The organism is Acinetobacter zhairuonensis (assembly GCF_022601715.1).
In the GTDB taxonomy this organism is placed as follows: Bacteria; Pseudomonadota; Gammaproteobacteria; order Pseudomonadales; family Moraxellaceae; genus Acinetobacter.
In genome coordinates this window covers 1-57671 of the sequence record NZ_JAKVIM010000022.1, presented here as the reverse complement: position 1 = coordinate 57671, position 57671 = coordinate 1, and the positions used below count along the sequence as shown (strand labels likewise).

Annotated in this window: 53 protein-coding genes and 2 tRNA genes (1 of these 55 running past the window's edge); 34 read left to right on the top strand and 21 right to left on the bottom strand. The window is 42.3% G+C overall.

Features of this window, described 5'->3' with window-relative positions; translation table 11 throughout:
- The 9 genes from nusG to MKI85_RS15020 form a co-directional block, all read left to right on the top strand.
- Positions 1 to 406 carry the 3' portion of a transcription termination/antitermination protein NusG gene (gene nusG / locus MKI85_RS15060; protein WP_116758815.1) on the top strand. Its footprint begins 128 nt before the window's first position, so the window shows 406 of its 534 coding nt (coding positions 129–534); its start codon lies off the left edge, out of view; its stop codon occupies positions 404 to 406.
- A gap of 115 nt (positions 407 to 521) precedes the next feature.
- On the top strand, positions 522 to 950 hold the full coding sequence (gene rplK / locus MKI85_RS15055) for a 50S ribosomal protein L11 (protein WP_001074682.1): 429 nt from the start codon (positions 522 to 524) through the stop codon (positions 948 to 950).
- A gap of 3 nt (positions 951 to 953) precedes the next feature.
- On the top strand, positions 954 to 1649 hold the full coding sequence (rplA, locus tag MKI85_RS15050; protein ID WP_016168446.1) for a 50S ribosomal protein L1: 696 nt from the start codon (positions 954 to 956) through the stop codon (positions 1647 to 1649).
- A 302-nt stretch (positions 1650 to 1951) separates the two neighbouring features.
- Positions 1952 to 2458, top strand: a complete 507-nt coding sequence (gene rplJ, locus MKI85_RS15045; protein WP_010325732.1) for a 50S ribosomal protein L10 — start codon at positions 1952 to 1954, stop codon at positions 2456 to 2458.
- Between the two features lie 48 nt (positions 2459 to 2506).
- Positions 2507 to 2872: a 50S ribosomal protein L7/L12 gene (rplL, locus tag MKI85_RS15040; RefSeq protein WP_241628792.1), complete on the top strand. Its 366-nt coding sequence runs from the start codon at positions 2507 to 2509 to the stop codon at positions 2870 to 2872.
- A gap of 306 nt (positions 2873 to 3178) precedes the next feature.
- Positions 3179 to 7267 carry a DNA-directed RNA polymerase subunit beta gene (gene rpoB / locus MKI85_RS15035; RefSeq protein WP_241628790.1) on the top strand — a complete coding sequence of 1363 codons (4089 nt, stop codon included), beginning with the start codon at positions 3179 to 3181 and terminating at the stop codon, positions 7265 to 7267.
- A 149-nt stretch (positions 7268 to 7416) separates the two neighbouring features.
- The gene (rpoC, locus tag MKI85_RS15030; protein ID WP_241628789.1) at positions 7417 to 11616 is read left to right on the top strand and encodes a DNA-directed RNA polymerase subunit beta'; all 4200 of its coding nucleotides are present in this window, start codon (positions 7417 to 7419) and stop codon (positions 11614 to 11616) included.
- A 145-nt stretch (positions 11617 to 11761) separates the two neighbouring features.
- Positions 11762 to 12301, top strand: coding sequence for a hypothetical protein (locus MKI85_RS15025; protein WP_241628787.1), 540 nt, complete (start codon positions 11762 to 11764; stop codon positions 12299 to 12301).
- Positions 12302 to 12435: 134 nt separating this feature from the next.
- The gene (locus tag MKI85_RS15020) at positions 12436 to 12795 is read left to right on the top strand and encodes a DNA transfer protein p32 (protein WP_241628785.1); all 360 of its coding nucleotides are present in this window, start codon (positions 12436 to 12438) and stop codon (positions 12793 to 12795) included.
- A 49-nt stretch (positions 12796 to 12844) separates the two neighbouring features.
- Here the strand turns inward: MKI85_RS15020 and MKI85_RS15015 are convergent, their stop codons facing one another.
- Positions 12845 to 13330, bottom strand: a complete 486-nt coding sequence (locus tag MKI85_RS15015) for a DUF4442 domain-containing protein (protein WP_241628783.1) — start codon at positions 13328 to 13330, stop codon at positions 12845 to 12847.
- 124 nt (positions 13331 to 13454) lie between these two features.
- On the opposite strand from MKI85_RS15015, the gene MKI85_RS15010 reads away from it, so the two are divergent.
- From MKI85_RS15010 to htpG, 5 genes are all read left to right on the top strand, one after another.
- Positions 13455 to 14333, top strand: coding sequence for an alpha/beta fold hydrolase (locus MKI85_RS15010; protein ID WP_241628781.1), 879 nt, complete (start codon positions 13455 to 13457; stop codon positions 14331 to 14333).
- Between the two features lie 108 nt (positions 14334 to 14441).
- On the top strand, positions 14442 to 15809 hold the full coding sequence (locus MKI85_RS15005) for a Na+/H+ antiporter family protein (RefSeq protein WP_241628780.1): 1368 nt from the start codon (positions 14442 to 14444) through the stop codon (positions 15807 to 15809).
- 302 nt (positions 15810 to 16111) lie between these two features.
- The gene (locus MKI85_RS15000) at positions 16112 to 16717 is read left to right on the top strand and encodes an OmpW/AlkL family protein (protein WP_241628778.1); all 606 of its coding nucleotides are present in this window, start codon (positions 16112 to 16114) and stop codon (positions 16715 to 16717) included.
- Positions 16718 to 16895: 178 nt separating this feature from the next.
- Positions 16896 to 17237, top strand: a complete 342-nt coding sequence (locus MKI85_RS14995) for a lysozyme inhibitor LprI family protein (protein WP_241628776.1) — start codon at positions 16896 to 16898, stop codon at positions 17235 to 17237.
- A 112-nt stretch (positions 17238 to 17349) separates the two neighbouring features.
- The gene (htpG, locus tag MKI85_RS14990) at positions 17350 to 19269 is read left to right on the top strand and encodes a molecular chaperone HtpG (protein WP_241628774.1); all 1920 of its coding nucleotides are present in this window, start codon (positions 17350 to 17352) and stop codon (positions 19267 to 19269) included.
- Positions 19270 to 19365: 96 nt separating this feature from the next.
- On the opposite strand, the gene MKI85_RS14985 is transcribed toward htpG, so the two are convergent.
- The 6 genes from MKI85_RS14985 to MKI85_RS14960 all read right to left on the bottom strand — a co-directional run bounded on the left by MKI85_RS14985 (position 19366) and on the right by MKI85_RS14960 (position 24114).
- On the bottom strand, positions 19366 to 20505 hold the full coding sequence (locus MKI85_RS14985) for a hypothetical protein (protein WP_241628772.1): 1140 nt from the start codon (positions 20503 to 20505) through the stop codon (positions 19366 to 19368).
- An 87-nt stretch (positions 20506 to 20592) separates the two neighbouring features.
- Positions 20593 to 22032: a hypothetical protein gene (locus MKI85_RS14980; RefSeq protein WP_241628771.1), complete on the bottom strand. Its 1440-nt coding sequence runs from the start codon at positions 22030 to 22032 to the stop codon at positions 20593 to 20595.
- Positions 22033 to 22041: 9 nt separating this feature from the next.
- A complete protein-coding gene (locus MKI85_RS14975) occupies positions 22042 to 22227 on the bottom strand; it encodes a hypothetical protein (protein ID WP_413351395.1) in 186 nt (61 codons plus the stop codon).
- 291 nt (positions 22228 to 22518) lie between these two features.
- Positions 22519 to 22701 carry a hypothetical protein gene (locus tag MKI85_RS14970; protein WP_241628768.1) on the bottom strand — a complete coding sequence of 61 codons (183 nt, stop codon included), beginning with the start codon at positions 22699 to 22701 and terminating at the stop codon, positions 22519 to 22521.
- A gap of 223 nt (positions 22702 to 22924) precedes the next feature.
- Positions 22925 to 23158 (bottom strand): hypothetical protein, encoded by a 234-nt coding sequence (locus MKI85_RS14965; protein ID WP_241628766.1) that lies wholly within the window; start codon positions 23156 to 23158, stop codon positions 22925 to 22927.
- A gap of 257 nt (positions 23159 to 23415) precedes the next feature.
- Entirely contained in the window at positions 23416 to 24114 is a 699-nt protein-coding gene (locus MKI85_RS14960; RefSeq protein ID WP_241628764.1) for a DsbA family oxidoreductase, read from the bottom strand.
- A 213-nt stretch (positions 24115 to 24327) separates the two neighbouring features.
- Between MKI85_RS14960 and MKI85_RS14955 the strand changes: the two genes are divergently transcribed.
- From MKI85_RS14955 to MKI85_RS14945, 3 genes are all read left to right on the top strand, one after another.
- Positions 24328 to 25080: a hypothetical protein gene (locus tag MKI85_RS14955; protein ID WP_241628762.1), complete on the top strand. Its 753-nt coding sequence runs from the start codon at positions 24328 to 24330 to the stop codon at positions 25078 to 25080.
- 94 nt (positions 25081 to 25174) lie between these two features.
- Entirely contained in the window at positions 25175 to 25447 is a 273-nt protein-coding gene (locus MKI85_RS14950; protein WP_241628760.1) for a hypothetical protein, read from the top strand.
- Positions 25448 to 25504: 57 nt separating this feature from the next.
- Complete coding sequence (locus tag MKI85_RS14945) at positions 25505 to 26893, top strand: 8-oxoguanine deaminase (RefSeq protein ID WP_241628758.1); 1389 nt, start codon at positions 25505 to 25507, stop codon at positions 26891 to 26893.
- A 55-nt stretch (positions 26894 to 26948) separates the two neighbouring features.
- On the opposite strand, the gene MKI85_RS14940 is transcribed toward MKI85_RS14945, so the two are convergent.
- Positions 26949 to 27647, bottom strand: coding sequence for a YidX family protein (locus tag MKI85_RS14940; protein ID WP_241628757.1), 699 nt, complete (start codon positions 27645 to 27647; stop codon positions 26949 to 26951).
- Positions 27648 to 27876: 229 nt separating this feature from the next.
- Here MKI85_RS14940 and MKI85_RS16985 point away from each other — a divergent pair, with 229 nt between their 5' ends.
- On the top strand, positions 27877 to 27957 hold the full coding sequence (locus tag MKI85_RS16985) for a hypothetical protein (protein WP_413351720.1): 81 nt from the start codon (positions 27877 to 27879) through the stop codon (positions 27955 to 27957).
- 109 nt (positions 27958 to 28066) lie between these two features.
- Here MKI85_RS16985 and MKI85_RS14930 read toward each other — a convergent pair whose 3' ends face one another.
- From MKI85_RS14930 to fadB, 4 genes are all read right to left on the bottom strand, one after another.
- The gene (locus MKI85_RS14930) at positions 28067 to 29173 is read right to left on the bottom strand and encodes a beta family protein (protein ID WP_241628755.1); all 1107 of its coding nucleotides are present in this window, start codon (positions 29171 to 29173) and stop codon (positions 28067 to 28069) included.
- Between the two features lie 5 nt (positions 29174 to 29178).
- The gene (locus MKI85_RS14925) at positions 29179 to 30387 is read right to left on the bottom strand and encodes an ImmA/IrrE family metallo-endopeptidase (protein ID WP_241628754.1); all 1209 of its coding nucleotides are present in this window, start codon (positions 30385 to 30387) and stop codon (positions 29179 to 29181) included.
- Positions 30388 to 30775: 388 nt separating this feature from the next.
- Positions 30776 to 31948, bottom strand: coding sequence for an acetyl-CoA C-acyltransferase FadA (fadA, locus tag MKI85_RS14920; protein ID WP_241628753.1), 1173 nt, complete (start codon positions 31946 to 31948; stop codon positions 30776 to 30778).
- A gap of 12 nt (positions 31949 to 31960) precedes the next feature.
- The gene (gene fadB / locus MKI85_RS14915; protein WP_241628752.1) at positions 31961 to 34114 is read right to left on the bottom strand and encodes a fatty acid oxidation complex subunit alpha FadB; all 2154 of its coding nucleotides are present in this window, start codon (positions 34112 to 34114) and stop codon (positions 31961 to 31963) included.
- A gap of 669 nt (positions 34115 to 34783) precedes the next feature.
- On the opposite strand from fadB, the gene lpxO reads away from it, so the two are divergent.
- Together lpxO and MKI85_RS14905 are read left to right on the top strand one after the other, a co-directional pair.
- Positions 34784 to 35698 (top strand): lipid A hydroxylase LpxO, encoded by a 915-nt coding sequence (gene lpxO / locus MKI85_RS14910; RefSeq protein WP_241628751.1) that lies wholly within the window; start codon positions 34784 to 34786, stop codon positions 35696 to 35698.
- Between the two features lie 113 nt (positions 35699 to 35811).
- Entirely contained in the window at positions 35812 to 36222 is a 411-nt protein-coding gene (locus tag MKI85_RS14905) for a PH domain-containing protein (RefSeq protein WP_241628749.1), read from the top strand.
- 68 nt (positions 36223 to 36290) lie between these two features.
- Here the strand turns inward: MKI85_RS14905 and MKI85_RS14900 are convergent, their stop codons facing one another.
- On the bottom strand, positions 36291 to 37292 hold the full coding sequence (locus MKI85_RS14900; protein ID WP_241628747.1) for a zinc-binding alcohol dehydrogenase family protein: 1002 nt from the start codon (positions 37290 to 37292) through the stop codon (positions 36291 to 36293).
- Between the two features lie 103 nt (positions 37293 to 37395).
- Here MKI85_RS14900 and MKI85_RS14895 point away from each other — a divergent pair, with 103 nt between their 5' ends.
- The 4 genes from MKI85_RS14895 (at position 37396) to pgsA (ending at position 41301) form a co-directional block, all read left to right on the top strand.
- The gene (locus MKI85_RS14895) at positions 37396 to 37785 is read left to right on the top strand and encodes a winged helix-turn-helix transcriptional regulator (protein ID WP_241628746.1); all 390 of its coding nucleotides are present in this window, start codon (positions 37396 to 37398) and stop codon (positions 37783 to 37785) included.
- 119 nt (positions 37786 to 37904) lie between these two features.
- Positions 37905 to 39704, top strand: a complete 1800-nt coding sequence (gene uvrC, locus MKI85_RS14890) for an excinuclease ABC subunit UvrC (protein ID WP_241628744.1) — start codon at positions 37905 to 37907, stop codon at positions 39702 to 39704.
- Positions 39705 to 39812: 108 nt separating this feature from the next.
- Entirely contained in the window at positions 39813 to 40604 is a 792-nt protein-coding gene (locus MKI85_RS14885) for a thioesterase family protein (protein WP_241628742.1), read from the top strand.
- A gap of 109 nt (positions 40605 to 40713) precedes the next feature.
- Positions 40714 to 41301, top strand: a complete 588-nt coding sequence (gene pgsA, locus MKI85_RS14880) for a CDP-diacylglycerol--glycerol-3-phosphate 3-phosphatidyltransferase (protein ID WP_100242754.1) — start codon at positions 40714 to 40716, stop codon at positions 41299 to 41301.
- A gap of 265 nt (positions 41302 to 41566) precedes the next feature.
- Here the strand turns inward: pgsA and MKI85_RS14875 are convergent, their stop codons facing one another.
- A complete protein-coding gene (locus tag MKI85_RS14875; protein WP_241628740.1) occupies positions 41567 to 42340 on the bottom strand; it encodes an IclR family transcriptional regulator in 774 nt (257 codons plus the stop codon).
- 435 nt (positions 42341 to 42775) lie between these two features.
- Here MKI85_RS14875 and MKI85_RS14870 point away from each other — a divergent pair, with 435 nt between their 5' ends.
- The 3 genes from MKI85_RS14870 to MKI85_RS14860 are packed head-to-tail and all read left to right on the top strand — an operon-like array spanning position 42776 to position 46117.
- Positions 42776 to 44863 carry an FUSC family protein gene (locus MKI85_RS14870; RefSeq protein WP_241628738.1) on the top strand — a complete coding sequence of 696 codons (2088 nt, stop codon included), beginning with the start codon at positions 42776 to 42778 and terminating at the stop codon, positions 44861 to 44863.
- 1 nt (position 44864) lies between these two features.
- On the top strand, positions 44865 to 45074 hold the full coding sequence (locus MKI85_RS14865) for a DUF1656 domain-containing protein (protein WP_241628736.1): 210 nt from the start codon (positions 44865 to 44867) through the stop codon (positions 45072 to 45074).
- A 38-nt stretch (positions 45075 to 45112) separates the two neighbouring features.
- Positions 45113 to 46117 carry an HlyD family secretion protein gene (locus MKI85_RS14860; RefSeq protein WP_241628734.1) on the top strand — a complete coding sequence of 335 codons (1005 nt, stop codon included), beginning with the start codon at positions 45113 to 45115 and terminating at the stop codon, positions 46115 to 46117.
- Positions 46118 to 46157: 40 nt separating this feature from the next.
- On the opposite strand, the gene ruvX is transcribed toward MKI85_RS14860, so the two are convergent.
- From ruvX to recN, 3 genes are all read right to left on the bottom strand, one after another.
- Entirely contained in the window at positions 46158 to 46601 is a 444-nt protein-coding gene (gene ruvX, locus MKI85_RS14855) for a Holliday junction resolvase RuvX (protein ID WP_241628732.1), read from the bottom strand.
- Positions 46594 to 47148 carry a YqgE/AlgH family protein gene (locus MKI85_RS14850; protein ID WP_100242748.1) on the bottom strand — a complete coding sequence of 185 codons (555 nt, stop codon included), beginning with the start codon at positions 47146 to 47148 and terminating at the stop codon, positions 46594 to 46596. The genes ruvX and MKI85_RS14850 overlap by 8 nt, the downstream gene beginning before the upstream one ends.
- A gap of 106 nt (positions 47149 to 47254) precedes the next feature.
- Entirely contained in the window at positions 47255 to 48922 is a 1668-nt protein-coding gene (gene recN / locus MKI85_RS14845; RefSeq protein WP_241628730.1) for a DNA repair protein RecN, read from the bottom strand.
- Between the two features lie 331 nt (positions 48923 to 49253).
- On the opposite strand from recN, the gene ppnP reads away from it, so the two are divergent.
- The 3 genes from ppnP (at position 49254) to MKI85_RS14830 (ending at position 51416) form a co-directional block, all read left to right on the top strand.
- Positions 49254 to 49577, top strand: coding sequence for a pyrimidine/purine nucleoside phosphorylase (gene ppnP, locus MKI85_RS14840; RefSeq protein ID WP_016168405.1), 324 nt, complete (start codon positions 49254 to 49256; stop codon positions 49575 to 49577).
- Between the two features lie 136 nt (positions 49578 to 49713).
- Positions 49714 to 50466, top strand: a complete 753-nt coding sequence (gene rlmB / locus MKI85_RS14835; RefSeq protein ID WP_241628729.1) for a 23S rRNA (guanosine(2251)-2'-O)-methyltransferase RlmB — start codon at positions 49714 to 49716, stop codon at positions 50464 to 50466.
- A gap of 35 nt (positions 50467 to 50501) precedes the next feature.
- Positions 50502 to 51416: a DMT family transporter gene (locus MKI85_RS14830; RefSeq protein WP_413351718.1), complete on the top strand. Its 915-nt coding sequence runs from the start codon at positions 50502 to 50504 to the stop codon at positions 51414 to 51416.
- Here MKI85_RS14830 and coaE read toward each other — a convergent pair.
- Genes coaE through pilB form a run of 4 tightly spaced genes read right to left on the bottom strand, consistent with a single transcriptional unit; the run spans position 51413 to position 55851 of the window.
- Positions 51413 to 52030, bottom strand: a complete 618-nt coding sequence (coaE, locus tag MKI85_RS14825) for a dephospho-CoA kinase (RefSeq protein WP_241628725.1) — start codon at positions 52028 to 52030, stop codon at positions 51413 to 51415. The two genes, MKI85_RS14830 and coaE, sit on opposite strands and share 4 nt — an antisense overlap.
- Before the next feature lie 2 nt (positions 52031 to 52032).
- Entirely contained in the window at positions 52033 to 52893 is an 861-nt protein-coding gene (locus tag MKI85_RS14820) for a prepilin peptidase (protein ID WP_241628723.1), read from the bottom strand.
- Positions 52893 to 54119, bottom strand: a complete 1227-nt coding sequence (locus MKI85_RS14815; protein WP_241628721.1) for a type II secretion system F family protein — start codon at positions 54117 to 54119, stop codon at positions 52893 to 52895. The genes MKI85_RS14820 and MKI85_RS14815 overlap by 1 nt, the downstream gene beginning before the upstream one ends.
- 28 nt (positions 54120 to 54147) lie before the next feature.
- Positions 54148 to 55851 carry a type IV-A pilus assembly ATPase PilB gene (pilB, locus tag MKI85_RS14810; protein WP_241628719.1) on the bottom strand — a complete coding sequence of 568 codons (1704 nt, stop codon included), beginning with the start codon at positions 55849 to 55851 and terminating at the stop codon, positions 54148 to 54150.
- 278 nt (positions 55852 to 56129) lie between these two features.
- On the opposite strand from pilB, the gene tpiA reads away from it, so the two are divergent.
- The 4 genes from tpiA to MKI85_RS14790 all read left to right on the top strand — a co-directional run bounded on the left by tpiA (position 56130) and on the right by MKI85_RS14790 (position 57528).
- A complete protein-coding gene (gene tpiA, locus MKI85_RS14805; protein WP_241628717.1) occupies positions 56130 to 56921 on the top strand; it encodes a triose-phosphate isomerase in 792 nt (263 codons plus the stop codon).
- Between the two features lie 13 nt (positions 56922 to 56934).
- Positions 56935 to 57264, top strand: a complete 330-nt coding sequence (gene secG / locus MKI85_RS14800; protein ID WP_100242739.1) for a preprotein translocase subunit SecG — start codon at positions 56935 to 56937, stop codon at positions 57262 to 57264.
- A gap of 53 nt (positions 57265 to 57317) precedes the next feature.
- Positions 57318 to 57402 (top strand) — tRNA-Leu (locus MKI85_RS14795).
- 49 nt (positions 57403 to 57451) lie between these two features.
- Positions 57452 to 57528 (top strand) — tRNA-Met (locus MKI85_RS14790).
- The last annotated feature ends 143 nt before the right edge of the window (positions 57529 to 57671 follow it).

The following is a 57671-nucleotide window of genomic DNA, read 5'->3' as shown; positions in this document are numbered from 1 at the left end:
AGTGGTGGAAATGAAGGATGGTAAGAAACGTAAGTCTGAGCGTAAGTTCTTTCCTGGCTATGTATTAGTTGAAATGGAAATGAATGATGAAACTTGGCACATCGTAAAAGAGTGTCCTAAAGTTTTAGGTTTCATCGGTGGTACAGCAGAAAAACCTGCACCGATTACGCAAAAAGAAGCAGACGCGATTCTTGCTCGTGTACGCAATACTGGTGAAGCACCACGTCCTAAGACGATGTTTGAACCAGGCGAAGAATTACTCGTAATTGACGGTCCATTCACCGACTTTAAAGGCGTGGTGGAAGAAGTTCTATACGAAAAGTCGCGTTTAACGTTGACGATTAATGTATTTAATCGACCAACCCAAGTTGAATTGGAATTTCGTCAAGTCGAAAAGACGATTTAATCTGAATTGGTCAAAAACGCCCGATGTTTTGCGTCGGGCATTGTTGTTGTAGCGTTATCGCTACGTAAAAATATTGGGGAGCTGTAAAAGGCGTTCGTACCCAGAGGTAATTGAAATGGCTAAGAAGATTGACGGCTATATCAAGCTGCAAGTTCCAGCTGGTAAAGCAAATCCATCTCCACCAATTGGTCCTGCACTAGGTCAACGTGGTGTTAACATCATGGCATTCTGTAAAGAATTTAATGCTGCTACACAAAAAGTTGAACCAGGTCTTCCAATTCCTGTAGTGATTACTGTGTACAACGACAAGTCGTTCACATTCATCATGAAAACTCCACCTGCATCTATTCTTCTTAAGAAAGCTGCTGGTATCCAAAAGGGTTCTTCTGTACCTAACAAAACTAAAGTTGGTAAGTTGACTCGTGCTCAATTAGAAGAAATCGCGACTACTAAAGAACCAGATTTAACTGGTGCTGATTTAGACGCACGTGTTCGTACCATCGCTGGTTCTGCACGTTCTATGGGCTTGGAAGTGGAGCTATAAGACATGGCAAAGTTAACTAAACGTCAAAAAGCCATTGCTGCTGCTATTGAAGCAAACAAAGTTTACACTTTAGAAGAAGCAGTAGCTGTTCTTGCTGGTCTTCCTGCTGCGAAATTCAAAGAATCTTTGGATGTTGCGGTAAACCTAGGTGTTGATCCTCGTAAATCTGACCAAGTTGTTCGTGGCGCGACTACACTTCCTGCAGGTACTGGTAAAACTGTACGTGTTGCTGTGTTTGCTCAAGGCGCGGCTGCTGAAGCTGCTAAAGCTGAAGGCGCTGACATCGTTGGCTTTGATGACCTGGCTGAAAGCATTCAACAAGGTAACCTTGACTTTGATGTAGTGATTGCTGCTCCAGATGCAATGCGCGTTGTAGGTAAGTTAGGTACAATCCTTGGTCCACGTGGTTTGATGCCAAACCCGAAAGTGGGCACTGTAACTCCAGATGTTGCTGGTGCAGTTAAAAATGCTAAAGCTGGTCAAGCACGCTACCGTGTTGACAAAGCGGGTATTATCCACGCTGCGATCGGTCAAGTAGACTTCTCTGCTGAAGCTGTTCGTCAAAACGTTGAAACTTTAATTGCTGACTTGAAAAAATTAAAGCCAGCGACTTCTAAAGGCGTATACATCAAAAAGATCACTTTGAGCTCTACAATGGGTCCTGGTCTTACTATTGATGTAAACAACGTTTCTAACTAAGTTTTTACTTAGACAGAATTTTAAAGCCCTGAGTAATATTTGAAGCATTGCTTCAAATATTACGCAAGAGAAACCGGTTTCGGACTACTTGTAAACTTAGGCAAACTTTGAATTGGTAAATGTAGATTTATCAGCGTCAAAGACCTCAGGCGAGAGCAATTTCGATTGCTTTCTTAATTTTCCAGCCTGAGTAGACGCGGTGGTGTGATTTGTTCATCCTCCGCGTGTAAGTTCAGTGATGAGCTTGCGAATTGGGAGTGTACTTCGCGTAAGTACATAAATCACCGTTAGGAGGTTTTACAATGGCTCTTCTTATCGAAGGCAAAAAACAGATCGTTGCTGAAGTAACTGAAGTTGCTTCTACTGCGTTTGCTGCTGTTGTTGCTGACTACCAAGGTTTAACTGTTGAGCAATTAACCGCTCTTCGTGTTGAAGCTCGTAAGTTAGGTGTTGCTACACGTGTTGTACGTAATACTTTGGCTAAACGCGCTCTTCAAGATACTCCATTCAATATCTTGAACGACAACCTTGTTGGCCCAACAATTTTAGCTTTCTCAACTTCTGCAGATGATATGGGTGCTGCGGCACGCTTATTCGAAGAATTTGCGAAAACTAACAAAGCATTTGAACTTAAAGCTGCTGCATTTGAAGGCAAACTTTATCAAGGCGCAGAAGTTAGCGTTATCGCGAATCTTCCAAACCAAGAGAAAGCGCTTACTATGCTTGCAAACGTTCTTCAAGCTCCTATTTCGAAATTGGGTCGCTTACTTACAGCGCTTCAAGAGAAAAACGAGTCAGAAGCTGCATAAGCTCAAACTTAAACACACATCATTCAATATCCATTTGGAGTTACTCTCATGGCTTTAACAAACGAAGAAATCTTAAACGCAGTTGCTGAAAAAACTGTTCTTGAACTTGTTGAACTTATTTCTGCTTTCGAAGAAAAATTCAACGTATCTGCTGCTGCTGTAGCTGTAGCTGCTGGTCCTGCTGCTGCTGTAGCTGAAGAACAAACTGAATTCAACGTAGAGTTGACTTCTTTCGGCGCGAACAAAGTTGCTGTAATTAAAGCAGTTCGTGAAGCTACTGGCCTTGGTCTTAAAGAAGCTAAAGACATGGTTGAAGGCGCGCCAGCAGTTCTTAAAGAAGGCGTTTCTAAAGAAGAAGGCGAAGAGCTTAAGAAGAAACTTGAAGAAGCTGGTGCTACAGTTACTCTTAAGTAATCTTAAGGGGAGTCGATTTTTCATAATCGGCTCCACAAAATGGCTGATGGCTCTTGGGTCATCAGCCTTTTTGCGTTACAATAATCGGCTCGACTGTAATTTGATTGTCTTAAAAAGCATCAAATTTCAACAATAAAGATAAACATTAAACGCTTACCAATATTTTTCCATTTAAAAAATATTGTTAAGCGTTTTAATACCACTAAAAATTGCAGCATTTGTAAACAGTGGTGGCCATATCGGCCTGCGTAATTCCTTCTAAACCCGTTCTGCAGGCGGGTTTAGTTTACTTTCCGAGGACTCCAGATGGCATACTCATATACCGAAAAGAAACGGATCCGTAAGAATTTTGGTAAATTGCCTAGTGTTATGGATGCTCCGTACTTGCTTTCGATTCAAGTCGACTCGTACAGAACGTTCCTGCAAGATGGCAAATCACCAAAAAACCGCGAAGATATCGGTCTCCAAGCCGCATTTCGTTCAGTTTTTCCTATTGAAAGTTATTCTGGCAATGCTGCTCTAGAATTTGTTGAGTATAGCCTTGGTAAGCCTGAGTTTGACGTTCGCGAATGTATCCTTCGTGGGTCGACTTATGCTGCACCAATGCGCGTAAAAATTCGTTTGATCATCAAAGATCGTGAAACGAAATCAATCAAAGATGTGCGTGAGCAAGAAGTGTACATGGGTGAAATGCCACTCATGACCGATAACGGTACTTTCGTTATTAATGGTACTGAGCGTGTAATCGTTTCTCAGTTACACCGTTCTCCAGGCGTGTTCTTTGACCATGACAAGGGTAAAACTCACTCAAGCGGTAAAGTGCTTTATTCAGCACGTATTATCCCTTACCGTGGTTCATGGTTAGACTTTGAATTTGATGCGAAAGACTTAGTCTATGTACGTATTGACCGTCGTCGTAAATTACTTGCGACAGTGGTGCTTCGTGCATTGGATTACAGCAACGAACAAATTCTAGACTTGTTCTACGAGAAAGTACCTGTCTACTTAGACATGGGTAGCTACCAAATTGACCTTGTTCCAGAACGTCTGCGTGGCGAAATGGCGCAATTCGACATTGCTGATAATGACGGCAAAGTGATTGTTGAGCAAGGTAAGCGTATTAATGCGCGTCATGTACGTCAAATGGAAGCTGCTGGCTTAACCAAGCTCCCAGTTCCAGATGAATACTTGTACGAGCGTATCACTGCTGAAAACATCACACTACGTGATGGCGAAGTCATTGCTGCGAACACCCTATTAAGCCATGAAATTATGGTGAAATTGGCTGAAGGTGGCGTGAAACAGTTTAACATTCTGTTCACCAACGACATCGACCGTGGTTCATTTATCGCGGATACTTTACGTGCAGATACGACAACAGGACGCGAAGAAGCGCTTGTTGAAATCTACAAAGTAATGCGTCCAGGCGAGCCACCAACTAAAGAAGCGGCTGAAAACTTATTCAATAACTTGTTCTTCTCTTCTGAGCGTTATGATTTATCGCCAGTGGGTCGTATGAAGTTCAACCGTCGCTTAGGTCGTCCTTATGAAGTAGGTACAGACCAGAAGTCGCGTGAAGTTGAAGGTATTCTTTCGAATAGCGATATCACTGATGTATTAAAAACATTGGTTGAAATTCGTAACGGCAAAGGCGAAGTGGACGATATCGACCACTTGGGTAACCGTCGTGTTCGTTCTGTTGGTGAAATGACTGAAAACCAATTTCGTGTTGGTTTAGTTCGTGTTGAACGTGCAGTTAAAGAGCGTTTAAGCCAAGCAGAAACTGATAACTTGTCTCCACAAGACTTGATCAATGCGAAACCTGTAGCAGCTGCAATCAAAGAATTCTTTGGTTCTAGCCAGTTATCTCAGTTCATGGATCAAAACAATCCATTGTCTGAAATTACACATAAGCGTCGTGTATCAGCGCTTGGACCTGGTGGTTTAACACGTGAACGTGCGGGCTTTGAGGTACGTGACGTACATCAAACTCACTACGGTCGTGTATGTCCTATTGAAACGCCTGAAGGTCCAAACATTGGTTTGATCAACTCGCTTTCTGTTTATGCAAAATGTAATAACTTCGGTTTCTTGGAAACTCCATACCGTAAAGTTGTTGATGGTCATGTAACAAATGAAGTTGAATACTTATCTGCGATTGAAGAAGTAGGCACTGTTATTGCACAGGCCGACTCTGCTGTTGATGCCGATAATCATTTGACGGAAGAATTTGTTTCTGTACGTCACCAAGGTGATTTCGTACGTATGCCGCCTGAAAAAGTGACGCATATGGACGTTTCTGCTCAGCAGGTAGTATCTGTTGCTGCATCGCTAATTCCATTCCTTGAACACGATGATGCGAACCGTGCATTAATGGGTTCGAACATGCAACGTCAGGCTGTTCCGACATTACTGGCTGACAAGCCACTTGTTGGTACAGGTATGGAAGCAAACGTAGCACGTGACTCGGGTGTGTGTGTCATCGCAAACCGTGGCGGTGCAATTGAATACGTTGATGCTTCTCGTATCGTGATTCGTGTTAACGAAGAAGAAATGGTGGCTGGTGAAGCAGGTGTGGACATCTACAACCTGATCAAATACACCCGTTCTAACCAAAATACATGTATCAACCAAAACGTTGTTGTTCGTATGGGCGACAAAGTTGCGCGTGGTGACGTATTGGCTGATGGACCATCGACTGATGGTGGTGAGCTTGCGCTTGGTCAAAACATGCGCGTTGCGTTTATGACATGGAACGGTTACAACTACGAAGACTCGATCTTATTATCTGAGCGTGTACTTCAAGAAGACCGTTTGACTTCGATTCACATCCAAGAATTGTCATGTGTTGCACGTGATACTAAGTTGGGTGCAGAAGAAATTACAGCCGATATCCCGAACGTGGGTGAAGCTGCGCTTTCTAAACTGGATGAATCAGGTATTGTTTATATCGGTGCTGAAGTTGCTGCTGGCGACATCCTTGTTGGTAAAGTAACGCCTAAAGGTGAAACGCAATTAACACCAGAAGAAAAACTGCTTCGTGCAATCTTCGGTGAAAAAGCGGCTGACGTAAAAGACTCGTCTTTACGTGTTCCATCGGGTACGAAAGGTACAGTTATCGACGTTCAAGTCTTCACTCGTGATGGCTTGGAGAAAGATGAACGTGCACTTGCAATTGAAAAAGCTCAATTAGACGCTTACCGTAAAGACTTGAAAGAAGAATACAAAATCTTCGAAGAAGCTGCTCGTGAACGTGTTGTTCGCTTGTTGACTGGTCAAGAATCAAATGGCGGTGGTGGCACTAAGCGTGGCGACAAACTTTCTGAAGATATGTTGTCTGGCTTAGAGTTAGTTGACTTACTTGAAATCCAACCAAGCGATGAAGCAATTGCTGAACGTTTAACGCAAATTCAAGTGTTCTTGAAAGAGAAAAGCTTCGAAATTGACGAGAAGTTTGCTGAGAAAAAACGCAAACTTTCTACAGGTGATGAACTGACAACTGGCGTATTGAAAGTTGTGAAGGTCTATCTTGCAGTTAAACGTCGTATCCAGCCTGGTGATAAGATGGCGGGTCGTCACGGTAACAAGGGTGTTGTATCAAACATCTTACCAGTTGAAGACATGCCGCATGATGCCAATGGTGTACCAGTTGACATCGTATTGAACCCGTTGGGTGTACCGTCACGTATGAACGTGGGTCAGATCCTTGAAACTCACTTGGGTATGGCAGCGAAAGGCTTGGGTGAGCAAATTGATAAGATGCTCAAACAACAACGTGAAATTGCTGAGTTACGTATCTTCCTTGACAAGATCTACAATAAAGTAGGCGGTCAGCAAGAAGATCTAGACAGCTTGACTGATGATGAAATCTTGGTATTGGCGGGTAACTTACGCGCTGGTGTACCTTTAGCAACACCAGTATTTGATGGTGCTGAAGAAAGCCAAATCAAAGAGTTACTTGAACTTGCTGAAATTCCACGTTCTGGTCAAACGGTATTGTTTGATGGACGTACAGGTGAACGTTTCGACCGTCCTGTAACTGTAGGTTATATGTACATGCTCAAGTTGAACCACTTGGTTGATGACAAGATGCATGCACGTTCTACTGGCTCTTACTCATTAGTAACGCAACAGCCATTGGGTGGTAAAGCTCAGTTCGGTGGTCAGCGTTTCGGTGAGATGGAGGTCTGGGCACTTGAAGCTTACGGTGCAGCTTATACACTTCAAGAAATGCTCACTGTGAAGTCGGATGACGTTGAAGGTCGTACCCGTATCTATAAGAACATTGTAGATGGTAACCATTACATGGACCCAGGTATGCCTGAATCGTTCAACGTATTGACCAAAGAGATCCGTTCTTTAGGTATCAACATTGAACTGAAAAATGGTGACTAAGACTCTCCATTAAATCTCCCTAAATCCCTCTTTGAGAAAGAGGGACTTTCCCCCTTACAGAGGAGGGAGTAGGGGGATTAATCAGTTAAGAAACAATATTTGTGACCCAGTTGTGAAGTGAAAATCTCCACAACACACGGAGAAAAAAATTGAAAGACTTGCTCGATATCATGCGCAAAAAGACGGACTCAGACGGTCATGCTCCAGTTGAGTTTGATCGCATCCGTATTGGTCTTGCGTCACCAGAAATGATTAAGTCATGGTCTCACGGTGAAGTGAAAAAGCCTGAGACAATTAACTATCGTACGTTCAAGCCTGAACGTGATGGTTTATTCTGCGCCAAAATCTTTGGTCCAGTAAAAGATTACGAATGCTTGTGTGGTAAATACAAGCGTATGAAATACAAAGGCGTCATTTGTGAAAAATGTGGCGTTGAAGTAACAACTGCGAAAGTTCGTCGTGAGCGTATGGGTCACATCGAATTGGCTTCTCCAGTTGCACACATCTGGTTCTTGAAATCATTACCAAGCCGTATCGGTTTGTTACTTGATATGACGCTACGTGATATCGAACGCGTATTGTATTTCGAATCTTATGTTGTTACTGACCCAGGTATGACTCCATTTGAGAAATACCAACTTCTGAACGATGAAGAATACTTCAATGCGTTAGAAGAACACGGTGATGAATTCACTGCGAAAATGGGTGCAGAAGCGGTTCAAGACTTGCTTAAAGATATCGATCTTGAAGCTGAGATTTCTCGTCTTCGTGAAGAAATTCCACAAACAACTTCTGAAACGAAGTTGAAAAAAGCGTCTAAACGCTTGAAATTGATGGAAGCATTCAAAGAGTCGAACAACAAGCCAGAATGGATGGTGATGAACGTACTTCCAGTACTTCCACCAGATCTTCGTCCGTTGGTTCCTCTTGAAGGCGGTCGTTTCGCGACTTCTGACTTGAACGATCTTTACCGTCGTGTGATTAACCGTAACAACCGTTTGAAGCGTCTTCTTGACCTTGCTGCACCAGACATCATCGTACGTAACGAAAAACGTATGTTACAAGAGTCTGTCGATGCGTTACTGGATAACGGTCGTCGTGGTCGTGCAATTACCGGTTCGAACAAGCGTCCATTGAAATCTTTGGCAGACATGATCAAAGGTAAACAAGGTCGTTTCCGTCAAAACTTACTTGGTAAGCGTGTTGACTACTCTGGTCGTTCTGTAATTACCGTAGGTCCTAATTTACGTCTACACCAATGTGGTCTTCCGAAGAAAATGGCACTTGAGTTATTCAAGCCGTTTATTTTCGCGAAATTACAAGCATCTGGGCAAGCAACAACCATTAAAGCTGCGAAGAAAATGGTTGAGCGTGAAACGCCAGAAGTTTGGGACGTTCTTGCATCGGTAATCCGTCAACATCCAGTGATGTTGAACCGTGCGCCGACACTTCACCGTTTGGGTCTTCAAGCATTTGAACCGATCCTGATTGAAGGTAAAGCGATCCGTTTACACCCGCTCGTCTGTGCTGCGTTCAACGCCGACTTCGACGGTGACCAAATGGCGGTACACGTACCATTAACACTTGAAGCTCAATTAGAAGCTCGTGCGTTAATGATGTCGACCAACAACATCTTGTCACCAGCAAACGGTGAGCCAATTATCGTTCCTTCTCAGGACGTTGTATTGGGCTTGTATTACATCACGCGTGATGCAATCAACGCCAAAGGTGAAGGCATGGTGTTTGCGGATACTCACGAAGTAAACCGCGCATTGGCAACGGGTCAAGTTGCGTTACACGCTCGCGTTAAAGCACGTGTACACCAAACTGTGATTGATGAAAATGGTAACCGTGAACAGCAAACGATTGTTGTAGACACTACACCGGGTCGTTGCTTACTTTGGGAAGTTGTTCCTGAAGGTATGGATTTCCAACAAATTAACGTTGAGATGACCAAGAAAAATATCTCGAAGTTAATTAACTCTTGCTACCGTAAATTGGGTCTAAAAGATACCGTTATCTTTGCTGACCAATTGATGTACCTTGGTTTCCGTCAAGCGACACGTTCAGGCGTATCGGTTGGTATGGAAGACATGGTTATTCCACCAGCGAAATATTCAATTATTGAAAAAGCTGAAACTGAAGTTCGTGAAATTGAACAACAGTTTGAACAAGGCTTCGTAACTGCGGGTGAGCGTTACAACAAAGTTGTCGATATTTGGGCACGTACCAATGACCAAGTTGCGAAAGCAATGATGGACAACTTGTCTTACACCACTGTGAAAAACAAACAGGGTGAAGACGAGAAGCAAAAATCATTCAACAGCATCTACATGATGTCTGACTCAGGTGCCCGTGGTAGTGCTGCGCAGATTCGTCAGCTTGCAGGTATGCGTGGTTTGATGGCAAAACCGGATGGCTCGATCATTGAAACGCCAATTAAGGCGAACTTCCGTGAAGGCTTAACGGTACTTCAGTACTTTATTTCGACACACGGTGCGCGTAAAGGTTTGGCCGATACAGCATTGAAAACGGCGAACTCTGGTTACTTAACACGTCGTCTTGTAGACGTGGCACAAGACTTGGTTATTACTGAGCCTGACTGTGGTACTTTAGGTGGCCTAGTGATGACTCCGTTCATTCAGGGCGGTGACGTGATCGAGAACTTAGGTACTCGAGTATTGGGTCGTGTAGTTGCAGAAGACGTGAAGAAAGCGGGTTCTGACGAAGTTATTCTTCCACGTAATACTTTAATTGACGAAAAACTTGCTAACTTCCTTGAAGAAGCGGGTGTCGACGAAGTTAAAGTACGTTCAGTTGTTGCTTGTGAATCAACATTCGGTGTATGTGCGAAATGTTATGGTCGTGACCTTGCACGTGGTCATCAGGTGAATCCTGGTGAGTCTGTAGGTGTTATGGCTGCGCAATCGATTGGTGAGCCAGGTACACAGTTAACAATGCGTACCTTCCACGTGGGTGGTGCTGCGAGCCGAACTTCTGCTGCAAACAGTGTACAAGTGCGTAACAAAGGTTCTGTACGTTTCCACAACGTGAAAACTGTACAACATGCCAAAGGTCACTTGGTGTCTGTTTCACGTTCAGGTGAAATTGGTATTGCCGATGACTTAGGTCGTGAGCGTGAGCGTTATAAACTGCCATACGGTGCGTCAATCTTGGTGAAAGATGGCGAAGCTGTAGAAGCAGGCGGTATCGTGGCAACTTGGGATCCGCATACACATCCACTTGTTACCGAAGTTGCAGGTAAGATCCGTTTTAGCCAAATTGCGGATGGTGTAACAGCAACTTCTAAGACTGATGATGCAACAGGTATGACCACTGTTGAAATCTTGCCTGTAACTGCACGTCCTGCATCTGGTAAAGATTTACGCCCTGCAGTCGTTCTTGATACGACTGATGGTGGTGAACAGTTCTACTTCTTGCCACAAAACACGATTCTTTCTGTCCGTGATGGCGAAACAATTGGTGTGGGTGACGTTATTGGTCGTGTACCACAAGAATCTTCACGTACTCGTGATATTACTGGTGGTCTTCCACGCGTTGCGGACTTGTTCGAAGCACGTAAGCCGAAAGAGCATGCAATTTTGGCAGAAGTGTCAGGTGTTGTTAGCTTCGGTAAAGAGACCAAAGGTAAGAATCGTCTGGTGATTACGCCTGATGATGGTTCTGAGATTTACGAAGAACTGATTCCAAAATGGCGTACCATGAACGTGTTCGAAGGCGAACATGTGAACCGTGGTGAGACTGTTTCTGACGGTCCACAGAACCCACATGACATCTTACGCTTGAAAGGCGAAGTTGCCTTGACCAACTACATCGTGAACGAAGTTCAAGACGTTTATCGTCTACAAGGTGTAAAAATCAACGACAAGCACATTGAAGTGATTGTGCGTCAGATGCTACGTAAAGTTGATATCACTGACGGTGGCGATACTAGCTTCATCAAAGGCGAGCAAGTGGATTACATCCGTGTGATGCAAGAGAACCAAGCTGTTCTTGCGCAAAACAAGTTCCCTGCGAAGTTTGAACGTCAATTGATGGGTATTACTAAAGCGTCACTTTCTACTGACTCGTTCATCTCTGCTGCATCGTTCCAGGAAACCACACGTGTGTTAACTGAAGCGGCTGTAACAGGTAAAGAAGATGATTTACGTGGTTTGAAAGAGAACGTAGTTGTAGGCCGCTTGATTCCAGCAGGTACAGGTTTGGCTTATCACCTAGAGCGTCGTCGTCAAGAAGCAGAAGCTGCGGAGCTTGAGCTTCACAATGACTTCTCTGATGTAGACCAAGCGCTTAGCCAAGCATTTAATGATGAGTTTAACGGTCTTTAATTAGTCCTTAAACGCTGATGAAAAGCCACCTTCGGGTGGCTTTTTTACATTCTGAAGCAGAACCACTAAAAAAAATCACATAATGAAACCCATAAAGTTCTATGCTTAATCGTAAATCTATAATTAACCATAAGGTTTTAATAATATGAAATTTAATAATAAATTGATTTTAAGTGTGTTCGGAGTGATGGCGGCAGGTTCAGCATTCGCAGCACCAATGCCAAATACTATCGTCATAGAAGATAAAGCTGTAGTACCGATTGTGAAAACTCAAGTTATTCGCACCATGCCAGGCAAAGAACCAGTTAGAACAGTGAACGCGACCATTTTTGAAGTAACCAATAAAGGTAAGGATGTCGTTGCACGTGATGTCGTGATTGTGGATGACAAAGCTGAATTTTCAGATGAGAAGATGAAAGCACCGATGGTGCAAAAAGGCAGTGTAATTGTACCAACTTCAAAAATTGAAGTGGATTCCAAAGTAATGAGAGATGGTGAAGTGGTAGCCGAAGGAAAACAAGTCGATGCTTCGGGGGTACAGTTCAAGAAGGGGGAAGAACCTGTGCATAAAAATCTGAAAATTGATCAGATCAAAAATCCTGAGCACAGTAAAAGTGCCACCCATGCCGTGATTCAGAGTGATGGTAAAACCACCAAAGATGTGATGCTCATTAAAGATGAGTAGGTTTTATTGAACAGAATTGCTTGTTTTTACAAAATCCTCGTAATTTTACGGGGATTTTTTTATAAAACTCCATCATCACTCCTTATTGCTTCTGTAGGGTAGGCACTAAGACAATGGGAAATGGAGATACTCTCATGAAAAAATTAATGAATTTGGCCCTGGTCGCTACAGTTTCGGCATTTCTATTCACAGGGTGTAGCAATATGTCTGCATCGGAGCAGCGTGTGGGTGCAGCAGCCTTAGGTGGTGCTTTAGGCGGCGGTGTTGGTAGTAGCATTGGTGGCAGTACAGGTGCTGCGCTTGGTGCAGGTGCGGGTGCAGCTGTGGGGAGTAAATCTCAGAATGGTTCAACCAAAAATGCAACCTATAGTGGTGTAGGTGCTGGGGTGGGTGCGATTATTGGTAAATCGGTGTTTGGTGGTAGCACGGGCGCAGCAATTGGTGGTGCAATTGGTGCAGGTGCTGGCGCAGCACTGGAAAACAATAACCGTTAAGCGCGGCTGATGTGATTTAAAAAAGGCACTGAGAATTCAGCGCCTTTTTTTATTTTGGATCGGACTTCGATTTTTTGCGGCGAATGTAGACCGTTTTTTCTACTTCAGCAATTCTGACGCCAGCTTCATCATAAATATTGAGCTGGTAGACACGATTCACGGGAGAATAGTCTTCAGCCAGTGTTTTGATCTGTTTAATTTCATCAGTATCAATACGGATATCGGCGTATACGGTTCCACGTCCTGGGGCTAAGAACTGAATCTTGGCAGCTTTGTCCCAGACGATGTATTTTGAGCCAAGGTGATGCATCAGCAACAACATATAGAATGGGTCAATCATCGAATAGAGGCTACCCCCGAAATGTACACCGACAATATTCTGGTTCTTGTGTGTCAGGGGCATTTTGACTCGGATATGGTAGTTTGGAAAATCAATCTTTTCGACCTGAATCCCTGCACCACGGTAAGGGGCATAACGATTCAGGATGAATTTGGTGACGCTGGGGAAGTTTTGTAATCTTTTGAGAATACTCATAGTACAGAATAGGTATTTTTAATGCTTGTGTTCATCTTAACCTGACATCACAAAAATGCAAATCAACAGTCAGCAGTTCGTCTGATTGTAGAAAAAATATGATAAAACAAAAAGGAAATATCTCATGCAAGTACAAACACAATGGGTCACCACCACAGATCAGCAGCGCCTTTATGTGAAAGCATGGGGAGAGGTCAGTAATCCTGCATTGGTCTTGGTACATGGCTATCCAGATAATCAGGAAGTATGGGAGCCAGTCATTCAGTTTTTAGCTCAGCAATTTTATATCATCACCTATGATGTTAGAGGGGCAGGACAATCTTCCATACCGAAATCTATTCACGCTTATGCCTTGCCACAACTCTCGGCAGATTTACAGGCGGTAGTAGCCAATGTCATTCCAGAGCGTGACTTTCATTTGGCGGCGCATGATTGGGGTTCAATTCAGTCATGGGAGTCGGTGACTGATCAGCAGTTTGGTCAGCGAATTTTATCGTATAGCAGCATTTCTGGACCATGTTTAGACCATGCGGCGTATTGGATGCGTGAGCAATTTCAGCAACAGCCGCAACAGTTTCTCAAACAGTTGGGGAAATCATGGTACATCATGGCATTTCATCTCCCTTTACTGGCACCGACGATTTGGCGTTTTTTAAAGCCGCAACATTGGGGGCGAGTGCTACAAAAGCTGGAACAGGCGCAAGACTTGCCTTTAAATACCCATATTGCCAAAGATGGCCAGCATGGTGTGGGGTTGTATCGGGCAAACTTTCTGCCTCGACTGACTCAGCCACGACAACGCTTTGCACAATGTGCAGTACAAGCTATTGTGTTGAAAAGAGATAATTTTGTCAGTCCAGCCTTGATTGATGAAATGCCAAAATGGAGCCCTGACTTTCATCGAGTTGATTTGGAGGCCAATCACTGGGCAATTTTAAGTCAGCCAGAGCTAGTGGCATTTCATATTCAGAACTTTATCGAGCGCAATCATGTTGTCAGTTAAATTATGATTGCAGTTGCCAATCTTGTTCCTAGAGCAGTATGAGAAAGAGAGGTAATTTTCAGTTTTAACTCTGTTAGAATGCTTCTTTTTTTCTCATACTTGTTTGTTATGTTCGCAATTATTGCTGCTATTACAGTCATGTTCGGACTGTCTTTGGCTCGTGTTCCTGTTGTATTTGCATTGATTACCGGTGCAGTGACAGGAGGTTTGCTGGCTGGTTTAGGCTTGCAAGGGACGCTAGATGCTTTTAATAATGGGTTAGGAGGCGGGGCAAAAATCGCCTTAGCCTATGGCATATTGGGTGCATTTGCATTGGCTTTGGCACGTTCGGGTTTACCAGATTTACTGGCCTATAAACTCATCAAAACAGTGAAGAATGAAGCAGATCACAAAGCTCAAACCAAAGTGAAATATGTGATCTTTTTTACTGTGGCTTTAGCGGCAGTGTTTTCGCAGAACTTAATTCCTGTGCATATCGCATTTATTCCTGTGTTGATTCCACCTTTGTTAAGTGTATTTAACCACTTGAAATTAGACCGTCGTGCAGTTGCATGTCTTCTGACATTTGGTCTGGTGGCAACCTATATGTGCTTGCCTGTTGGTTTTGGTGCCATTTTCTTAAATGACATTTTGGCGCATAACATCAATACCTTTGGTAAGCCTTATGGTTTTTCCATTACCAATGAGCAAATTCCGCATGCGATGATTATTCCTGTATCGGGCATGTTCTTGGGTTTATTAACAGCTGTATTTTTTAGCTACCGTAAACCGCGTGTCTATGAAGATTTAGAAGTCGGAAATACCATTCACCGTATTTCATCGGATGTCAATCAAAGCCATGATGGTAAACCGCAAATCGCCCAATTTACCTTGTGGATGGCCGCATTTGCTGTGATTGCGACATTGGCGGTACAGCTGTATTCGGACTCCATGATTCTCGCGGGTCTGGTTGGGGTTGCTATTTTAAGCTGTGCGGGCATTTTCAAATGGAAAGAAGCGGATGATGTCATCATTAGTGGTATGCGCATGATGGCTTTAATTGGCTTTATTATGATTGCTGCACAGGGTTTTGCAGCGGTCATTGAAGCGACCAATCAGGTTCCTGCTTTGGTGGAAGCATCGGTAGAGTGGATTGGTAATAGCAAGGCATTTGCGGCTTTCCTTATGCTGATGATTGGCTTATTGATTACTTTAGGGATTGGTTCTTCTTTCTCTACCGTACCAATTTTAGCGATTATTTATGTACCGCTCTGTATTCAATTTGGTTTCAGTCCAGCAGCGACCATTGCCATTATTGGGACGGCTGCTGCGCTTGGTGATGCAGGTTCTCCAGCCTCCGATTCTACTTTAGGTCCAACCTCGGGTTTAAATATGGATGGTCAACACGATCACATGCGGGATAGCGTCGTGCCAACTTTTATACATTTTAATATTCCATTATTGGTGTTTGGCTGGATTGCCGCGATGGTACTTTAATTAAATTCTGAGTATTTTAATCTATTTTATTTTGATAAATTAATAGATATATTTAAAATGTATTTGGAATATATTTATAATAAAAACTTGAGTAATATGCTCTGGATATAATAATAAATATCTGATTAATATGGTTGGTTTTAAATACCAACCATATTGGTCAAATTAAAATAAATAACAATATTAATCAGATATTTAAAAATAAAATGTATTTATATTATTTAATAAGTGTTGCATATTAATAACAGACTTGTTTAATATTAATTAAGCGTTAAGATTTTTATTATAGAGGTTGCTTTAATATGTTAAAACAAGTTGCTCTTATTGCTTTAATGGGGATTTCTGCATCTGCGATGGCAGGTGGTTGGCAAGCAAAAGTAGGGGCATCTGCAATTGCTCCAACTCAAGATACAGCGGTTGCTGGTGTTGGTGTTGTAAAAGCAGAGAGTGAATTGGCATTTACCCCTTCAGTAGAGTACTTTTTTGGCGATTCTCCTATTTCTGCTGAATTATTATTGGCTGCTCCAGTCAACCATGATGTGTCAATTGAGGGTGAAAATGCAGTTAAAATTAAGCATTTGCCGCCAACACTAACTGTTAAATATAACTTTAAAAATTCAACCCGTTTTACACCTTATATTGGTGTCGGTGGTATGGCATTCATTGTATGGGATGAAGAAACTAAAGGTGCTCTTTCAGGTGCATCAGTGAAAGTCAAAGACGATTATGGTTTTGCTGGTCAAATTGGTTTTAATTACCAACCAGCCGATGCAAAAAACTGGGGCGTATTTGTAGATGCACGTTATGCACAAATTAGCCCAGAAGTTCGTGTAGAAAATACGCCAATTAAATTTGATTTAGATATTGATCCAATGGTTTACACCATCGGTTATAGCTATAAATTCTAAGCAATAAAAATAAGAATAATAATAACAGCGCTAAAACCTCATCATTTGATGGGGTTTTTTTCTACCTGATTTTTCTGTGGTTAAGACAACAATCACTCACCAAGTAGATGCAAAATATTACATTTTAAGCTTATGATTTTGTTTAAATTGAATGGTAAAAATAAAGTTTAGAAAGCATATGTCAATTTTAAGAATAATTTTACTTGTTGTCGGGTTAACCCCTTTAAGTTCATTTGCAGCCAGTTTTGACTGTTCGCGTGCTGAAACATTGACCGAACATCAGATTTGTACTCAGCCTAGTCTTAATGATGCAGATGTCAAGATGGCAACGACCTATCACATTTTAAAACGTTTGGTTCCAATGGGGACACGCTCAATGATTCGGGATGAACAGGTGAAATGGTTACGTTTACGCAATCAGTGTCGCGACAATTCAGGCTGTTTAAGTGATGTTTATGCCATGCGCCAACAACGGCTAGATTTATATTTGCAGCAGATTTATCTACGTGGGCCTTATTAAAAATTGATAACTGCTGAAAAAAAGCGCGATTGCTATTGAAAAATCATTGAGTCACTCCAATTCATAAAGCATCTGATAAAAACACTGTGTGAATGAATTCGAGGAAGGTTGTATGAGCGAACACAATACACAAAAACATAGCTTTCAGGCTGAAGTGGCACAATTACTCCATTTGGTGACTCACTCACTTTATTCAAACCCAGAAATCTTTTTGCGTGAGTTAATTTCGAATGCTTCAGATGCCTGCGATAAATTACGCTTTGAAGGGATTAATCATCCTGAGTTTTACGAAAATGATCCGAACTTACATGTCCGCGTGATTTTGGATAAAGAAAACAAAACCCTGACCATTTCAGATAACGGAATTGGTCTAACGCAACAAGAAGCGATTGATAATCTCGGTACTATTGCCAAGTCGGGCACCAAAGACTTCATGTCGAAGCTCACAGGGGATCAAAAAGCCGATGCACAATTAATTGGTCAGTTTGGGGTGGGTTTCTATTCGGGCTTTATTGTGGCGGATAAGATCACGGTTGAATCACGTCATGCAGGTACGCCTGAGAGTGAAGCGGTGCGCTGGATTAGTGGCGGTACAGGTGATTTTGAAGTTGAACAAATTGCAAAGGCAACCCGTGGTACAGACATTATTCTGCACTTACGTGAAGATGCTTTGGACTATTTAGAAAGCTATAAAGTTAAGCAAATCATCAATAAATACTCAGACCATATCAGCTTGCCAATTGAAATGCAGAAAGAAATTTGGCAGGAAGAAGAAGTAGCCGAAGGTGAAACACCGAAAGGCGGGAAGATGGTCAAAACCGATGAGTGGGAAGCGATTAACTCGGCGAGTGCCTTATGGACCCGCAGCAAAAGTGAAGTCACTGAAGAGCAGTATATCGAATTCTATAAGAACTTAAGCCATGATTTTGATGCACCATTGGCATGGGCACATAATCGTGTCGAAGGCAGTACTGAATATACGCAGTTGTTGTACATTCCAAGCAAAGCACCGCATGACATTTTCACGCGTGAAGCCAAGGCAGGCATCAAGCTGTATGTGAAGCGTGTCTTTATTATGGATGATGCGGATAATTTAATTCCAAACTATCTCCGCTTTGTACAAGGTGTGGTGGATAGTGCAGATTTACCGCTGAATGTTAGCCGTGAATTGTTGCAAGAGAGCCGTGATGTTAAAACCATTCGCGAAGGCAATGCGCGTCGTATTTTAACGGTGCTGGATGGTTTGGCGAAGTCGGAAGATGCACAAGATCAAGAGAAATTCAAAACTTTCTATGCTGAATTTGGTTCGGTCTTGAAAGAAGGTTTGGGTGAAGACTTTGGTAACCGCGAGCGTATCTTAAAGTTATTACGTTTTGCGACGTCGACGAATGATGAGATCGGCACTTCTTTGGCAGACTACAAAGCGCGCATGAAAGAAGGGCAGAAAGCCATTTATTACGTGACTGCGGACAGTTTGAATGCTGCGAAGAACTCGCCACAATTAGAGCTGTTCAAGAAAAAAGGCATTGAAGTGTTATTGATGGCTGACCGTGTAGATGAATGGGCAATGAATTTTGTTCAGGACTTCGATGGTACGCCAATGCAAAATGTATCTAAAGGCGCAGTCGATTTAGGCGACTTGCAAGATGCTGAAGAGAAGAAAGCACTTGAGGCTGCCGCAGAGCAATTTAAACCTGTGGTGGATAAATTATCCGATGCCTTAAAAGCCAAAACCAAAGAAGTTCGCGTGACCACACGTTTGGTGGACTCACCTGCATGTTTGGTGACCAGTGAAGGCGAGCTTTCTCCACAATTGATTCGTATGTTGAAACAAGCAGGTCAAGCGGTACCTGAAAGTAAGCCAATTCTGGAAATTAACCCAGAGCATCCTTTGGTGAAAAAACTCGATGGTAGCAACCATTTTGAAGATCTTGCCAATGTGATTTTTGATCAGGCCGTGATTGCAGAAGGTGGGTTACCAGAAAATCCTGCTGAATATGTGAAGCGTATTAATCAGTTACTGCTTAAATAAGACTAGAACTGATGCATAAAGGCAACCTGTTCGAGGTTGCCTTTTTTATTGGATGACTACTGGTGTGGATAAATGCGAAGTTATCCACAAGCGCACTTAAAACAGTGCTTCTAAACGGATCAGTGTACTGAAATAGTGATCTCGGTCAGCACGGTGATCGTTGTAGTAATTGAGATCGGTTTGCACATAGAACCATTCACGCCACAGAGGTTGACGCCAAGAGACAAAAGGTCCCCAGCTGTTTAGACGTAAATCTGAATTATCTAGATAGCCACCTGTATAGAGTCCATAGTTAAATTGATTACCTTGAAAGAATTGATGTTGGCGGAAGGCATAGTTATCCCAAATGAAATCATCTTTTTGCACATCGGCATAGGTGAGGCTGAATTGGTCACTTAAAAAGGCTTCATCGGGACGTGCATGCGTCAATTCCAAGTTGGTTCTTAGATAGTTCTCGCTATCGATACCGTAACGGTAAATTTGTTCTGCGTGAAAGAAGAAGTCATTCTCTAGCGTCCAATCTTTTTCTGCTTTCAAACGCATGTAAATGTCATCGCCTGAACGTAGACCGATATCAAAGTCAGTTTCAAAGGGTAAGCGTTTGGAAATATCTGACCAACGAAGGGCAAAGGAGCTATTGGCATCACGGTTTTGACGACGGTCATAGGCTTTGTCATTGTCTGGGCTAGGCGGATTTTCATTGGTAATGGCGACATTATTCGGTAATTCGTTATCCAGAGAGTCATCCCCGAAGACCAGACTGAGTCTCTTTTCTAAATTGGGTAAACTGATTTTCCCGCGAATACGCGGTTTAATGTCGTATTCATCGTATTTATTCCAGCGGTTATCAATTAATACCCTTAAGGTAGCAGATGCAGGCGTGTCGGTATTATCATTCCCAAACCAGCCATCGATGTTCTGCGAAGTATCATCCGCCCAATTACGAATTTGCTTTTGCTTACGGTCAATCCAAGTTTGGTTTTCCGTGGCAACAGTCGATGGCACGATTTGTTCATCTGACTGTTCAGGCAGCACGGTAGGTGTGGAATCAATCCAACGAGGAATGGTATAGAACAAGCTCTCCTCAGGAGGCGGTGCCTGTTCGATGGTATAAGGAGGTGAAGCTGGGGTGGCTTCTTGTACTTCACTTGTATTTGCCCAGCTTGAGGTTTGCCCCATCCCCAAGGCAACCATCAAAACAAGTGGCTGGGTAAAAGTTGTTCTGATTGTAGGCATTATCATGATCTTTTATTCTAAATTTACTTCACAAGTTTGGTGAATTTTAGGGATGAAAATCAAGCTTTTGCTACAAAATAAAATAAATTAACTGCTGATGTGCTTTTCAATCGCATCATGCAATTTTGATGCTGAAATGGGCTGTGGCAGCGTCTGAATAATGCTTTGAATCAATTGCCATGAAACCCCTTGATTTCGATCCAGCAGAATAAACGGGTAGGCAATATCTTCATGCGATAACTGTAGTCGCGCATGACCATGAATGATTCGAATTTTCTGGCGTTCTTTCAGGAGTATTAAAGGCGTCGCATAATTTGCTGGTGATTCATCAAAGGCAATAAATTTTTGCTTTTGCACGCATTTCGCAGGAATAAACGGATGATAATTTTCTGTGTTCCAGACCAATTGTGCCTGCTCATGATATAACTCAAACAACTGTTCAGTGGTCTTGCACTGTTTCAGTTTTTGTTCATTCGGCAGTAGCTTTAATGCTGAAATTTCATAGGCATAATGCTGGCTAACAACGTTGCCTAAGCGAATGGCATGTAACTGATCTTCGGCACCTAGAATGGCAAGATATTTAACAAAGCGACCCTGTGCATTGACTTGTTCAGCCAAATATACAGGTTGATTGACATATTGTTCTAAAGCAGAGGCGGAAATCATCAATTCCAATAGTGGCATTAATTCAGGCACATTTTCCACGGTTAAACAGCAAAGTTTATATTCTTGCGCCTGCGGAAACTGTAATGCGGTTAAACGACATTTCCATTGTCCAAGTTCGACCACTTGTGGCAGGATTTGTTTTGGATCCGTGGTATTTAATAAGCTACGAATGTCTGCAGATGTGACCGCTGGTTTTGATTGATGCTGTAGACGGTGAGAATGCTCAGTCTGTGGCAATAATTGAGTCTTCCCTGCGGAGTCTGGCGAAAAAGGAGTTTGCTGGGTTTGTTCAGACAGAACAGCGTTTGAAAACTCGGAAATGCGGTGTTGCGGTGTACTATTCGCTATCCGCTTTTTACTCATTTTAAAACTTTTTGTATTTTCTACAGCTTCTACACTCAGTTCAGCATCAGTTTTAAGTCCATGGTAAATTTCCTGTTGCTCTAACATCCATTCATAATTTTGTTCGAGTCCATCCCAATCGCTAATGAGCGCCGCACGACGAGGGGCAGGAATATACCAGATCTGATAGCCTAAATCTGCTTGATATAAAATGGCCCAGCCCATTTCAGAATGTTGTTCCAGCGTGCGTTCTAACTCATGATCGGTCAGGAAAACGCCTCGAAAAGACTTGGCATACATCGATTGATTTGCAAACTCATGAGCGGTTAACTCAGGCTGCATCTGACATTTGAAATTTAAAATCTGTTTTTTAAAAATAGGTTCATCACAACTTAAAAAGATTTCTTTTAGACGACTTTTAGATTTAGCAATCTCAAAAAAAGATAATGCACGTTGATCTAAGCCATAAATAAGACTTTGTAATTCCTTGGCTAATTGAGCTTTTTCTAAAACATTCATAGTCTTACTTTATAGATGCTGTTGTGCCTTGTCTAAATAACTGGCCAAAACAATATTGGCTGCTATTTCTAATAATTTATATTCCGTTGAGGTATGTTGCGGATAACGTTCTGCCATGGCAATCAATTCATCTAAATTGATGGCGTGTGGGGGAAGTTGTCCTTGAATCAGATCCTGAATATCTTGCATCTGCATGAAATCAAACTCTTTAATCTATGCTCCTAGATCATTTGATTATATGGATTTAAAGGAAAAAAGCATGAAAAATTTTGTCATATTTGACGCATTTTTAATTGAATATGACATTTATTTAAAATTTTTGATGAAAAATATTCGTAACAATTCTTTTTTAATACCGTTAAGCCGAACTAAACATTGTAATGATGAATGCGAGAGCGCGTTGACTAGCTCATACAGTCCTTGTAAAGCTGGAATAAAAAATAGCCCCATTGGGGCTATTGGGTTCAGCATTTAAAACGAAAAGTTTTATGCCGCATTTTTTGCAGGAGCAGAAGTCTCTTGCGCTGTATGATCAGTTGGCGTTGCTGTAGAAGTTTGTGCTTTCGTCTCTTGCTGCACAGGGAAGTTTGGTACGAATACTACTTGCGCAGAAACTTGAGCAGAAATTGTAAATGCAGCAATAGTCAGAATAGATTTCATGATTGACATAAAAATCACCTTGAGGAGAGATTATCCAAAATGGATAAGGAGAAATAAAAACCAAGCTATGCTATCAAAAAACAATCAGTTTGGGAGAGCTAGCAGGTCTAAAAAAGATGACTGGTCAGTTAATTTATTGTTATAAATCAATATTATAGAGTTTTTACTCTAAGATTGCCTTAGCATTTAAGGCAATCTGGAGAATCAGGAAAAATGTTGAAAAATAAACAGCTTAACGGGGCTGAGTGTAATGCTTTTGATACATTTTGCTGCTGATCATGCCCAGCACAGCACCTGAAAATGGGCTGAGTTTAGGCATAAAACGTCCTGCGATGGCGCCCATAATTGCACCTGTTAAGACGGGTGAGATTCTGGATTTTCGGGATTTGTTCTGTGATCGTGCTCGGCTTAAATCGGTTGTAGTTTCGGATACAGCAGTTTGTTCTGGATTTTGTTGCATATTCATATCGACCTCATGTTAACGAGCGGTAACTAGAATGAGGTTTTAGCCTAGCTGAGCAGAATGTAAGCCGTGTTTGTTTCCTGTGCTATCCGCATAGGGCTTATGCAATTGAACGGTGATGTTCATTAAGCGGAATGTATGTTTGGTAGAGATTAGGTTGCCAACATTCTTTAAATCAGGATTACAAGACGATAGGCGAAAAAAATCTCCTGCGTTTTAAAACAGGAGATTTTTTGAATCACGCATCAGGTCATTGAAGCTTATTTTGTTTGTTCAGAAGCTGAGTCACATTGACCATCGACATCACATTGATCTGCTGCGGCTGCGGCTGCTGTTTCAAGGGCTTTGTCCAGTACTTGTAAGAAGACTTCGCGTGGTTGAGCCCCCGCTAATGCAACTCTTTGGTCAAATACAAAAAATGGGACACCGGTAACTTTGAGTTGATCACGCGCAACTTCCTGATCAAATTTTACAAAGTCAGCGTATTCATCCGAATTCAGCACATCCTCAACTTCCACAGGATTGAGTCCAATACGTGCTGCAACATCTTCTAGGGTTTCACGTTCGCCAATCGCCAAACCTTGCGTCATATAGCTGTAAAAGAACGCTTCTTTGGCTTCTGAGCCTAAGCCTTTGCTTTGTGCCATATGAATAATACGGTGTGCATTGAAGGTATTGCCTGAATTGGCATTTTCCCAATTAAACTCAATACCTTCTTCCTTCGCCATAGCAGCAATATTACGTTGCATTTCTTCGACTTCCGCAAGGGTACGACCATATTTTTGCGCCAGGCGTTCTGAGTTTGAAATCTCTTGGCGTAGAGGTGCTTCTGGGTCAAGTTCAAAACTGTGCCAATGCACTTCAAGTTCGACACCTGCTTGTTCAGCAGCAGCTTCTAAACGTTTTTTTCCAATATAGCAAAAAGGACAAACTACATCAGACCAGATATCAACGCGCATGAATAATCTCTAATTTTCAATTGAAAATAAACATGGGGGCGATCAGCAAAATTTTAAAGGGAATTCACATAAATTCGCTTAATCCTTCATGCTCAATCCAAAATTGCAGGGCAAGGTGTGGCATTCAGCTAGATAAAGTTGATTTTGTATAAAAAACCAGCAGGTGCTGTCTTATTCAGGCTATGATAGAGCCAAAGGGTGTCGGAGCGAACTATGCCACGTATCTTTCTGATTTTAGGTTTGGCAACGGCTGCCGTATTTGGTGGATTATTTTATCAATACCATGTGCAACAACAAGAATCAAAACAACTTGAGCAATATCAAAAGGTTTTATATGAAAAAACCGACCTGATTTATGCGCAAGCCAAGGACTGGAACACCCCCATTGATGTGGATGTGACTGACTCGCGCTTACAAGGTGATTATGAGGTTATGGCGAATTTTGTCTTGAGCCAAATGATTCAAAGTGCGGAAGCGCGCAATGCCTACTTACGCGAATTAAAAGCGATTCACTGGGATGAGTTTTTAAATATTGAACGATTAAGCAAAGATAAAAAGCAGAATTATCAAGAAACCGACATGATGTTACAGCAGGCGCATGCCTTGGCGACCGAATATCAAGTCAAAATTGAGCAAGCGCAGCAGAATGCCTTGGAACAGGCGAAACAATTACCGATTCAATCGCGTTATCGCCAGCAACTGGTAGAGAATTTGCGCGAAAGTGTAAAACAGAATGAAGCACTGGCTTTATTTGAAATTGAAAAACAGGTACTGGAAAAAGCGGATCAGATTTTTCTGGTCTTGAAAAATAACCGTTGGCAAAGTAAAAACAACACTTTTATGTTTTATGACGATGCTGCATTAAAACAATTTAATACGCTGTATCAAGAAGTTGTGAAACTGAATACCCAGATGCAGCAGATTCAGCAGCAAAATAAGCAAGCACTGCAACAAAAGCATGATTAAGCGGTAGCTGATACTGTCATGCAACTTAAAGATAACTGCGTTAAATTGAAGCTGTTGAACACATTCACGCATCAGATTTAAAGCAGGTACAGCAATGAAAACCATTCAGGTCTTTGATGATATTCAACAGGTGTATGCAGAGTTTTTAGAAAATAAAGCCTATCCCAAACTGGAAAGTTTAAGTAATTGGGGCAAAAACCGTTTCTTCTTTAGCCAGTATTTTCGCTTGATTGAAGACTGGCACCATACCGAACAAATTGTGATTGAGTTTAATCGTCAGTATTTCAGTCTAGATACAGGCAATGCCCCTGAGTTTATGGACAAAGAGAAATACATGGCGTGGTTGATGGAAGAGCTGTTGCACTAGGTGAAAGCCTCTAGTTTTGACTGGATGGTCTGTTTTTTGCTTGTTTGAGTTTCCCTTATGGATGAAATCAAACTTTGCATGACAACGCTCACACATAAAAGAATTTGGATTAAACAACCGCTGGCAATTTTTACGGGCAATCAACTGGATGCTCGAAATGGTCTCGTGATTCAGGATCAAAAAATTGTCGAGCTGCTCGGCAAAGACCAGCTGCCAAGTCTGCCGTGTGATGAAGTTTTTGATGCCAAGGATTTGGTGATTATTCCAGGCTTGATCAACAGCCATCATCATTTTTACCAAACCTTAACTCGTGCTTGGGCACCTGTGGTCAATGTGCCTTTATTTCCTTGGTTAGTGAACTTATATCCTGTCTGGGCAAAACTAAATCCTGAACAACTGCATTTGGCGACCCAAGTGGCGTTAGCCGAATTGCTGCTTTCGGGCTGTACCTTTGCCGCCGATCATCATTATTTATTCCCGCAGCAACTCACCGATGCCATTGATATTCAAGTACAGGCAGCACAGCAATTGGGGATGCGCGTGATGCTGACGCGTGGCTCGATGAGCTTGGGACAGGAACAGGGTGGTTTACCTCCACAACATACCGTACAAGCCATGGACACTATTCTGCAAGACAGCGAACGTCTGGTGCAGCGTTATCATCAACGCGGTGCAGAGGCGATGGTCAATATTGCACTTGCACCGTGTTCGCCTTTTTCGGTCACACCTGAAATTATGCGTGAAAGTGCGCAACTTGCAGAACAGTTGGATGTGCGATTGCATACCCATTTGGCAGAAACCCTCGATGAAGAAGCCTTCTGCTTAGAAAAATTCGGCATGCGTACTGTGGATTATCTGGAAAGTGTGGGTTGGTTAAATGCACGCACGTGGTTAGCGCACGGCATCCATTTCAATGCCGATGAAATTCAACGCTTGGGACAGGCGGGAGTCGGCATCTGCCATTGCCCACATTCGAATATGCGTTTGGCTTCGGGTATTTGCCCTACGCTGGATTTAATGCAAGCAGGTGCAAAAATTGGTTTGGGCGTTGATGGTTCTGCATCAGGTGATGCTTCGAACTTAATTTTAGAGGCCCGCCAAGCCTTGTATTTACAGCGTTTGAAATATGGGGCGGAGCAGATTACCCCAGAATTGGCACTCAGTTGGGGGACGCAAGGCTCTGCACAATTATTGGGACGTGGTCAGGAATTAGGACAGTTGGCACCCAACTTTCAGGCAGATTTGGCGTGCTATAAACTGGATGATTTGAAGTTTTCAGGCAGTCATGACCCGATTGCCGCTTTACTGTTATGTGGTGCCGACAAAGCGGAACATGTGATGGTGGCAGGGCAGTGGCAAGTCAAAGCAGGACAGATTCAGGGACTGGATTTAGAGGAATTGAAATTCAAGCATCGCGCAGCAGCAAAGGCATTATTGGCGGCTTGATGTTCATTGCTAAAAAGAAGTCCATACTTCGCTGTATGGACTTCATCGCTTGAGATTAATCAAAGATTTTTTCGGCAGCCTGAAACGGCAGGCTAATCACATCAATGGCAACAGCAAAGGGCAGCAGAACCAGTTTTTCAAAAGGATTCAGGCTGGATTTGGACTGATAGCTTTCTTCCTGATAGCTATAAATACTGACCTGATACGGCTTGCTCAGTGGTTTTAAGCTGTTCAGATTATTTGCAGCAGGGTAAACCACACCTGCTAAGGGAATATCGAAACAGAAACGCTGTGCCAGCATACGTTCATCACTGACAGTCGAACATTCTTTTGCGCCATTTTCGATAAAGAATTCGAGGTCTTTTTTACTGATGTCTTCTTTGAGTTTGATATAAGACAGCGGTAGTGTACCTGTGAAATGACCATCATTTTTTTCTGAATAGAAATCGAGTGTTTTGGTCATTTGAATATTTTTCGGTTCGAGTTTGGTGATGAGCGTGACGAACTGAGCACTGCCTTGGGTCAATATGTAGCTATTCTTTTGCCCTGCAATGACCAAGCTGTTGGCAGGTAGAGTGGTGAGTGCTTGGGAGGGTTTACCGAACGCGACCACTTGATCTTCCACTAAGGTGACTTTGTTAGAACGGGTGTAAGTTTTATTGTCTTTGGTGATGAGGGTTTTGGTAGCACAGCCTGTGAAAAGTGTAGCGATTATGCCTACACCAATGAGGGTTTTAACTGGTGATGAAAACATCCGTCACTCCGAATCATTAAGAATTTATAAAGCAGATTTTTTATTGTTCTTAAGCCTATCATTAAAAGATTCAAATGATTGTAAAAGCTTTTTTCTTCAATTGAATAAATAGATGCAACAAGAAACGGATAGTAATACTTTAAAGTTGATTTTATATGTGATGGATATCTATGATATTCCTGTATAGCCTGACTTCCCTTTTGCATTTAAAACTGGGGAATTAAATGCTTTGTATGAGGGCTGGAACGTTGTGAAATACAATGAAAATGTAGGTCGTTTACATCGGGTCGATGAACAGCAATTGGATTAAGCCGCATTTTTCGACGTTATTGGGACAGAGAGTGTAGGATTAATGAAGCTCATTGAGTTAAAAAAGAATGAGACATGTTTCTACATCTCATTCTTAATTTAAATGGCTGCTATACAAATATTTTGTGATTAATTTCTTCAAGAACATGTTGAATATGACGATTTGTATCAATTGTTATCCAAGTTTCATGATTTCCTGAAGTGCGTTCTCGGTTACTTGCTTTTTTGATCTCATTATCAGCCCAACTAGATGGATCATCTTCAAAATATGAAGAACTAACTATTTTCGTTGCTAAGCTGTGCATTTGTGAGAAGTTATGATCAATTCCAATTTTATGTCCTCTCGCAATATAGTAGTGATTCTCTGTGGTATAGCGGATTTTACCATTTGCATTATCACCAGCAGGAACACTTTCTTTTCCGCTAGGTGCTTTAACTCCATAATCACTGTATTTAAAAGAAATTTTAGGAAATACTGTTATTAAATTTTGCCAAATTAGAGATTCTTTTCTTAACCAGAGACCGCAACTATCAGGTTCATCTACCGCTTTATCAATTGTTTCAGGAATACTTGAGCCGCTAATAACGATAGAAAGAGGATTTAAGCTACTAAGAACCTCAGTGATTTTTTCAGTCATACTGATTAAATCTGGAAGTGATTTTTTAACGACACTTTTTAAGTCCACAAGTAGTAAGCAATTTTCAGCATTTGTTTTTAAACCATGAAAGATATGTTCAATTTGTTCTAAGAAATAATCAGGTTCGTCACAATCATCTAAAGCTTCACCATCTAAGCGAATAATGAAATAAGGAGCATTATTAAACTCCATTTTTGAGATCGTGGTTCGGTAGGTAGAATCAATGCTATTGAACCAACGATCATACCCAATTACAGGTATTAAATTAATTTTTTGTTGCTTTAAAGATTGATATGCATATTCATAAACATGTCTGCCATTTTCTAAAATTTGATCAGTTATGCTGTAATAATAAGTATCTATAGCTAATGTAGAAATTTTAGTTTTTTTAACTAAGTTCGTTAAAGCTTTAATTTTTTTATCAATAAATAGTTCTTTCGAAGTTTTGTCCCAATCCCCTACAGGAATTTCAAAAATTGGCATTACATGTTTCAAATCTTCAACTTGAAGATGCGACAATGCATTGAATTCACCACGTTTAGCTGGAAAAATTGGAAAATATGTATGTAGGGGATTCATTTAAGTTACTCCATATGAGTTAATTCCGCAGTAAAAATTTTTTTCACTTCATTTTGTCCTAAAAGATCATTAAAGATTGTGTAATCATTTAGTTCACTTCTTAGACGCCCTGCAATAATTGCAGGATGAATTCTTAGTTCATTTGCCAAAGCGTAAATATTTTCTCGCTTTGGATTTAAGAAAGCATCACTAGTTTTCCATATACCTCTAGGAATGAAGGCTTCTCTAGCTAGTCGATTTGCTTCAGCTTCTTTCTGATCAGTAGAATTATGCTCAAGATCATCGACAAATGTATCGTTATAATCTAAATGCTTCATTACATGAGCCAATTCATGTAGTAGGGTAAACCAGAAGTTGTCTAATCTATCGTATCTTAGAGAAAGAGCTATAATAGGTTTTCCATCAGTATCTTTTAAGCAAGCACCATCAACTCTTGTGCCTTTTAAATGTGGTTCGATGACAACCGAGATACCAGTTTTTTTAAGTTTTTTAATAGCTAAGACAGGGCCGTTTTCTAACCAGCTTAATTGAGCAATTTCTCTTAAAAAATCTTTAGTAATAAGTTCCTTCTGAAATGGATAATTCTCTTCTTTTTTATGTCTACTTTTTTGAACGACTCTAGAAAGCCAAGCATGTAATGCAAACTTTGTATTGGGTGAATATGCTTCACCATTAAGAGTGCGTTTATATGAGGTTGAGGCAAAGTTCAAACCACTGCTAGCTAAATATGCACTGAGTGTTTCTGCAATTTTTTCCTTACTCGGAATTTTAATCCATCCTCTATTTTCCATCTCTTTAATTGGAAATTTCTTCCAATCAATTTCAGAATCAGAAGAACTTCCTGCTTGAGAAGGAGCTATTAATGTTTCAACAGGTATATTTAAACCTATTGAAATAGCCCTTATCATTTCCACTGTGAGTTTTCGTTTTCCATTTAAAACTTCTGAAACACGACTAGTTGTACCAAAATAGGGGGCTAATTCAGCTTGTTTAAGATTTAATTCCTTCATACGAAAAAGGATCGCATCAATCGGATCAGGGATATCTAATTGAAAGTGTCTGGTTTCATAATCTTGAACGAGTAAACATAGTAAGTCTAAGCGATCTTTGGCAGCTTGATCTTTAGATGTATCTACATCCATTAAAGCTTCAACCTGCTCTAAGTAAGCTCTGTATTGCTCTTCTGTACGGATGACCTTCATCTCAGTAGACATTAATCTGAACTCTTAACTTCTTTAATAACAATAATTTCATTGGAAAGACATATTTTAAGAATCAAATATAGATTCGTATCTAAGATCGAGATTCTGTAAAGCTTATCTTGGACATGCTCCATACGAGGATACATTTTGAAAATATCTTCTGGTCTGCGCCATGAAGCCTGTAAAACTTCATTTTCAAAAATAGAAATCCACTTGAGTGCTATCTCGGATAAATGGCTTCTATTTGCTTTCCCCAGTATTCTCATAAAGCTCTTAAAATAAAAATTCCCAATTTGGGAATACTTTAACTTATTATTCCCAAATTGGGAATAATTTTTAAAATAAAAAGAAAACCCCGCAATAAGCGGGGTTTCTTTTTATCTTAGTATTTAATTAAACATTAAACACGTTCGATAATTGTCGCGATACCTTGACCAAGACCGATACACATCGTCGCAAGACCGATTTGTGTATCTTGCTGTTCCATTACGTTCAACAAGGTTGTTGTGATACGCGCACCAGAGCAACCCAATGGGTGACCCAACGCAATCGCACCACCATTCAAGTTAATCATGTCTTGCTTGTCATACACGCCTAAGCCTTTCATCACTGATAAGCCTTGAGCAGCAAACGCTTCGTTTAACTCGATGGTTTGAATATCCGCCATAGTTAAACCAGCACGTTTAAGCGCTTTTTGTGTTGCAGGAACAGGACCGTAACCCATGATCGCTGCATCACAACCTGCAACCGCCATAGAGCGAATCACAGCGCGTGGCTTAAGACCTAAAGCTTGAGCACGTTCAGCAGACATCAACAACATTGCAGATGCACCATCAGAAAGAGCAGAAGACGTTGCCGCAGTAACCGAACCACCTTTAGGGTCGAACACAGGACGTAATGCTTTGAACGCTTCAAGGTTCGCATCTGGACGAATTACTTCGTCGATGTCGCACAGGATTTTAAAGCCATTCGCATCATGACCTTCAACCCCTACGATTTCGTTTTTGAAACGACCTTCTTGCGTTGCAGCCCAAGCACGACGGTGAGATTCAACACCAAACGCATCTTGTTCTTCACGCGTAATGTTGTTCATACGACCTAACATTTCAGCAGTTAAGCCCATCATGTTCGATGCTTTTGCATAGTGTTTAGACGCTTCTGGGTTCAGGTCGATGCCGTGCATCATACCCACGTGACCCATGTGCTCAACACCACCAATGATGAAGATGTCACCTTGATTCGTTGCGATCTGTGCAGCAGCAGTATGAAGCGCTTGCATAGAAGAACCACAAAGACGGTTTACAGTTTGACCTGCAACAGTTTTTGGAAGGTCTGCCAATAAACCAATGTTACGAGCAATGTTCATACCTTGCTCTAAAGTTTGGTTCACACAGCCCCAAATGAGGTCTTCAACTTCGTTAACATCAAACTGGTTACGAGCAACGAGTGCACGAACCAATTCAGCAGATAAGCTGTCAGCACGTACATTGCGGAACATACCGTTTTTGGTTTTACCCATTGCTGAACGTACGCCATCAACGATGACAACGTCACGTGGATTTAAAGTAGCCATTCACGTTGCTCCTTAACCGTAGAATTTTTTGTTGTTAGCAGCCATGTCACGCAACATTTGTGGCGCTTCATAAGCCTTACCTAAGTGTGCATATTTGTCACAAAGCGCAACGTATTCAGCAACACCTGTTTGGTCGATGTAACGGCACGGACCACCACGGAATGGAGGGAAGCCTACACCCATAATCATCGCCATATCAGCTTCAGAAGCAGTTGCAACAATGTTGTCTTCCAAGCAACGAACAGTTTCGTTACAGAACGCAAGCATCATGCGGTCAATGATTTCTTGTGCATCGAATTCGTGCTTTTCAGCAGTTGCAACAGATGCCACAAGTTCATAAGCCACTGGATCAACAGTTTTTGCTTTCTTGCCTTTCTTGTCGAGTTCGTACTTATAGAAACCAACATCGTTCTTTTGACCAAGACGTTTGTTTTCGTACATGGTTAAAGTCGCGCCTTTGAAATCTGGCTTCATACGGTCAGGGAAACCTTCCGCCATCACTTCTGCACCGTGAACACCTGTGTCGATACCTACCACGTCGATAAGGTAAGCAGGACCCATAGGCCAGCCGAATTTTTCCATCACTTTGTCAACTTGCTGGAAGTCTGCACCGTCTTTCAGAAGAAGGTCAAATGCACCAAAGTAAGGGAACAATACGCGGTTTACCAAGAAACCTGGGCAGTCGTTCACAACGATTGGCGTTTTACCCATTTTCTGAGCAAGTACCACAGTCGTCGCAATTGCTTCATCAGAAGTCTTCTCACCACGAATCACTTCTACCAATGGCATCATGTGAACTGGGTTAAAGAAGTGCATACCTACGAAGTTTTCTGGACGTTGTAAGCTTTCAGCCAAACGAGTGATTGAAATCGTAGAGGTGTTTGATGCAATGATCGTGTTTTCACGAACATTTTTCTCAGTTTCCGCCAGTACGATACCCTTCACTTTAGGGTTCTCAGTAACCGCTTCAATCACGATGTCCACTTCTTTAAACTCGTCATAGCTTAAAGTTGGACGGATGCGCGCAAGCGTTTCACCCATTTGAGCAGGCTTCATCTTCTTACGTTCAACTTGTTTGGTCAGTAAGCCATTGGCTTCTTTCATACCCAAAGCAAGTTGTGGATTACCAATGTCTTTCATGATGATTGGTGTGCCTTTGCTTGCCGCTTGGTAAGCAATACCACCACCCATGATACCCGCGCCTAATACAGCCGCTTGGTTCACTGGGTGAGCACCTTTTTCATATTTTTTCGAAGTTTTCTTCACCACTTGGTCATTGATGAATAAACCAATCAATGCACCCGCTTGTGGTGTAACAGCTGCTTTGGCAAAGCCTTCAGCTTCTGCTTTTAATGCGTCATTACGTGGAAGGCTTGCACCTGCTTGTAATGAATCCAACATCAATTTTGGCGCTGGGTATTGTGCAGGGTTTGCTTTTGCAAGAACCGCACCTTTCGCCGTGTTGAACGCCATCATTTGTTCAAGTTGGTTCAACTTCACTGGGTCAAGTTTTTCTTGACGTTTTGCTTTCCAGTCTACGCGACCAGCAAGCGCTTGTTTCACCAAGTCAATTGCCGCGTCTTGAAGCTTATCAGCCGCAACCACCGCATCTACTGCACCATCTTTCAGTGCAGCAGCAGGTTTTTTCGGTGCAGCCATTGCCATCCATTCAACTGCGTTGTCGATACCAATCACGCGGCTTAAACGAACTGTACCACCGAAACCAGGGAAGATCCCGAGCTTGATTTCTGGTAAGCCGACTTGCGCTTGTTCAGACATGACACGGTAGTCACACACCAAGCACATTTCAAAACCACCGCCCAATGCCATACCATTGATTGCAGCAACTTTAGGAATATCTAAATCTTCAAAGCTGTTGAAGATGTCATGAACTGGCATTGCCCAGTCGATAATCGCTTTTTCACCTTGTGCGAAGTTTTCACCAAATTCTGTGATGTCTGCGCCAACGATGAAAGTAGACTTCGCTGAAGTAACGACTAAGCCTTTTACTTCGCTATTTGCTTTTACCGCAGCAATCGCAGCTTTAAAATCTTCAATCGTTGCACGGTTAAATTTGTTGACCGACTCACCTTGTAAGTCAAAGCGGAATTCTGCAATTCCGTCCGAAAGCATTTGGACGGTAATGGCATTGCCAGCGTGGATCATGCCTGATCTCCTTTATTTTGGAGGACTTCTAAGTTGATGTTTTGAAGCGTGTTCGCTTGTTCTGCGCACATGAATGCTTCGCTAATCTTACGATAACTATATCCAAAAAGAACAAAACAAGTTGTATCAAGCAGTGACGCAATGGTCATCAATTTTATTTTCATTTCTATGAAAGATTATTGAGTAGGGAAAGCGGTCCATTTGCGTCAATTTAGATGCTTCTGTTTTTTATAAAAAAATTATACGACTTGCGTGATTGTTTGGACTTTTTGAATATTAAAAACAACCAGTCATCACTATGCAAGTTGTGTCAGAAAAGTCAATTGGATTTTGGAAGTTTCCACTAATTCATGCGTTTTTTTGTGGGCTAAACTGATGAAGGTACTACAGGATGAATGAACCAGTGAGGGGATCACAACAGATAGATTTGAGTCTGTAGCGAGGTGTGATTTTATTGCAGTTCCAATGAGGTGAAAGACAAAAAATCTGACGGAAATGAGTATAGAAAAATTCTATGAAAATGGAGGGATTTCGGCGTGAGATGATTTAGCTTGATCTGGATGGCATGAAAAATTCCAAGAGATTTGATAGAATTTCGCCAAAATTAATGTCTAGACCCATGATCATGCTGTAAGGCATGGTCATCAGAAGCAATGAAAAGAGTGCTGTATGATTAAGTGGATTATCTTGGCGATTTTTGTGATTTCAGCGTTATATATCCAAAATCGCGGTAAAGTGCGTCATTCTTTTTACCGTCAATTTTTTGACCATTCAACCTTATTGGCCCCAATTAACTTTTTAATGTACCTGTTTTCTAAGGTGCCAAATCAACCGTATATTGAAACCCAATATTTTAAAGATTTGAAAGTGTTGGATGAAAACTGGGAAATGATTCGAGATGAAGCCAAAGCGTTGTATGAACGTGGGGGCATCAAGGCATCGAGTAGTTATGATGATCTTGGATTTAACTCATTTTTCAAAACAGGCTGGAAGCGTTTTTACCTAAAATGGTATGACTCGGCGCATCCATCGGCAGCTGACTTGTGTCCGAAAACCACAGCATTGTTAAAAACTTTGCCAAGCATTAAAGCTGCCATGTTTACCGAATTGGCACCTGATAGCCGTTTGGTCCGTCACCGTGACCCTTATGCAGGTTCATTGCGTTACCATTTGGGTTTACTTACACCGAATGATGACCGCTGCTTTATTGATGTTGATGGGCAACGTTATTCATGGCGCGATGGTGAAAGTGTGGTGTTTGATGAAACCTATATTCACTATGCCGAAAACAAAACCGATCAAAACCGTATTATTTTCTTTGCCGATGTTGAGCGTCCGTTAAAGACCCGATTGATGCAGAAATTTAACCACTGGTTTGGTAAAAATGTGATGACGGCTGCCAGTTCTCCGAATGAAACAGGGGACAAAACTGGTGGTTTAAATAAAGTTTTCGGAACGGTTTATCAAGGTCGTTTAAAAGCCAAAGCGCTGAAGAAAACCAATCGCCAATTGTACTATTTCTTAAAATGGTTCCTGATGTTGGGTATTTTCTTCCTGATCTTTGTACGTCCCTATGTTTTCTAAAGTGTGCTTAACAAGAACGTCCTACGGGACGTTTTTTTATGTCTGAAATTCAGAGCTGCTTGATCTTACAGCTGAGTGTTTTTTGTGTAAGATAAGGATAAATGGGGGAGAATATGCAAAAATTTCGTTCAAAAAAAGACTGGTGGATTTTAGGTTTTATCATTGCCATGACAGGCTTGTTGATTCAATTGTTATTGACCATGTATGCCAAAGGCACCGTGGCACAATATCCCGTACATACATTGACTTATTTGCTGACCATTGCGGTGTTGTGGTGGCCTGTGTGGAACACACAATATCGGATAAAAGCAGATCAATTGGTCATCACCTGTATGTTTTTGACATGGAAAATTCCTTTATCTGCCATTCAAAAGGTGAGCCCAAGCAATAACTCGGTTTCATCACCTGCACTGTCTTTAGATCGCCTCCGCATCGACTATCTAAAAGAAGGCAAAGCCAAATTTGTACTGGTTTCACCAAAAGATAAAACCGCTTTTTGTCAGGCTTTACAGCAACCCTCATAATTCATTTGCTGCTCATTTCAGTCTGTTGCTGAAAGCCCTCATACTCAGAGTATGAGGGCTTTTGTTGTTTAAAACCCTTCAAGTACCAGTTTGCCTTGCGTGCGTTCAGATTCGATCGCATGGTGTGCCTGACGAATATTGGCGGCATTAATACTGCCCATGACCTGATTCAAGGTGGTTTTAATTTTCCCTGTTTCAATCAATTGCGCAACCTGTTGCAGCAGATGGGCTTGTGCAGACATATCCGCAGTTTGGAACATGGAACGGGTAAACATAAATTCCCAGTGCACCGCAATGGATTTCCGTTTAAACACATTAATATCTAATTGTTCAGGGTCATCAATCAGACCAAACCGTCCTTGTGGCGCAATCAGTTCTGCAATTTGAGTCAGATAACTGCCTGAATGAGTGGTGGAAAAGACATAGCGAGGTGCGGTTAATCCTTGCGCCTGAATTTGTTCAAGCAAAGACTGGCGATGATCCAGTACGACATCTGCACCCAATTGTTTAACCCAAGCCTGTGTTTCAGGACGAGAAGCAGTGGCAATCACCTTGAGCTGGGTTTTGGCTTTCAGTAATTGAATCGCCATAGAGCCGACACCACCCGCACCGCCAATAATCAGAATCGATTCATTAGGATGATCATGCTGTTGCACTTGTAAGCGATCAAACAACATTTCCCATGCGGTAATGCTGGTGAGGGGCAAGGCTGCTGCTTCGGCAAAAGATAGATTTTGCGGTTTCAGGCTGATAATACGTTCATCCACCACATGGAACTCAGCATTGGTACCTGCTTTGGTTAAGTCGCCTGCATACCAGACCTGATCACCGACTTTAAAGTGTTCCACTTCTGGACCCACGTCGACCACTTCGCCTGCAGCATCCCAACCGAGTACTTTGTATTGTCCTTGTTCAGGGGACACGCGGGTACGGATTTTACAATCCACAGGATTGACCGAAACCGCTTTGACTGCCACCAAGACCTCTCTGTCTTTCGGTGTTGGCATTGGGAGTTCAAAATCTTGTAGTTGCTCGGCATCACCTGCCTGTAAATATCCAACAGCTTTCATATTTTTAATCTCAGATTGGTTTATGATTAAAATCTTAGCGTAGTTTTAAATTCAGTCTATACGGTTAAATTTCGCATATAGTGTAAAAAAGGATACTATTGAAATGAGTAAAGCAAAGCATTCACGCTTTAATTGCAGTCCAGGTTGTGCGGTTGAAGCCGCAATTGGTATTTTGGACGGGAAGTGGAAAAGTATTATTTTATGGCATTTATTGACCGAGCATACTTTACGTTTTAGTGAAATTCGTAAACGGATTCCAAATGTGACGCAACGCATGCTGACCAATCAACTGCGTGAGTTAGAAGAAGATGGCATTATTCACCGGCAAGTCTATCCTCAGGTACCACCCAAGGTGGAATATAGTTTGACCCCTTTAGGCATGAGTTTGCGTGAGATTTTAATGGCACTGAAAGCATGGGGCGATGAACATATGGATTTGTATGGGCAAGTCAAACAAGAGCAGCCTCCAGAGAAATTGACTTTAGAGCTGTAAATTAAAAATCCATTTTCCGAATGCTAATGAGCAACGCGCAATGGATTGATCAGGGTGGCTTGAAAAAGTCGCTTTGCACATCCACATCATTGAATAACTTTCCAAGGTTTTAACGCACTGTGAACGAAAACGCCCGTGAACATATCGAAAAGATTTTAGCCAATATGACCACCTTGCCGGGTGTGTACCGCATGTTGGGCAAAGAGGGTGAATTGCTCTATGTCGGCAAAGCCAAGAATCTGAAAAATCGGGTGTCGAGTTATTTTGTCAAAACCATCGAACATCCGAAAACACAGGCGTTGGTGGCACGGATTTATGACATTGAAACCTTGGTGGTACGTTCCGAAACTGAAGCACTGTTGCTCGAGCAAAACCTGATTAAGCTGCATCGTCCACCCTACAATATTATGCTGCGCGATGATAAATCTTATGTGTATATCTTTATCTCGGCAGATAAACCGTATCCACGCATTGCCAGCGGACGTGGCAAGGGTAAACATCAGGTGGGCAAGTTTTTTGGACCCTATCCGAGTGCCTACAATGCTCGTGATACTTTGCTGGTATTACAAAAACTGTTTAATGTCAGACAGTGTGAAAATAGCTATTTTTCGCAGCGCAAGCGTCCGTGTTTGCAGTATCAAATCAAACGCTGTTCCGCACCCTGTGTGGGGTTGATCAGTCCTGAGGATTATCAGGAAGATGTGAATAATTCCATTCGCTTTTTACAGGGTGATACCCGAGAGCTGAATCAGGAATTGATTCAGAAAATGGAAGCAGCGGCTGAGGCCCTCGAATTTGAAAAAGCGGTGTTTTACCGGGATCGTATGGCACTGTTACGTGACGTACAGGCACAACAAGCCATTTATAAAATTAAAGGTGAAGCAGATATTTTGGCGATTGCTTACCAAGCAGGGGTCACCTGTGTGCAGATCATGCATGTACGCAACGGTAAAATGCTGGGCGGTAAGGCTTATTTCCCTGACATGCTGGGCGATGATTTGGGCGAAATGTTGTCAGAGTTTATGGCGAACTTCTATTTTCAGGTGGCGGATGAAGTGCCGAATGAATTGATTGTGAATGTCGAGATTCCGAATCGCAAAGAACTGGAACAAGCTTTGCAGCAGCATTTTGACCAGAAAATCCAGATTAAACACAATGTCCGCGAGACTCGTGCAGAGTGGTTAGAACTGGCACAAATGAATGTGCAACATGCGATCAAAGGTAAACTCGCCAATCATTTAGAACTGAATGAACGTTTCCATCAGTTAGAGCAAGTGGTCGGACGCCCGATTGATCGGATTGAATGCTTTGATATTTCTCATACCATGGGAGAAGCTACCGTGGCTTCCTGTGTAGTGTTCGATGCAGGCGGTGCGCGGAAACGTGATTACCGTCAGTTCTCCATTCAAGACATTACTGAGGGCGATGATTACGCAGCAATGCGCCAAGCTTTAACCCGCCGTTATAAAAAAGCAATGTTGCCCGATCTGTTGTTGATTGATGGCGGCAAAGGGCAGTTAAATATGGCAATGCAGGTAATGCAGGATTTAGAACTGGATGCCTTTATGGTGGGTGTTTCCAAAGGCGAAGGGCGTAAACCAGGCTTGGAAACACTACATTTTACCAATGGAACCAAAATCCAGCTGCCTGAAGATCACAAAGCCTTGCATCTGATTCAGCAGGTACGTGATGAGGCACACCGTTTTGCCATCACCAAACATCGTGCCAAACGCGACAAAAAGCGCGGTTCATCTATCTTAGAAGTGATCCCAGGTTTAGGGCCGAAACGTCGCCGTGACTTACTCACCCATTTTGGCGGGATTCAGGGTGTGTTGAAAGCTTCTGAAAATGAGCTGACCTTGGTGCCCGGTCTGGGTGAGGTGATGGCACGCACCATTTATAAAATTCTGCATGAATAAAATGGAGTAAATAGCCAAAATGCTCATTGACCCTTTGGTCACTTAGCATTCACAAACGCCTGAACTTGGTGAACAATATTTTCCAAAGGATAAAATAAGAGAAACAGCATGTCACTGTTAACGGTGTATCAGGCGCTTGAGCAAAGTGAATGGATAGATATTCCAGAGGGGTGGTTGCAAGGGCGCACCATTTACGGTGGAGTGGTCGCAGGGCTGATGATGCAAAAAGCTTTGCTCAACATTGCTGATTCGAGTAAGCGCCTGCTGAGTACCAGTGTGACTTTTGTTGGACCTGTGCAACAAGGGGCGGCTCGAATTACCGCGGAAATTTTACGTCAGGGCAAATCGGTTACTACCATTGAAGTACGTTTATGGCAGGATGATGCGGTGCAGAGCATTTTAATTGCCAGCTTTGGCACAGCGCGATCTTCCGAAATTCATGTGCGTCAGGAACGTACAGCACCGAATTATCAGTCTCCCGAACATTTACAAGGTATGCAGCATGCTGATTTCCCGCAGTGTTACCAACAGTTTGACGTACGTTGGGCAGAAGGTGCGGTGCCATGTACTGCGAGTAGTCAAAGTGACTTTGGCGGCTGGTGTCGGTTTGAGCCGGAAAAACATCAAGATCGACCTTTTGGGGTGGCAGATTTAATGACGCTTTTTGATATTTGGCCACCAGGGGTTTTACCTTTATTTAAGAATTTGGCACCTGCCAGCTCTCTGACTTGGCATGTAACTTATGTAAATCCTTTACAGCAAAATTTGCATGATTGGTTTAAATATAAAGTCTTTACCGACTATGCGGCGGAAGGCTATGCAACGGAATATGCACATTTATGGGATGCCGAAAACCGATTAATTGCTATTTCTCGACAAACCGTTACGGTGTTTGCCTAGTGACACTGTACGCCAATTCGTATAAAGTGAGCTCTAAATACGATGAGTTAAATGTGTTGATTAGATCTATAAAATCATCGCACTTAAAGGGGCAAAGTTGGCGGTGTCTATGACAGCAGGTCGAATCCTGAATATTCCAAATATCTTGACCTTGGCGCGTATCGCCTTGATTCCTGTATTTTTATTAATTGCCTACTGGCCACCTGCCATTGGGGTTGCAGGGCATGATGGCGGTTTGACGCGGCATATGATTTTGACCGCGATTTTTGTGTTGGCAGCAGTCACAGACTGGTTCGATGGCTATTTAGCCAGAACCTTAAATCAGACTTCTGCCTTTGGTCGCTTTCTTGACCCTGTTGCAGACAAGCTCATGGTCGCAGCGGCATTAATTGTATTGGTACAATGGCAGCCGTCAATTTCCATGGCTTTTGCCGCGATTGTGATTATCTCGCGTGAAATTACCGTCTCGGCATTAAGAGAATGGATGGCTGAACTTGGTGCCCGCACCAATGTGGCTGTATCGACTGTAGGTAAATACAAAACTGCATTTCAGATGATTGCGATTTCTGTCTTTTTACTGAATTGGCAGCCACTAGAAACCTTGGCTTATTTACTGTTGTATACCGCGGTGGTTTTGACCTTGTGGTCGATGTTTATTTATTTAAGAGCGGCATGGCCGTACTTAAAACAGCCTTAATGACGATTTCAAAAAAACTCCAGCCATGGAGTTTTTTTATGTCTAAATTTTTTGAACTTCGAGCTGTGGCATCTGCAAGCATTAAAAAGCCCAAGACGAGGCTTGAGCTTTCTAACAACAACTTCTGAGGAGAATAGGGCGTATTTTATGTCATGGAAACATAAAGCCGCTGAAGAACTATAATCATATTATGAGAATTTTCTGTTTCATTCAATAAAATATAGCCCATCACTTTGTTCAATTCTTGTATATGGCCTGCACCGACTTAGAGTGAGTTTTCACTGGATAGTGCAATAAACTTTTGTTCAATCAGGGCCGCATTGCTCTGTAAAATGACAATCAGTTTTTGCAAGTCCACAAACTCAAAGCGGTTTTTAGAACCCAACAAGGTCAATGTCATTGGGGGCTCTTTACTTGAAAACTTGATGGGTACGGAAAGCCCTGAAACATTGGGATCGATTTCACCATTCGAAAAATAATAGCCCTGTTTCTTAATTTTTTTCATTTTCGTAATAAATTCTTCATCACTATGAGCAAAACCGACTTCCGCCAATTGAGTTGAAAACCGTTGATAGTAATCAAGAATACGTTGTTTGGGTAAGTGCGAGATAATGGTTTTAGGTGAAGACCCGAGATAAACTGGGCGCGGGCAACCACGCCCATAAGATAATAAGGCTAGATCTTTAAAGACCTCATGATGCACATCAATACAAGAATCATGATTTAAATGCGTTAATAGACAGCATAATTCAGTGCGTTCCACAATTTCTTTCATAAAGGGAATACTGATTTGCACCAAAGGATCGGATTTACGAGAAATATAATCTAAAACGGCAATTTTTGAGCCAAGGGTATAGTCCCCAGAAGTACCACTCAGGCGTTGTAATAATTCGGCAGAAACCAATTCTTTTAAATAGCGATAGCTGGTTGGTTTGGAAAGGCCAAGTTCTTCACTAATGATATCGACATTAATGATTGGGCGAGACACTGAAAACAGGTCTAAAACGGTGAGAATTTTACCAAAACTAGAAAGTGTCATAACAAGCCACAACGTCAAAAATAAAAAGACATTTAAAGTGATGTTATAACAAATTGTCGTTGGGCTTGCAGGGCTTTTGTAATAAAACGCCGGGAGAGTCAAAATTAGGTACTTGGCGATAATATGCCTAGCCAATACTTAAAATTATGAAAATTAAATGATCAAATTATCATAATGAGATATTTTATTTGACTTTTGTGTGGATTGTTCGCAAAATAGCAGCATTAAATTTCTCACTGTAAATTTTGTAACTCAAAATTTACGCATGAATTGCAGTCATCACGTTTCTCCCACGTTACAGTCTGCACCCTCATCTAAACATTATTTCTGTAACCGTGATTGCGCGGAATGGACAGATCTTGCATATTGATATTGTCGGCATTGGTATGACTTTGAAACAGCTAAACAATCTGATTTCGTCTAAAGGATGGGACGATGTTATTAATTAAACCGATATTGGCTTTTCGCCCAAGTCGCATGGATTTGGTTTTCGCCATGAAAACCTTTATTGCGATGTTATTGGCGCTGTTTATTGCATTTTCCCTTGACCTGACTTATCCCATGTGGGCGGCAGGTACAGTCATTATTGTGGCACATCCTTATGCAGGGATGGTGTCCTCGAAGGCCGTCTATCGCTTGGTTGGCACACTGATTGGCGGGATTGTAGCGATTTTCCTTACGCCTCAATTCGTTGATCTACCCATCTTCTTTACCTTGGTTCTGGCAGGCTGGGTCGGGGTGTGCCTGTATATCTCCTTATTAGACCGTACACCACGTAGTTATGTCTTTATGCTGGCGGGTTATACCACGGTCATGGTGGTGTGTAGCTCGATTAATAGCATCAGTACTCATAGCGTTTTTGATATGGCTCTTGGGCGGGTCTTGGAAATTTCGGTGGCGGTGTTGTGTAGTGCCGTGGTCTCTAGCACCTTATTTCCTGTGCATTTAGGTACCTTGGTACAAAAGCGTGTGCAAAAAACTTTGGATGATACACGTGAGGTGTTTCGTCGTATTTTGACCGATGCAGAACACAGTAGCAGTTACACCCAACTGTTGGCAGGCATCACCCGCGACACTTCAGATATCCATGCCTTGGCAGTGCATTTGAATTATGAGCGGAGTGCCCTACAGGGCATGACCAAGTCACTGCAAGAGTTGTTGCATCAAGTCAGTATGACGGTTGCTAACTTAGTGGCAATGTCGGAACGCATTGCCCAGCTTGATCAAATGGATACCCGTTATCGACAGGTTTTACCGAGATTACATGAACACGTACTGCAATTTTTACAGTCGCAGAAGCATGTACATGCAGAGCAGTTGAAACAATTGCCTGACAATTTTGAACAAGATTTTACAGCCTTATCTGCACTGGCCACGGCTGAGCAACAGATTGTATTAAATGCACTTAAAATGGATATTCGCCACTTTATGGAAAATGTGGTGACCATCAAGTGTCTGTGGGATTTGATTCAACGTGGTGATAAACGGATTCCAGAACAAATTGTGACTTTAACCACCTCTTATCCGAGTTTACATCGGGATCATGGCGTGGCGGTGCGTAGTGCTGTGGCGGCAACCATAGCAACCATTATTTCATTTATGCTGTGGATTTATAGTGGTTGGCATGCAGGTTATATGATGGCACAGTTGACAGCAGTCAGCGTCTGTATCTTGTCGGGCTTGGACAATCCCGTCCCTGCATTACGCCTGTTTATTCGTGGTTCAATCTATGCGGCATTCATAACCATGTTCTATGCCTTTGTGATTATGCCTGAGGTGCATGAGTTCTGGCAGCTGGCATTTGTGTTGGCTCCGCTATCACTGTATCTGCTAAGTATGTTCCCAAATCCACCGTTAATGGGTTTGGCTTTGCCAATGTTGATCAACTTCATTATGAGCTTGAATCTGCAAAACCGTTATAGTACCGACGCAGTGTTGCTGATTGATACGGCATTGGCGGGTATTGTCGGTCCAATCATATCTATTTTGGCAATTTATTTTATTCGAGCCATGTCACCAGAAACCAGTGCCAGCCGTATTTTGGTATTACATTACCGTGCCATGCGTGAAGCGTTGTTTATTCCGTATGGGGTGCAGTTTCGGATTCATTTACGCAGTATGTTAGACCGTATTGGTGTGTTGAATAGCAAGCTGGTGCAATCAGAACATATCAAACAGGCAATGAATCTGGCCTTGATTGAAACCAGTGCGGTCATCAATCTGAGTCGCTTGGCTGAATTTATACAGAATCCAAATATCAGTGTGACTCTGCAACAGGCATTGATAACTTTGCAGCACAGCTTAGAGCAAGCCTTTTTGGCACAAGAAAAACAACAGTTATTGCCCGAAGCCTTGAAGCAACAGGTATTTATTGACTTGAGACTGGTGGAACAAAGTTTAAAGGATGAGCCGAACGCTGAAATTTGTACGCGTGTCAGAATGAATATCAATAATATTCGCAGCAGTATTTTTCATGAACATCCCTCTGTAAATGCGATTTATGCAGCAGAAAAAGGAGTCTGAAATGGGAGAGTTGAATGCCTATGGAATTTATATCCCTGTTTTTTTAATACAGGCGATTTGTGCATATATAGTTTTTAAACTGGTTTCCATCTTTACCGATTCTTGGATTGATAAAGGTTGGATTGCCCTGCCAGGTCTCTTCAATCTCTGCCTCTATATCATTTTATTGATGGGCGTACATGAAGTGTTTTTGGTGTTTTGGGGTATTTAGACCGTCCAGATGATTAGATTAGCAAAGAGGAAATAGACATGAGTACCTTGGATACGCGTAAGGTCATACGACCAATCGTGACAGTAGTGATGCTACTGGCCGCGATCTACGTGGTGGTGCATTTGTGGAATTATTATAATTCAGCACCTTGGACACGTGATGGGCGTGTCAGAGGGGATGTCATGCAAGTGTCTTCGGATGTTTCTGGTTTAGTTACTCAAGTTTTGGTGCAAGATAACCAAACGGTGAAAAAAGGGCAGATCCTGTTTAAAATTGATGTGGCACGTCAGGCACTGGATGTCGAACAGGCTAAATCAGATTTAGCCAAGGCTCATGCAGGATTAGCTGAAGCGGAAGCCGCCTTGGCTCAGGCCAAAGCCAATGTGGTCAAGTCCAAAGCCACTGCCAATTTGGCAGACAAAAATGCCAGTCGCTATGCCAATTTAATGGATGGCGCAATTTCTAAACAAGAACAAGATCAAATATTTGCGGCACGTGATCAATCTCATGCCGAGCATGAGCAGATGTTGGCAGCAATTGAACAAGCCCAAGCCAATATTGTGCAACAAAAGGCATTAATTGAAGTGGCGAATAGTAATTTGCATTTAGCCCAGCTGAATCTAACCCGTTCAGAGGTGGTTGCGCCTGCAGATGGCACCTTGTCGAATTTCAGTTTGCAAGTGGGTAATTATGTCAAAACGGGTGATGCGGTCGCTGCCTTGGTGAATCGTCAGCAACTCTATGTGGTGGGCTATTTTGAAGAAACCAAATTGAACCATATTCAAATTGGTGACCCTGCAACGGTACAACTCATGGGTGATGATCAGAAGATCAAAGGTCATGTACAGGGCATTGCGTCGGGGATTGAAGACCGTGAGCGTTCTACCAGCTCAACCTTGTTGGCAAATGTAAATCCGACCTTTACTTGGGTTCGTTTAGCCCAGCGAGTACCTGTGAAAATTGTGCTAGATGAAATGCCGAAAAACCAACTGGCGTTTGTTGCAGGTCGAACAGCGACCATTCGTATTCAAACCAAGCAATAACAGCATGGAAAAGGAGATAGCTCCTTTTCCATAGTATGCTTTAAGGTTGTACACCTTCGGGATGACGATACCAGCTTTCAATCAATAGTGCTGCTGCAAGACTGTCGGCAGCTAGCTTTTTACCCCGACCTTGCGCCTGATAATGATCCAGTTCATCGCGGGCTTCGCGAGTAGTCAGCCGCTCATCCACCATTAACGTTTCGATATTGGTTTGATGACGTAAGCGACGAGCAAACTTACGGGCACGGGTGGAAAGTTCCGACTCGCTGTCATCCATGTTTAATGGCAAGCCAACCAAAAATAAATTCGGCTGATGCTGTTTGACCAGTTTCAGCAAATTTTCCCAGTTGGGAATGCCATCTTTCATCGGAAATAAAGGCAGGGGATTGGCACTGAAAATCATCGACTGTCCGACCGCCATGCCCATTTTCTGTGTGCCAAAGTCAAATGCCATAATCAGTTGCGGTTGAGATAGATCAGGCATGACCAATCTCTGATGATAACCAAGTTCGATCAACGCCCATTTTTTTATAGGCTGCATCCCAACGCTCGCCATAAGGCAAGTTAAAGATCAGATCCATATCGGAATCGCAAATCAGCCAGTCACCGCGGGTGATTTCATCTTCCAGTTGGTGCTTTGCCCAGCTGGCATAACCCAGTGCAATTTGATAACGTCCGACGCCTTCATTATGCGCAATCGCATCCAGAATATCTTTTGATGTGGTAATGCAGACATTTTCACCCACGGCAATCGATGAATGCCACGTTGGTTGTCCTGTATGCAGCACAAAGCCTGCTTCAGGGCGCAACGGACCACCCTGTAAGACATCATGCGGATGCACATTATCAGCATCAATTTCTAGATCATTAAGTAATTCTTTTACGGAAATGCCAGAAGGTCGATTGATAATAATGCCTTGCGCACCTTCATCATCATGACGAGCCAAATAAATGACGGTATGAGCAAAAAACTCATCTTTCATTTCTGGCGGGGCAATCAGGCAACGATGCGTGAGATATTGTTTGGTCACCTAAGCATTTCTCCTTAAAAATTCATCTTTGAGACTACATCAGTCCGTATACTTTCAACTTACAAGACTTTGTGATATTCACCAATCTTTTTTTGCGGCTTTGACGTTAAATTGAAGCCGTTTGAAACTTCAGCTGTCTGAGTTGTTTGGCATGCTGCAGCGTGGTTTCACTAATTTCTACGCCACCCGTCATGCGTGCCAGTTCTAGAATACGTTGTTGTTCTTCTAGGGAAATAATGGTACTGCTGGCAGGGTCGGTTTGCTGTTTTTTTACCAGTAAATGCTGATCCGATTGTGCCGCGACTTGTGCCTGATGGGTAATACACAGAATTTGTACATGTTGAGCCAAATCTGCCAGTAAACGTCCCACAATTTCTGCAGTACCACCGCTGATCCCCACATCAATTTCATCAAAGACCAAAACTTCGGCTTCGGTTTTCTCAGCATTCATGACCTGCATCACCAGTGCAATACGTGATAATTCACCCCCCGAAGCGACGCGAGCCAGAGGTTGTGCAGGAATCCCTTTATTGGCAGTAAATAACAGTTGAATAAAGCTGAGACCATCTGCAGAAGCTTGTTCCAATGGTTCAAACTTAAACTCGAAATAGGCTTCAGGCAGCGCCAGTTGTTTGACTTGTTCAGTTAATTGTTTGGCTAATGGTGCAGCTGCTTTACGACGAATGTCATCTAAATGTTGTGCTTTGGCTAAAAAGTCCTGATGTGCCAACTCAACTTGTTCTGCTAGCGTTTCAGGATCTTCCAGTGCATGTAACTGCTCTAACTCGGTTTGCCAGCTTTGGTATTCTTCTTTTAACAGTTCAGGCTGGGTGCGGTATTTACGTGCCAAACGGTGAAAGACTTCAAGGTCTGTATTGAGCTCTTCCATCCGTTCAGGATCATAACTTTGACGATCAATAAACTGGCGTAAATTAGCCGTTGCATCATCCAGTTCACTTTGTGCATTTAAAATTGAGGCATGAATTTCTGCCAACTGTTCACTGCGACCTGCATGGGATTCCAGACGTCGAATCAGTCCAGATAATTCCTGATTGATATTTTGTTCAGCTTCATCCAGTGCATTTAAGGCATAACTACAGTCCTGCATGATGTGTTCATGGTGACTGAGGCGATCAAACTCTTGTTCAATCTCCTTGTATTCTTGTTGCACCACATCTTCTAATTCTTCGAGCTGCAATTCGAGCGTTTCAATACGTTGTTTACGCGTGGCTTGCGCATCGAGCGCAGCCTGATGCTGGCGAATGGTTTGCTGCCAGTTTGAATAAGTATCTTTGACCTGTTGTACAGGTTGGGCAAAGTTGCTGTAACGGTCTAACCAATGTTTCGGATAAGGTGGTTCTAACAGCTGTTGCTGACTATGCTGACTATAGAGTTGAACCAATAGTCGTCCTAATTCTTTCAGTTCGGACAAGCTGCTTGGACGCCCATTAATCCAGGCTTTGCTACGACCTGTGGCAAAGACTACCCGTCTTAAATGAATTTCACCTGAATCATCATCTAACTCATGTTGTGCTAACCAGTTCGCTTCGGGACTCTGCTGCGCATAACTAAAGACTGCGGTAATATCGGCCTTATCTGAACCATAACGTACATAATTGGTGTCGGTACGTTCGCCTAAGCAAGCCGAGAGTGCATCGAGTAGTAGAGATTTTCCAGCACCGGTTTCACCAGTGAGAACATTGAAACCTTGATCAATATCAATGGCTAAGTGATCAGCTAAGGCAAAATTGATGAGAGTTAAATGTGTCAGCATAAACGCGTCCAAGCTGCGAAAAGTTTGGTTTATGTAAGATAGTCAAGTTTTTTAATTATCACAAGTTGCAGAGCATGCTGCCACTGTGTTGGATTCTATATTAGCGTAAATTTTTCAATTGCATAGTAAAGATTTAAGACTAAAGCAATTTGAGTCTGGGGCTGCTATCAGATACACTTTTTAAGTTAAAAAATGGGGGCTGTAAAAGTGTGACGCTAGGTTTTCTAGAAAAAATGCTGTTTACAGATAAACACCGATTGATTAGTTGTAATTGCCTATTTAAACTACATCAATCATTAAGATATTTATGCGCATCATCTGGAGAATACGCATGTCAGCTCAGTTTGATCATGTATCAGTTATCAAGAAATCGAACGTTTACTTTGGCGGTTTGTGTATCAGCCATACGGTTCAATTTGAAGATGGAACCAAAAAAACCCTAGGCGTTATTCTTCCAACTGAACAAGCCTTAACGTTTGAAACGCATGTACCTGAGCGTATGGAAATTATTTCTGGTGAATGCCGTGTCAAAATCGCGGATAGCGAAGAAAGCGAGTTGTTCCGTGCAGGACAATCTTTTTATGTACCAGGCAATAGCCGTTTTAAAATCGAAACAGATGAAGTTCTGGACTACGTTTGCCATTTAGAAGGCTAAGTCTAGGACGGATAAGCAAAGCTATTTTAACGAAAATCAGTTAAACTATGGCTTATGTCAAAATCCTGTAAAGGCAACTTTGCAGGATTTTCTTTTTTCATTTTCTCCCTGTCATTCTGCTTGCTCGAGGTCGTTCATGGCAAAACCTGAATATTATTATGGCGTTCATTCGGTAGAGTCGCTCTTAGAATTGGAGCCAGAACGTGTTCTGACTTTGTTCACTTTAAAAGGTCGAGACGATCAACGCCTACAGAAGATTTTGCAATTGGCAGAACCTTTTGGCATTAGTGTGCAGAAAGCCAGTCGCGATAGTTTGGAAAAACTGGCAGGTCTGCCTTTCCATCAAGGTGTTGTGGCAGCCGTACGTGCGCATCCAACGTTGAATGAAAAAGATTTAGAAGATTTACTCAAACAATCACCAAATTGTTTGTTGCTTGGTTTGGACCAAGTGACGGATCCGCATAATTTGGGGGCGTGTATTCGTACTGCAGCAGCGATGGGGGTTGAAGCCGTAATTGTGCCGCGTGATCGTTCAGCAAGCTTAACCCCAACGGCACGTAAAGTGGCGGCAGGTGGTGCTGAGAAAGTGAAGTTTATTCAAGTGACCAATTTGGCACGGACTTTAGGGCAGATTAAAGAGCAATTTAATGTGCGTGTTGTCGGAACGATGCTGGATGAAAAGGCCTTACCCCTACAACAATTTGACTTCACAGGGACCGCTGTTTGTGTGGTGATGGGTGCTGAAGATACGGGTTTACGACCAGTGACGCAGTCTCAATGTGATCAAACCGTCTATATTCCAATGGCAGGCAACTTGCAAAGTTTGAATGTGAGTGTCGCAACAGGCATGGCACTCTATGAGGCTTGTCGTCAACGTCAAAGTGCTTGATTCGCTGTTATTGTAAAAATATTGCTTAAAACATGATTTCACACCGCTCCCAAGGCTATTTATTTGTTGTTATTACGATGTGCATTTGGGGCGGTTTCACTTTAACCTCCCGTTTAAGTGCACAATGGCATATCAGTGCGTGGGATATCACAGCACTACGGTTTGCACTGGCATTTTGCATTTTAATGCCGATTTTAATTTATAAGAAAGACACGGCATTCTTGTGGCATAAGCAACCTGTGATTTTAGCGCTCATTGGTGGCGTGGCGTATTGCCTGACCTCCTATAGTGCCTTTCATTATGTACCTGCGGCACATGCAGCAATTTTTCTGAATGGGTGTTTACCCTTATGTACAGCGATTGCTGCCTATCTCCTGTTTAAGCAACCCTTTGATCGACACACGTGGCTGAGTTTGGCAATTATGCTGACCGCAATCAGTTCAATGGCGTATCTGATGTATCAGGAAACAGGAGTTGCCTTTGGTTTTGGGGATTTGTTGTTTTTACTCAGTGCGATGTGGTGGGGGATTTTCACGGTGCTATTACGGCAGTGGAAACTCTCTGCTTGGCACTCTATGGCGAGTGTTGCCATTTGGTCTGCAATTATCTATTTACCGATCTATTTATTATTTTTACCGAAACATCTCGATCAGCCTGAGCCCATACATTTAGTGCTGCAAACACTTTTCCATGGCATTTTTGTGGTCATTATTGCAACGCTCACTTATGTGGAAGCGATTAAGCGCTTAGGTGCTTTTAAGGCAGGCAGCATTGTGACTTTAGCACCATTTATTGCTGCGATTCTAGCCGTTCCATTACTCAATGAGCCTTTAAGTGTAGCGATTATGTGCGGTTTGCTCGGTATGGCAATTGGGGCTTTGCAGCCATGGCGCTGGTTGCGTAAAGATTCATTACAGGAACGGCTTGATCAGCAAAAGAAGTCGCTTTAAACAGACTTCTTTTGTTGTGCCAAGCTTAAATACTGTTGATGTAAAGGTTCTAGATGGGCATAAAGATGCTTGAGATGACCATCATTTAGCACAATATCATGAGCCAGTTGTTGTTTCTGTGTCCGTGGCATTTGCGCTTGAATAATTTGTTGAATCTGTTTAATGCTTTGTCGATCTCGTTGGCTAGCACGTTCAATCTGCAAGTCTTCTGAGGCATCAATCAGTAATACGCGATCTGTCAGTTCATGTTGATTGGTTTCCAGCAGCAGTGGAGAGACCAAAATCACATAGGGGCTGGTCGCAGCGTGTAGTTGCTGAATAATGGACTGGCGAATGACGGGGTGGGTGATGCCTTCTAAAACTTTTCGTGCATCAGCATGTTGGAAGATGTGTTCACGTAAAGCTTTACGATTTAAGGCTCCGGTTTTATCCAGCACCCAGTCCCCAAAAGTAGTTTGGATCGCATGTAGGGCAGGCTGACCAGGTTCGACCACTTCACGTGCTACAACATCAGCATCGACCACTTGAATACCTTGTGTTTCAAACCAGTGGCTGGCAGCGGATTTTCCACTGCCAATTCCACCAGTCAGACCGAGAATGAAAGGATCTTGCATCGCTATTGTCCCAGATAAACTTTCATGATTTGCTCACCCCATAAAAAGGCAATCCAGCCTGCAATCGCAATATAGGGACCAAAAGCAAATGGCTGGTTTTCTTTACGCACTTTTAAAAGGATGATGCCGATAATTGCACCTACCAATGACGATAGTAGTACGATCAAGGGTAGCATTAAGGGACCCATCCAGGCACCTAAAGCAGCCAGTAATTTAAAGTCACCGTAGCCCATGCCTTCTTTACCTGTAATGATTTTAAACAGGTAATACACAATCCAAAGGCAAAGAAAGCCAATGATATAGCCCCAGATAGCAGTTGTAGGAGAGGTGTAAATTGCATAGCTATTAATACCAAGTCCTAAGGCTGCAAGCGGTAGGGTATAGCGATCAGGTAAAAGCTGGGTATCGAAGTCGATAAAAGTCAGTGCAATCAAGGTGTAGGTCAAGATTAAACCAAACAACATCTGAAGAGTTGGACCATAGATTGCCACAACTATTAAGGCGCAAATCGCAGTCAGTAACTCAACCAAAGGGTAGCGAATGCTAATCGGGTTGTTACAATTTCCGCACTTACCGCGTAATACTAGCCAACTAATGACAGGAATATTCTGATACCAATGGATTGGGGTCTTACATTTGGGGCAGGTGGATGCAGGCCGACTTAAACTAAGTTTCTCTTCATCAATCATCGCTTGTTCTGGATGTAGCAATAATTGGCAATCTTGGCGCCATTCTTGTTCCATCATTTTAGGGGTGCGGTAGATCACAACATTCAAAAAACTACCGATGCATAAACTAAAAATCCCAACTGCCATGTAAAGCGCAGTTGGGTTTTGAATAAAAATATTGATTAAATCTTGCATTAAACCACAGAACCCATTTGGAAGATTGGGAGATACATTGCAATGACCAGACCACCGACAAGGACACCAAGAATAGCCATAATTAATGGCTCCATCATTGAAGTTAAACCATCTACGGCATTATCGACTTCATTCTCGTAGTGCGTTGCCACTTTATCCAACATGGCGTCCAGTGCACCTGATTCTTCACCAATAGCGACCATTTGGACTGCCATCGCAGGGAATTTATCGGTGACGCGCATGGCGAATTGCAGCTGTTGACCAGTTGCGACATCTTCTCGGATCTTGAGCACAGCTTGTTCATAGACCACGTTATTGGTGGCACCTGCAGTTGATTCCAAAGCATCAATTAAGGGCACACCTGCTGCAAAGGTTGTGGCTAAAGTTCGGCTATAGCGGGCAATAATGGCTTTATAAACAAGATCGCCAAAGATGGGAAGTTTTAATGCAGCTTTATCCAGAAAATCACGGAATTTCTTACTGCGTTTTTTTGCTTCAAGGAAAGCAGCAATTGCAATACCAATCGCAATAATCAGAATAAACCAGTACTTTTGCATCCATTCCGACATATTCACTACCATTTTGGTGAAAGCTGGAAGATCCGCACCAAAGGAAGTAAATAAATCCTGAAAGACGGGAACGACTTTCACCATCAAAATAATGGTCACAATAATCGCTACTACAATTACTGTGGCTGGATATTTCATGGCTTTTTTGATTTTCTGCTTCAGAAGTTCGCTTTTTTCTTTATAGATGGCGACACGATCTAGCATGGTTTCAAGTGCACCAGATTGTTCACCTGATTCAACCAAAGAGCAAAATAGGTTGTCAAAATACTGAGGATATTTGCGTAAGGCACCCGCAAAGGTATTACCACCTTCGACTTCACCTTTGATACCTAAAACGACTTCACGCATGGCTGGGTTTTCTAAACCTTCCGCGACAATTTCAAAGCTTTGTACTAGTGGTACACCAGCTTTCATCATGGTTGCCAATTGGCGAGTAAAAATGGTGATATCAAGAGTCGTCACGCGTTTCTTCATTAAACCATCGAGGATGTTTTTACGTTTTTCCCGAATGGTCTTAATCGTTACACCCTGCTTGCGTAATGTGACTTTTGCTAGAGCCATATTGCGAGCAGGTAACTCCCCCTTAATTTTAGCCCCTTTGCGGTCAACCCCTTCATAACTGAAGGTTGGCATCATCTGTGCTTTTTTGACAGCCATGCGTTTATCCTTATTTTAAATACTTACTTTATTCGCTGGTCACGCGATTTACTTCTTGCAGTGAAGTTACCCCTTGCATGACCTTCTTTAAACCTGAAAGACGTAGATTATTAAACCCCAATTTTGCCGATGCTTCTGCAATTTGAATTGCATTACCATCTTCCATAATAAGCTTAGAAATTTCAGGTGTGACTTTCATTACTTCATAAATCCCCACTCGACCTTTATAACCTTCTCGACATTCAGAACAGCCGACCGGCTGATAAATCTGAAAATCTGGGTGCAGGAGGTCTTGTTCAGTAAAGCCCATTTCCAACAAACTATTTTGAGGAATTTCAATCGGTGCTTTACATTGTGAACAGAGTCGTCGAGCCAGACGTTGTGCAATCACTAAGTTTACAGAGGTTGCAATGTTAAAGGAAGGGACGCCCATATTTCTTAAGCGGGTCAGTGTTTCTGGAGCGCTGTTGGTGTGCAGGGTTGACATCACCATATGACCTGTTTGTGCGGCTTTAATCGCAATTTCAGCAGTTTCTAGGTCTCGAATCTCACCGACCATGACAATGTCAGGATCTTGACGTAAGAAAGATCTGAGCGCTGCAGCAAAGGTGAGTCCGACTTTATTATTGACGTTGACCTGATTAATCCCTTCCAAGTTAATTTCGACGGGATCTTCTGCTGTGGAAATATTGGTATCTTCTTGGTTAAGGATATTGAGACCTGTATAGAGGGAAACGGTTTTACCCGAACCCGTAGGACCTGTAATGAGTAGCATCCCTTGTGGTTTTTCTAGGGCTTCAATAAAGAGTGCTTTTTGTTCGGGTTCATAACCTAGCGCATCGATCCCTAACATTGCACTCGAAGGATCTAAGATACGCAGTACAATCTTTTCACCAAACAGTGTTGGGAGTGAGTTGACACGGAAGTCGATGGCTTTGGTTTTCGAGATTTTCAGCTTGATACGACCATCTTGAGGTACACGCTTTTCAGCAATATCCATTTGTGACATAACTTTTAAGCGTGAAGCTAAACGATTGGCTAACTGTAATGGGGGCGTGGCAATTTGACGCAACACCCCATCAACACGGTAACGTACACGATAGGTTTTTTCATAGGGTTCAAAATGTAAGTCAGATGCACCCATTCGAATCGCATCAACCAGTAATTTATTAATATATTTGACGATTGGGGCTTCATCGCCTTGAGGTTCATCATCTTCCTCTTTTTCACTATCAGAAGATTGTAGATCAATCTCAAAGTCATCATCAAAATGGAAGGTGGTGTCTTCAGCAAAATTTTGTTCAATGATTTTTTCTAATTTGTCATGTTCAACAATAATAACTTCAATATTCAGTTTACTGTTAAAACGGATGGCATCCATGGCTTCAATATTTGTGGGGTTACTGGTTGCCACAAATAAAAGATGCCCACGTTTAAAAATGGGTAAAATTCTGAATTTAGTAACAAGTTTATCTTCAACAATATCTTTTAAAATATGTGAAGAATCATAAGTGGACAGATCAAATAAGGGCTCACCAAATTCTTCAGAAATTTTTTCGGCAATCACCAGCGACTTAAGTTTTAAGTTCTCAATTAGATAAGGAACGATATCTTGGTTGGATTTCTTGGCATTGGTTACAGCAATATGCATGTTTTCAGTAGAAACCAATCCATCTTCGACCAAGCGGCGAATAAAACCTGTAAATCGTGGAGAATTTTGTAGTGCTGTCATTCGCAAATGCCTACTTCAATTAAATTGTTTATAATTGGTATCGTAAAATTATACTTTTGTTGTATAAAAATACCATATCTGAAAATGTTGTGTTGGGCTAAGTATTGATGAAAAGCATGAACCAGTCTAATGAAACTGTCATTTTTTCTATATGACGGACTGAAGGAAATATAAAAAACTAAAGATCATACCAAACCGTCAAGAAAATTATCTTCTCGCTGGTTAATTCCGTGTAGAATGTCGCCGTTTAAATCAATTGTTTTGTGAATGGGTTAAGTATGTCGGATTCGACGATCATGCCTTGGGTTGTGGGTAATTGGAAAATGAATCCAATGCAGGCCAATGCCAAACAACTTATAAATGAATTTAAAGAATTATTGAACAAGAATGAAATTTCTCCAGAGCAATGTCATTTGGCTGTTGCGCCAATTTCAATTGCTTTGAGTCTGGTACAAGATGAATTCAAGCAGGCGAGTCGTCCTGTATATGTAGTTGCACAAGATGTGTCGCGTATGGCAGGCACAGGTGCCTATACGGGTGAGGTGAGTGCGTCTTTATTAAAAGACAGTGCAATTGAGCATGTATTAATTGGTCATTCTGAACGTCGTGAGTTTTTTGCTGATAACCCTCAGGTGATCAGCGAAAAAGTAAAACATGCGCTCGCGGAAGGACTCACGGTGATTTATTGCGTAGGTGAAAGTCTAGAGCAACGTGAAAGTGGTCAAGCTGAGCAAGTGGTATTGCAACAAATCTGTGATATTGCAAGCAGCGTAACGACTGAACAGTGGCAGCAGATCGTGATTGCCTATGAGCCGATTTGGGCGATTGGTACAGGTAAAACTGCGTCACCAGCGGATGCACAAACCATGCATGCCAAAATTCGTGAAGGTTTAAAGCAGTTAACAGCGTTTGGTGCAACTATGCCCATCTTGTATGGCGGTAGTGTAAAGCCCGAAAATGCAGTAGAGTTAGCAGCCTGTCCAGATATTAATGGCGCCTTGGTGGGTGGAGCATCGTTGAATGCTGCATCTTTTTATCAAATTGCTCAGGCGTTTGCGCTTAAAAAATAACGAGGAGTTCATCATGCATACTTTTGTGCTGGTGGTGCATATTATTCTTGCTGTGTTAATGATCGGCTTGATTTTGGTACAGCATGGTAAGGGCGCTGATGCAGGTGCCTCTTTCGGCGGTGGTGGTGCTGCAACCGTGTTTGGAGCTTCTGGTTCTGGAAACTTCTTAACGCGTTTAACCGCAATTTTGACTGCCTTGTTTTTTATTACCAGTTTAACTTTGGCAGTTTTTGCCAAGCAGCAGACGACAGAAGCATATAGTTTGAAATCTGTACAAACGACTGCACCAGCGACAACAAATTCGGGTGAAACTTCACCAACCGCACCAAAAACTGGCGAATAAGCCGAAATAGTGCTTTCTTTTTTGTGTTGTTGCGCATAGAATTCGTCACAGCTGCGGTGGTGGTGGAATTGGTAGACACGCTACCTTGAGGTGGTAGTGCTTTCGGGCGTGGGGGTTCAAGTCCCCCCTTCCGCACCAACTTATGAATCCAGAAGATTAAGTTGGTGTATGCAGCAAATTCTGTTGATGCGGGATGGAGCAGTCTGGTAGCTCGTCGGGCTCATAACCCGAAGGTCGTTGGTTCAAATCCAGCTCCCGCTACCAATCAATCTTATTTTAGAAGCAAACTGAAATAAGCAGCTTAGTTTTAAGCTGAGAAGTTTTTTGCATGTTGATGCGGGATGGAGCAGTCTGGTAGCTCGTCGGGCTCATAACCCGAAGGTCGTTGGTTCAAATCCAGCTCCCGC

Coding starts and splice junctions, on each gene's coding strand:
- MKI85_RS14945 (WP_241628758.1), top strand. CDS start 25,505: ATGGATGAAATCAAACTTTGCATGACAACGCTCACACATAAAAGAATT.
- MKI85_RS14870 (WP_241628738.1), top strand. CDS start 42,776: ATGTTATTAATTAAACCGATATTGGCTTTTCGCCCAAGTCGCATGGAT.
- recN (WP_241628730.1), bottom strand. CDS start 48,922: ATGCTGACACATTTAACTCTCATCAATTTTGCCTTAGCTGATCACTTA.
- MKI85_RS14980 (WP_241628771.1), bottom strand. CDS start 22,032: ATGAATGTTTTAGAAAAAGCTCAATTAGCCAAGGAATTACAAAGTCTT.
- MKI85_RS14895 (WP_241628746.1), top strand. CDS start 37,396: ATGAGTAAAGCAAAGCATTCACGCTTTAATTGCAGTCCAGGTTGTGCG.
- rplK (WP_001074682.1), top strand. CDS start 522: ATGGCTAAGAAGATTGACGGCTATATCAAGCTGCAAGTTCCAGCTGGT.
- ppnP (WP_016168405.1), top strand. CDS start 49,254: ATGTCAGCTCAGTTTGATCATGTATCAGTTATCAAGAAATCGAACGTT.
- MKI85_RS14875 (WP_241628740.1), bottom strand. CDS start 42,340: ATGACACTTTCTAGTTTTGGTAAAATTCTCACCGTTTTAGACCTGTTT.
- MKI85_RS14970 (WP_241628768.1), bottom strand. CDS start 22,701: ATGTCAATCATGAAATCTATTCTGACTATTGCTGCATTTACAATTTCT.
- MKI85_RS14820 (WP_241628723.1), bottom strand. CDS start 52,893: ATGCAAGATTTAATCAATATTTTTATTCAAAACCCAACTGCGCTTTAC.
- ruvX (WP_241628732.1), bottom strand. CDS start 46,601: ATGCCTGATCTATCTCAACCGCAACTGATTATGGCATTTGACTTTGGC.
- MKI85_RS15020 (WP_241628785.1), top strand. CDS start 12,436: ATGAAAAAATTAATGAATTTGGCCCTGGTCGCTACAGTTTCGGCATTT.
- lpxO (WP_241628751.1), top strand. CDS start 34,784: ATGATTAAGTGGATTATCTTGGCGATTTTTGTGATTTCAGCGTTATAT.
- MKI85_RS14930 (WP_241628755.1), bottom strand. CDS start 29,173: ATGAATCCCCTACATACATATTTTCCAATTTTTCCAGCTAAACGTGGT.
- MKI85_RS15005 (WP_241628780.1), top strand. CDS start 14,442: ATGTTCGCAATTATTGCTGCTATTACAGTCATGTTCGGACTGTCTTTG.
- secG (WP_100242739.1), top strand. CDS start 56,935: ATGCATACTTTTGTGCTGGTGGTGCATATTATTCTTGCTGTGTTAATG.
- MKI85_RS14960 (WP_241628764.1), bottom strand. CDS start 24,114: ATGCGCGTTGATATCTGGTCTGATGTAGTTTGTCCTTTTTGCTATATT.
- tpiA (WP_241628717.1), top strand. CDS start 56,130: ATGTCGGATTCGACGATCATGCCTTGGGTTGTGGGTAATTGGAAAATG.
- MKI85_RS15010 (WP_241628781.1), top strand. CDS start 13,455: ATGCAAGTACAAACACAATGGGTCACCACCACAGATCAGCAGCGCCTT.
- MKI85_RS14865 (WP_241628736.1), top strand. CDS start 44,865: ATGGGAGAGTTGAATGCCTATGGAATTTATATCCCTGTTTTTTTAATA.
- fadB (WP_241628752.1), bottom strand. CDS start 34,114: ATGATCCACGCTGGCAATGCCATTACCGTCCAAATGCTTTCGGACGGA.
- rplA (WP_016168446.1), top strand. CDS start 954: ATGGCAAAGTTAACTAAACGTCAAAAAGCCATTGCTGCTGCTATTGAA.
- MKI85_RS14900 (WP_241628747.1), bottom strand. CDS start 37,292: ATGAAAGCTGTTGGATATTTACAGGCAGGTGATGCCGAGCAACTACAA.
- rpoB (WP_241628790.1), top strand. CDS start 3,179: ATGGCATACTCATATACCGAAAAGAAACGGATCCGTAAGAATTTTGGT.
- rplJ (WP_010325732.1), top strand. CDS start 1,952: ATGGCTCTTCTTATCGAAGGCAAAAAACAGATCGTTGCTGAAGTAACT.
- MKI85_RS14940 (WP_241628757.1), bottom strand. CDS start 27,647: ATGTTTTCATCACCAGTTAAAACCCTCATTGGTGTAGGCATAATCGCT.
- rlmB (WP_241628729.1), top strand. CDS start 49,714: ATGGCAAAACCTGAATATTATTATGGCGTTCATTCGGTAGAGTCGCTC.
- MKI85_RS14975 (WP_413351395.1), bottom strand. CDS start 22,227: ATGCAGATGCAAGATATTCAGGATCTGATTCAAGGACAACTTCCCCCA.
- coaE (WP_241628725.1), bottom strand. CDS start 52,030: ATGCAAGATCCTTTCATTCTCGGTCTGACTGGTGGAATTGGCAGTGGA.
- fadA (WP_241628753.1), bottom strand. CDS start 31,948: ATGGCTACTTTAAATCCACGTGACGTTGTCATCGTTGATGGCGTACGT.
- MKI85_RS14985 (WP_241628772.1), bottom strand. CDS start 20,505: ATGCCTACAATCAGAACAACTTTTACCCAGCCACTTGTTTTGATGGTT.
- MKI85_RS15025 (WP_241628787.1), top strand. CDS start 11,762: ATGAAATTTAATAATAAATTGATTTTAAGTGTGTTCGGAGTGATGGCG.
- htpG (WP_241628774.1), top strand. CDS start 17,350: ATGAGCGAACACAATACACAAAAACATAGCTTTCAGGCTGAAGTGGCA.
- MKI85_RS15015 (WP_241628783.1), bottom strand. CDS start 13,330: ATGAGTATTCTCAAAAGATTACAAAACTTCCCCAGCGTCACCAAATTC.
- MKI85_RS15000 (WP_241628778.1), top strand. CDS start 16,112: ATGTTAAAACAAGTTGCTCTTATTGCTTTAATGGGGATTTCTGCATCT.
- MKI85_RS14885 (WP_241628742.1), top strand. CDS start 39,813: ATGTCACTGTTAACGGTGTATCAGGCGCTTGAGCAAAGTGAATGGATA.
- MKI85_RS14955 (WP_241628762.1), top strand. CDS start 24,328: ATGCCACGTATCTTTCTGATTTTAGGTTTGGCAACGGCTGCCGTATTT.
- MKI85_RS14965 (WP_241628766.1), bottom strand. CDS start 23,158: ATGAATATGCAACAAAATCCAGAACAAACTGCTGTATCCGAAACTACA.
- MKI85_RS14815 (WP_241628721.1), bottom strand. CDS start 54,119: ATGGCTGTCAAAAAAGCACAGATGATGCCAACCTTCAGTTATGAAGGG.
- MKI85_RS14950 (WP_241628760.1), top strand. CDS start 25,175: ATGAAAACCATTCAGGTCTTTGATGATATTCAACAGGTGTATGCAGAG.
- rplL (WP_241628792.1), top strand. CDS start 2,507: ATGGCTTTAACAAACGAAGAAATCTTAAACGCAGTTGCTGAAAAAACT.
- pilB (WP_241628719.1), bottom strand. CDS start 55,851: ATGACAGCACTACAAAATTCTCCACGATTTACAGGTTTTATTCGCCGC.
- MKI85_RS14925 (WP_241628754.1), bottom strand. CDS start 30,387: ATGTCTACTGAGATGAAGGTCATCCGTACAGAAGAGCAATACAGAGCT.
- MKI85_RS14905 (WP_241628749.1), top strand. CDS start 35,812: ATGCAAAAATTTCGTTCAAAAAAAGACTGGTGGATTTTAGGTTTTATC.
- MKI85_RS14860 (WP_241628734.1), top strand. CDS start 45,113: ATGAGTACCTTGGATACGCGTAAGGTCATACGACCAATCGTGACAGTA.
- pgsA (WP_100242754.1), top strand. CDS start 40,714: ATGACAGCAGGTCGAATCCTGAATATTCCAAATATCTTGACCTTGGCG.
- MKI85_RS14995 (WP_241628776.1), top strand. CDS start 16,896: ATGTCAATTTTAAGAATAATTTTACTTGTTGTCGGGTTAACCCCTTTA.